Origin of the sequence: Psychrobacter muriicola 2pS (assembly GCF_904846535.1) — a bacterium.
GTDB lineage: Bacteria > Pseudomonadota > Gammaproteobacteria > Pseudomonadales > Moraxellaceae > Psychrobacter > Psychrobacter aquimaris.
On record NZ_CAJHBC010000002.1, the window covers coordinates 461,371 to 519,041 of the forward strand.

At 43.3% G+C, this 57,671-nt stretch carries 57 protein-coding genes (2 of these 57 only partly in view); 30 read left to right on the forward strand and 27 right to left on the reverse strand.

What is annotated here, in order from left to right:
* The 12 genes from JMX93_RS04395 to JMX93_RS04450 form a co-directional block, all read left to right on the forward strand.
* Positions 1-122 carry the end of a TetR/AcrR family transcriptional regulator gene (locus JMX93_RS04395; RefSeq protein WP_443518008.1) on the forward strand. The gene continues 451 nt to the left of window position 1, outside the view, so 122 of the gene's 573 nt are visible here — the last part of the coding sequence; the start codon falls outside the window, past its left edge; the stop codon is at positions 120-122.
* Between the two features lie 172 nt (positions 123-294).
* Positions 295-1,809 carry a betaine-aldehyde dehydrogenase gene (betB, locus tag JMX93_RS04400; protein ID WP_499203968.1) on the forward strand — a complete coding sequence of 505 codons (1,515 nt, stop codon included), beginning with the start codon at positions 295-297 and terminating at the stop codon, positions 1,807-1,809.
* A 118-nt stretch (positions 1,810-1,927) separates the two neighbouring features.
* Positions 1,928-3,628: a choline dehydrogenase gene (betA, locus tag JMX93_RS04405; protein WP_443215409.1), complete on the forward strand. Its 1,701-nt coding sequence runs from the start codon at positions 1,928-1,930 to the stop codon at positions 3,626-3,628.
* 307 nt (positions 3,629-3,935) lie between these two features.
* Positions 3,936-5,981, forward strand: coding sequence for a choline BCCT transporter BetT (gene betT, locus JMX93_RS04410; protein WP_198331697.1), 2,046 nt, complete (start codon positions 3,936-3,938; stop codon positions 5,979-5,981).
* Between the two features lie 266 nt (positions 5,982-6,247).
* Positions 6,248-6,736: a M48 metallopeptidase family protein gene (locus JMX93_RS04415; RefSeq protein WP_499203969.1), complete on the forward strand. Its 489-nt coding sequence runs from the start codon at positions 6,248-6,250 to the stop codon at positions 6,734-6,736.
* Between the two features lie 257 nt (positions 6,737-6,993).
* Positions 6,994-7,416 carry a tetratricopeptide repeat protein gene (locus JMX93_RS04420; protein WP_193012183.1) on the forward strand — a complete coding sequence of 141 codons (423 nt, stop codon included), beginning with the start codon at positions 6,994-6,996 and terminating at the stop codon, positions 7,414-7,416.
* Between the two features lie 42 nt (positions 7,417-7,458).
* On the forward strand, positions 7,459-8,679 hold the full coding sequence (locus JMX93_RS04425; RefSeq protein WP_499203970.1) for a flavin monoamine oxidase family protein: 1,221 nt from the start codon (positions 7,459-7,461) through the stop codon (positions 8,677-8,679).
* Positions 8,672-9,613 (forward strand): DMT family transporter, encoded by a 942-nt coding sequence (locus tag JMX93_RS04430; protein WP_499203971.1) that lies wholly within the window; start codon positions 8,672-8,674, stop codon positions 9,611-9,613. The genes JMX93_RS04425 and JMX93_RS04430 overlap by 8 nt, the downstream gene beginning before the upstream one ends.
* A gap of 358 nt (positions 9,614-9,971) precedes the next feature.
* On the forward strand, positions 9,972-11,732 hold the full coding sequence (locus JMX93_RS04435) for a TrkH family potassium uptake protein (RefSeq protein WP_443510061.1): 1,761 nt from the start codon (positions 9,972-9,974) through the stop codon (positions 11,730-11,732).
* Positions 11,733-11,789: 57 nt separating this feature from the next.
* Complete coding sequence (locus tag JMX93_RS04440; protein WP_193012187.1) at positions 11,790-12,491, forward strand: potassium channel family protein; 702 nt, start codon at positions 11,790-11,792, stop codon at positions 12,489-12,491.
* Between the two features lie 43 nt (positions 12,492-12,534).
* Complete coding sequence (locus JMX93_RS04445; protein WP_198331692.1) at positions 12,535-13,077, forward strand: DUF3124 domain-containing protein; 543 nt, start codon at positions 12,535-12,537, stop codon at positions 13,075-13,077.
* A 29-nt stretch (positions 13,078-13,106) separates the two neighbouring features.
* Positions 13,107-13,520, forward strand: a complete 414-nt coding sequence (locus tag JMX93_RS04450) for a PaaI family thioesterase (protein WP_193012189.1) — start codon at positions 13,107-13,109, stop codon at positions 13,518-13,520.
* A 102-nt stretch (positions 13,521-13,622) separates the two neighbouring features.
* On the opposite strand, the gene JMX93_RS04455 is transcribed toward JMX93_RS04450, so the two are convergent.
* The 18 genes from JMX93_RS04455 to JMX93_RS04540 form a co-directional block, all read right to left on the reverse strand.
* On the reverse strand, positions 13,623-14,237 hold the full coding sequence (locus JMX93_RS04455) for a c-type cytochrome (protein ID WP_499204021.1): 615 nt from the start codon (positions 14,235-14,237) through the stop codon (positions 13,623-13,625).
* Positions 14,238-14,432: 195 nt separating this feature from the next.
* A complete protein-coding gene (locus JMX93_RS04460) occupies positions 14,433-16,034 on the reverse strand; it encodes a flavin monoamine oxidase family protein (RefSeq protein ID WP_499203972.1) in 1,602 nt (533 codons plus the stop codon).
* 82 nt (positions 16,035-16,116) lie between these two features.
* Positions 16,117-17,499, reverse strand: a complete 1,383-nt coding sequence (locus tag JMX93_RS04465; protein ID WP_499203973.1) for a c-type cytochrome — start codon at positions 17,497-17,499, stop codon at positions 16,117-16,119.
* A gap of 157 nt (positions 17,500-17,656) precedes the next feature.
* Entirely contained in the window at positions 17,657-18,271 is a 615-nt protein-coding gene (locus JMX93_RS04470; protein WP_443558425.1) for a YceI family protein, read from the reverse strand.
* A 180-nt stretch (positions 18,272-18,451) separates the two neighbouring features.
* Positions 18,452-19,243, reverse strand: a complete 792-nt coding sequence (locus JMX93_RS04475) for a PAP2 family lipid A phosphatase (protein ID WP_443558427.1) — start codon at positions 19,241-19,243, stop codon at positions 18,452-18,454.
* A 311-nt stretch (positions 19,244-19,554) separates the two neighbouring features.
* On the reverse strand, positions 19,555-20,025 hold the full coding sequence (locus tag JMX93_RS04480) for a diacylglycerol kinase (RefSeq protein WP_443558429.1): 471 nt from the start codon (positions 20,023-20,025) through the stop codon (positions 19,555-19,557).
* 233 nt (positions 20,026-20,258) lie between these two features.
* Positions 20,259-21,605 carry a sensor histidine kinase gene (locus JMX93_RS04485; protein ID WP_443558431.1) on the reverse strand — a complete coding sequence of 449 codons (1,347 nt, stop codon included), beginning with the start codon at positions 21,603-21,605 and terminating at the stop codon, positions 20,259-20,261.
* Positions 21,606-21,682: 77 nt separating this feature from the next.
* The gene (locus JMX93_RS04490) at positions 21,683-22,384 is read right to left on the reverse strand and encodes a response regulator transcription factor (protein ID WP_499203974.1); all 702 of its coding nucleotides are present in this window, start codon (positions 22,382-22,384) and stop codon (positions 21,683-21,685) included.
* Positions 22,385-22,458: 74 nt separating this feature from the next.
* Complete coding sequence (locus JMX93_RS04495) at positions 22,459-24,162, reverse strand: phosphoethanolamine transferase (protein WP_499203975.1); 1,704 nt, start codon at positions 24,160-24,162, stop codon at positions 22,459-22,461.
* Between the two features lie 226 nt (positions 24,163-24,388).
* Positions 24,389-25,234: a molybdate ABC transporter substrate-binding protein gene (gene modA, locus JMX93_RS04500; protein WP_499203976.1), complete on the reverse strand. Its 846-nt coding sequence runs from the start codon at positions 25,232-25,234 to the stop codon at positions 24,389-24,391.
* Positions 25,235-25,302: 68 nt separating this feature from the next.
* The gene (locus tag JMX93_RS04505; RefSeq protein ID WP_499203977.1) at positions 25,303-25,794 is read right to left on the reverse strand and encodes a molybdenum cofactor biosynthesis protein MoaE; all 492 of its coding nucleotides are present in this window, start codon (positions 25,792-25,794) and stop codon (positions 25,303-25,305) included.
* Positions 25,795-25,910: 116 nt separating this feature from the next.
* Positions 25,911-26,201 carry a MoaD/ThiS family protein gene (locus JMX93_RS04510; protein ID WP_443510071.1) on the reverse strand — a complete coding sequence of 97 codons (291 nt, stop codon included), beginning with the start codon at positions 26,199-26,201 and terminating at the stop codon, positions 25,911-25,913.
* A gap of 60 nt (positions 26,202-26,261) precedes the next feature.
* Positions 26,262-26,783, reverse strand: a complete 522-nt coding sequence (moaC, locus tag JMX93_RS04515) for a cyclic pyranopterin monophosphate synthase MoaC (RefSeq protein ID WP_499203978.1) — start codon at positions 26,781-26,783, stop codon at positions 26,262-26,264.
* A gap of 59 nt (positions 26,784-26,842) precedes the next feature.
* Complete coding sequence (gene mobA / locus JMX93_RS04520) at positions 26,843-27,595, reverse strand: molybdenum cofactor guanylyltransferase (protein WP_499203979.1); 753 nt, start codon at positions 27,593-27,595, stop codon at positions 26,843-26,845.
* 3 nt (positions 27,596-27,598) lie between these two features.
* Complete coding sequence (moaB, locus tag JMX93_RS04525) at positions 27,599-28,129, reverse strand: molybdenum cofactor biosynthesis protein B (protein WP_499203980.1); 531 nt, start codon at positions 28,127-28,129, stop codon at positions 27,599-27,601.
* Positions 28,130-28,188: 59 nt separating this feature from the next.
* A complete protein-coding gene (gene moaA, locus JMX93_RS04530; RefSeq protein WP_499203981.1) occupies positions 28,189-29,292 on the reverse strand; it encodes a GTP 3',8-cyclase MoaA in 1,104 nt (367 codons plus the stop codon).
* A gap of 222 nt (positions 29,293-29,514) precedes the next feature.
* Positions 29,515-30,810, reverse strand: a complete 1,296-nt coding sequence (locus JMX93_RS04535; RefSeq protein ID WP_499203982.1) for a molybdopterin molybdotransferase MoeA — start codon at positions 30,808-30,810, stop codon at positions 29,515-29,517.
* A 607-nt stretch (positions 30,811-31,417) separates the two neighbouring features.
* On the reverse strand, positions 31,418-32,545 hold the full coding sequence (locus JMX93_RS04540; RefSeq protein WP_287045582.1) for an alkene reductase: 1,128 nt from the start codon (positions 32,543-32,545) through the stop codon (positions 31,418-31,420).
* Positions 32,546-32,723: 178 nt separating this feature from the next.
* Here JMX93_RS04540 and JMX93_RS04545 point away from each other — a divergent pair, with 178 nt between their 5' ends.
* On the forward strand, positions 32,724-33,620 hold the full coding sequence (locus JMX93_RS04545) for a LysR family transcriptional regulator (protein WP_201605033.1): 897 nt from the start codon (positions 32,724-32,726) through the stop codon (positions 33,618-33,620).
* A gap of 111 nt (positions 33,621-33,731) precedes the next feature.
* Here JMX93_RS04545 and JMX93_RS04550 read toward each other — a convergent pair whose 3' ends face one another.
* Together JMX93_RS04550 and JMX93_RS04555 are read right to left on the reverse strand one after the other, a co-directional pair.
* Positions 33,732-35,666 carry an oleate hydratase gene (locus tag JMX93_RS04550; RefSeq protein WP_499203983.1) on the reverse strand — a complete coding sequence of 645 codons (1,935 nt, stop codon included), beginning with the start codon at positions 35,664-35,666 and terminating at the stop codon, positions 33,732-33,734.
* Between the two features lie 204 nt (positions 35,667-35,870).
* The gene (locus tag JMX93_RS04555) at positions 35,871-36,347 is read right to left on the reverse strand and encodes a hypothetical protein (RefSeq protein ID WP_198331672.1); all 477 of its coding nucleotides are present in this window, start codon (positions 36,345-36,347) and stop codon (positions 35,871-35,873) included.
* A gap of 698 nt (positions 36,348-37,045) precedes the next feature.
* On the opposite strand from JMX93_RS04555, the gene JMX93_RS04560 reads away from it, so the two are divergent.
* Both JMX93_RS04560 and JMX93_RS04565 read left to right on the forward strand, forming a co-directional pair.
* On the forward strand, positions 37,046-39,403 hold the full coding sequence (locus JMX93_RS04560) for an ATP-binding protein (RefSeq protein ID WP_499203984.1): 2,358 nt from the start codon (positions 37,046-37,048) through the stop codon (positions 39,401-39,403).
* Positions 39,404-39,436: 33 nt separating this feature from the next.
* Positions 39,437-40,363, forward strand: a complete 927-nt coding sequence (locus JMX93_RS04565; RefSeq protein ID WP_499203985.1) for a response regulator — start codon at positions 39,437-39,439, stop codon at positions 40,361-40,363.
* A 340-nt stretch (positions 40,364-40,703) separates the two neighbouring features.
* Here the strand turns inward: JMX93_RS04565 and JMX93_RS04570 are convergent, their stop codons facing one another.
* Positions 40,704-41,093 carry a hypothetical protein gene (locus tag JMX93_RS04570; RefSeq protein WP_198331669.1) on the reverse strand — a complete coding sequence of 130 codons (390 nt, stop codon included), beginning with the start codon at positions 41,091-41,093 and terminating at the stop codon, positions 40,704-40,706.
* 533 nt (positions 41,094-41,626) lie between these two features.
* Between JMX93_RS04570 and JMX93_RS04575 the strand changes: the two genes are divergently transcribed.
* Positions 41,627-41,887: a hypothetical protein gene (locus JMX93_RS04575; RefSeq protein WP_198331668.1), complete on the forward strand. Its 261-nt coding sequence runs from the start codon at positions 41,627-41,629 to the stop codon at positions 41,885-41,887.
* Positions 41,888-42,005: 118 nt separating this feature from the next.
* On the opposite strand, the gene JMX93_RS04580 is transcribed toward JMX93_RS04575, so the two are convergent.
* Positions 42,006-42,713, reverse strand: a complete 708-nt coding sequence (locus JMX93_RS04580; RefSeq protein ID WP_499203986.1) for a hypothetical protein — start codon at positions 42,711-42,713, stop codon at positions 42,006-42,008.
* Between the two features lie 123 nt (positions 42,714-42,836).
* Positions 42,837-43,772: a LysR family transcriptional regulator gene (locus JMX93_RS04585; protein WP_198331666.1), complete on the reverse strand. Its 936-nt coding sequence runs from the start codon at positions 43,770-43,772 to the stop codon at positions 42,837-42,839.
* A gap of 98 nt (positions 43,773-43,870) precedes the next feature.
* On the opposite strand from JMX93_RS04585, the gene JMX93_RS04590 reads away from it, so the two are divergent.
* Complete coding sequence (locus tag JMX93_RS04590) at positions 43,871-44,305, forward strand: DMT family transporter (RefSeq protein WP_198331665.1); 435 nt, start codon at positions 43,871-43,873, stop codon at positions 44,303-44,305.
* Positions 44,306-44,313: 8 nt separating this feature from the next.
* Positions 44,314-44,772: a DMT family transporter gene (locus tag JMX93_RS04595; protein WP_198331857.1), complete on the forward strand. Its 459-nt coding sequence runs from the start codon at positions 44,314-44,316 to the stop codon at positions 44,770-44,772.
* A gap of 96 nt (positions 44,773-44,868) precedes the next feature.
* Here the strand turns inward: JMX93_RS04595 and JMX93_RS04600 are convergent, their stop codons facing one another.
* Positions 44,869-45,564, reverse strand: a complete 696-nt coding sequence (locus JMX93_RS04600) for an FAD-binding oxidoreductase (RefSeq protein ID WP_499203987.1) — start codon at positions 45,562-45,564, stop codon at positions 44,869-44,871.
* Between the two features lie 81 nt (positions 45,565-45,645).
* Positions 45,646-46,128: a ferric reductase-like transmembrane domain-containing protein gene (locus JMX93_RS04605; RefSeq protein WP_499203988.1), complete on the reverse strand. Its 483-nt coding sequence runs from the start codon at positions 46,126-46,128 to the stop codon at positions 45,646-45,648.
* Positions 46,129-46,450: 322 nt separating this feature from the next.
* Here JMX93_RS04605 and JMX93_RS04610 point away from each other — a divergent pair, with 322 nt between their 5' ends.
* From JMX93_RS04610 to JMX93_RS04650, 9 genes are all read left to right on the forward strand, one after another.
* Positions 46,451-47,059, forward strand: coding sequence for a cytochrome b/b6 domain-containing protein (locus JMX93_RS04610; protein ID WP_499203989.1), 609 nt, complete (start codon positions 46,451-46,453; stop codon positions 47,057-47,059).
* Positions 47,060-47,078: 19 nt separating this feature from the next.
* A complete protein-coding gene (locus JMX93_RS04615; RefSeq protein ID WP_499203990.1) occupies positions 47,079-47,753 on the forward strand; it encodes a response regulator in 675 nt (224 codons plus the stop codon).
* Positions 47,754-47,817: 64 nt separating this feature from the next.
* Positions 47,818-49,281, forward strand: a complete 1,464-nt coding sequence (locus tag JMX93_RS04620; RefSeq protein ID WP_499203991.1) for an ATP-binding protein — start codon at positions 47,818-47,820, stop codon at positions 49,279-49,281.
* Positions 49,282-49,379: 98 nt separating this feature from the next.
* Positions 49,380-49,982, forward strand: a complete 603-nt coding sequence (locus JMX93_RS04625) for a PepSY domain-containing protein (protein WP_499203992.1) — start codon at positions 49,380-49,382, stop codon at positions 49,980-49,982.
* Complete coding sequence (locus JMX93_RS04630; protein ID WP_499203993.1) at positions 49,975-50,289, forward strand: hypothetical protein; 315 nt, start codon at positions 49,975-49,977, stop codon at positions 50,287-50,289. The genes JMX93_RS04625 and JMX93_RS04630 overlap by 8 nt, the downstream gene beginning before the upstream one ends.
* A 55-nt stretch (positions 50,290-50,344) precedes the next feature.
* The gene (locus tag JMX93_RS04635) at positions 50,345-51,427 is read left to right on the forward strand and encodes an FAD:protein FMN transferase (RefSeq protein WP_499203994.1); all 1,083 of its coding nucleotides are present in this window, start codon (positions 50,345-50,347) and stop codon (positions 51,425-51,427) included.
* Positions 51,428-51,490: 63 nt separating this feature from the next.
* Positions 51,491-52,174 (forward strand): DUF8596 domain-containing protein, encoded by a 684-nt coding sequence (locus JMX93_RS04640; RefSeq protein WP_499203995.1) that lies wholly within the window; start codon positions 51,491-51,493, stop codon positions 52,172-52,174.
* An 80-nt stretch (positions 52,175-52,254) separates the two neighbouring features.
* A complete protein-coding gene (locus JMX93_RS04645) occupies positions 52,255-52,953 on the forward strand; it encodes a VIT1/CCC1 transporter family protein (RefSeq protein ID WP_443215443.1) in 699 nt (232 codons plus the stop codon).
* A 98-nt stretch (positions 52,954-53,051) separates the two neighbouring features.
* Positions 53,052-53,318, forward strand: a complete 267-nt coding sequence (locus JMX93_RS04650; protein ID WP_499203996.1) for a helix-turn-helix domain-containing protein — start codon at positions 53,052-53,054, stop codon at positions 53,316-53,318.
* Positions 53,319-53,365: 47 nt separating this feature from the next.
* On the opposite strand, the gene JMX93_RS04655 is transcribed toward JMX93_RS04650, so the two are convergent.
* Positions 53,366-54,253 (reverse strand): LysR family transcriptional regulator, encoded by an 888-nt coding sequence (locus JMX93_RS04655; protein WP_499203997.1) that lies wholly within the window; start codon positions 54,251-54,253, stop codon positions 53,366-53,368.
* Positions 54,254-54,448: 195 nt separating this feature from the next.
* Here JMX93_RS04655 and JMX93_RS04660 point away from each other — a divergent pair, with 195 nt between their 5' ends.
* The 3 genes from JMX93_RS04660 (at position 54,449) to JMX93_RS04670 (ending at position 57,399) form a co-directional block, all read left to right on the forward strand.
* Positions 54,449-55,567 carry an alpha/beta hydrolase gene (locus JMX93_RS04660; RefSeq protein ID WP_499203998.1) on the forward strand — a complete coding sequence of 373 codons (1,119 nt, stop codon included), beginning with the start codon at positions 54,449-54,451 and terminating at the stop codon, positions 55,565-55,567.
* A gap of 109 nt (positions 55,568-55,676) precedes the next feature.
* The gene (locus JMX93_RS04665; RefSeq protein ID WP_499203999.1) at positions 55,677-56,858 is read left to right on the forward strand and encodes an MFS transporter; all 1,182 of its coding nucleotides are present in this window, start codon (positions 55,677-55,679) and stop codon (positions 56,856-56,858) included.
* 22 nt (positions 56,859-56,880) lie between these two features.
* A complete protein-coding gene (locus tag JMX93_RS04670; RefSeq protein WP_499204000.1) occupies positions 56,881-57,399 on the forward strand; it encodes a cyclophilin-like fold protein in 519 nt (172 codons plus the stop codon).
* Between the two features lie 266 nt (positions 57,400-57,665).
* Here JMX93_RS04670 and ppiC read toward each other — a convergent pair whose 3' ends face one another.
* Positions 57,666-57,671 carry the final stretch of a peptidylprolyl isomerase PpiC gene (gene ppiC, locus JMX93_RS04675; RefSeq protein ID WP_198331126.1) on the reverse strand. It continues 273 nt past the right edge of the window, so only the last 6 of its 279 coding nucleotides appear in the window; its start codon lies off the right edge, out of view — the gene reads right to left on this strand; its stop codon occupies positions 57,666-57,668.

Below are 57,671 nucleotides of genomic sequence, written 5' to 3' on the forward strand. Positions count from 1 at the left end.
TATGTATGGTGCGTCTGGTGGCTGATGGTATTTGGCTCTCTGATTTTTCAGGCATTAGTATCCCAGATAAAACATCCATACATAAGCGTTTGATAAAAATGACGCAACCTGAGAATGAATAAAATGCTGTTCTCAAATGATTGATCAAAGAAGCATTTTTTATCAAAAAATCATTGAAAGACAGGCTTGTAGCAATAGGCTATATAAATTTATTTTAAACATTTAACCCCTGACGACATTATTTGGCATTAGCTTGTTTATAAGGCTTGTGCTAGTCGTCAATAGGAGCACTGCATGACAGATTTAAAAACAGACCTAAGCAACTTAACAGACATCATTGATTTAGAGAAGGTTCAAACCGCTTATATTAATGGCTGTTATTTAGCTGTCGATAACTCATTAACCACCTTCGAAGATATCAATCCAGCCACGGGTGAAGTGCTGGCTACCGTTCAGCAAACGACCAATGAGCAGATTAACGAAGCGGTAAAAGCAGCACAAAAAGGCCAAAAGATTTGGGCGGCGATGACAGCGGTTGAGCGCAGTCGCATTTTGTTAAAGGCAGTTGCGATATTGCGCGAGCGCAATGATGTACTCGCGTTACTTGAAACCAAAGATACGGGTAAAGCGCTCTCTGAGACCAAATATGTGGATATCGTCACTGGTGCCGATGTCGTTGAGTATTATGCCGGTCTTGCGCCGATGATTGAAGGTCGTCAAATTCCGCTGCGTGATAGCAGCTTTGTTTATACCCGTCGCGAGCCACTTGGCGTCGTCGCTGGTATTGGTGCGTGGAACTATCCTATTCAAATCGCTATGTGGAAGGCAGCTCCAGCCTTAGCCGCTGGTAATGCGATGATCTTTAAGCCATCAGAAGTCACACCATTGACTGCCTTAAAACTGGCAGAAATCTTGACGGAAGCAGGCTTACCAGATGGTGTCTTTAACGTCGTACAAGGGGACTATAAAGTAGGCGAAGCGTTGACCCAGCACCCTGATATTGCCAAAGTCTCGTTCACTGGTGGTGTACCGACTGGCAAAAAAGTCATGTCGAGCGCTGCAAGCTCATCTCTGAAAGATGTGACCTTAGAGCTTGGTGGTAAGTCGCCATTGATCATCTTTGATGATGCCGATATCGATACCGCTGCTGACATCGCTATGATGGCCAACTTTTACAGTACCGGTCAGGTATGTACCAATGGCACGCGCGTCTTTATCCCTAAAGCCTTACAAGCCAAGTTTGAAGAAGCTATTTTAACGCGTGTCTCACGTATTAAGCTTGGCGATCCGATGGATGAGAGCGTAAACATGGGCCCATTGGTCAGTTTTCCGCATATGGACAGAGTACTGGGCTATATCGAGCAAGGCAAAGAAGGCGGTGCACGCCTATTGACTGGTGGTGAACGAGTCATGACAGGCGAGCTTGCCAATGGCGCATTTGTTGCACCAACTGTATTTACTGATTGTAGCGATGATATGGCTATCGTGCGTGAGGAAATCTTTGGCCCAGTAATGTCGATATTGACTTATGAGAGCGAAGAAGAAGTGATTCGCCGTGCCAATGATACCGATTATGGTTTGGCAGCTGGGGTCGTGACTGCTGATTTGACTAGAGCGCATCGCGTGATTGCACAGATTGAAGCCGGTATCTGCTGGTTAAATACGTGGGGTGAATCAGCGGCGCAAATGCCAGTTGGTGGTTATAAGCACTCAGGTATTGGCCGCGAAAACGGCATTGAAGCCCTTGAGCATTATACGCAGACCAAATCTATCCAAGTAGAGCTAGGTAAGTTCGAATCGGTATTTTAACCAGTTGTATGGTAAAAATTTTTAAAACAGTAAGGTTGGCATATTAGGAATAATTTGTCCTTTTGGCACCACCTTACTGATATGAAATGATGGATTTTTTAATATTATGGAGCGTTTTATGACATCAACCACACCTGAATATGACTACATCATCGTCGGCGCAGGCTCAGCAGGCAATGTGCTAGCCACTCGCTTGACCGAGGATGCCAACATTAAGGTGTTGCTGTTAGAAGCGGGTCGTCCAGACCATCGCTTAGACTTTCGCACGCAGATGCCAGCAGCGCTCGCCATGCCATTGCAAGGCACCACTTATAACTGGGGCTATAAAACCGATCCTGAGCCGTATATGAATAACCGCGTCATGGATTGTGGTCGTGGTAAAGGGTTAGGTGGCTCGTCTTTGATTAATGGGATGTGCTATATCCGTGGTAATGCACTAGATTTTGATGATTGGTCTGAGATCAAAGGCTTAGAAGATTGGACGTATTTGGACTGCCTGCCTTACTTTAAAAAGCTAGAGAATCGCGACGCTGGTGAAAATGACTATCATGGCGTCGGTGGTCCCGTTGAGATGACCACTTCCAAGCCAGGAGTCAATCCGCTGTTCCAAGCGATGATCGAAGCGGGTGTGCAAGCAGGCTATCCGCGCACTGAAGACCTAAACGGCTATCAGCAAGAAGGCTTTGGTCCGATGGATCGTTTTGTCACGCCTAATGGTCGCCGCGCCTCGACTGCTCGTGGTTATCTCGACCGCGCCAAACCGCGTAGCAATATCACGATTTTGACAGGTGCATTGACTGATGTGATTTTGTTCGATGGCAAACGTGCTGTCGGTGTGAAAGTAGAACATCAAGGTCAAACCAAAAACTTCCATGCGTCTCGTGAAGTGATTGTTTCATCGGGTGCGATAGCGTCCCCACAACTGTTACAGCGTTCAGGTATTGGCCCTGGTCAATGGCTCAAAGATTTGGGCGTCAATGAGATTTTAGATTTACCGGGCGTTGGTAATAACCTACAAGACCATTTAGAGCTGTATATGCAGTACGAATGTAAGCTGCCAGTGTCGATTGCCCCTGCCAACAAATGGTGGAATAAGCCGGCCATTGGTGCTGAATGGTTATTCAATGGCACAGGGCTTGGTGCGTCAAATCAGTTTGAAGGGGGCGGTTTTATCCGTACCGATGAGAAGTTTACTCACCCCAATATCCAGTATCACTTCTTACCATTAGCGGTGCGCTACGATGGTCGCAGTGCGGTGAAATCGCATAGTTTCCAAGCACATGTAGGTTCATTGCGCTCGCCAAGTCGTGGTCGCGTCAAGCTGACCTCGAAAGACCCAAGTGCGCATCCGAGCATCTTGTTTAACTATATGTCTCATGATCAAGACTGGCAGGAGTTCCGCGCTGCCATGCGTATCACTCGTGAGATTATGCATCAGCCAGCGCTCGACCCTTATCGTGGTCGCGCCATTGCACCAACCGATGATTTGGTGACCGATGCACAGCTAGACGAATATGTTCGTAATCATAGCGAGACGGCTTATCATCCGTCTTGTACCTGTGCGATGGGCGAAGGCAATGATTCGGTCGTCAATGGAGAGGGGCTAGTACATGGTATCGATGGTTTGCGCGTCGTTGATGCGTCAATTATGCCAAATATCATCAGTGGCAACCTGAACGCAACCACCATTATGCTGGCAGAAAAAATCGTCGATAAGATGCGCGGCATACAGCTGCCACGCTCGACGGTAGACTACTTTACTGCAAATGGCGCACCGCTTAGAGCTGAGCCAATGCGTGCTTACCGCTCTACTGTCTAACTTTCAATAGCTAAGTCGTCATACAAGATGTGGGACAAAAAACGATATAAGACAATTTCAATAAGAAGACCTTTCGCAGTAAAGGTCTTTTTTATCAGTGCTCACATTTATAAAGATGAAAACTGTTGTGGTTAAATCTGCTTATCATTTGCTTTGCTATTTTTTAATAGTTTACATCGCAATTTTTATTTATTGGTACTGCTTTGTGCGTCATGCAGTTATTTGTATGTCATGCAATTATAAGTCATAAGATTATGACGGACAAAGCAATATCAGATCCTGTTTAATTTACCTATTGAGGTCTTTTATGTACAGCTCGCCATCAAAAGATGCGACGAAACCCCTGACTCTAAACAAGACAGTTTTTTTAGGTTCAGCTATTATTTCTATTTTATTAATCATCTGGACGATTGCGTTTCCAGATTATAGTGAGACATTATTAAGCGCTAGCATGGCATGGGTATCAGAGAGTTTTGGCTGGTATTACATGCTGGTGGTTGCCGCTTATAGTATATTTGCATTATTTGTTGGTTTTTCTAAATACGGCGACATCAAGCTTGGGCAAGACCACGAAAAAGCACAGTTCCCGTTTTTAGCATGGGCCGCGATGTTGTTCTCTGCGGGTATTGGTATTGATTTACTATTTTTTGGTGCCTCTGAGCCGTTGATGCATTATTTGACGCCGCATACGGGACTGGAGCCTGCCAGTGCAGAAGCCATGCGCCAAGCGCTGTCGCAGACTTTTTTACATTGGGGTCTACATGGTTGGGGTATTTATGCACTAATCGGTATGGCATTGGCGTACTTTGCTTATCGTAAAAACATGCCATTAGCCTTACGTTCACCGTTGACGCCTATCTTTGGTGAGCGTTTAATCAAGGGTTGGCTTGGCGATAGTATTGATACCTTTGGCGTCGTTTGTACCTTGATGGGTATTGCGACCAGCTTAGGCATCGGGGTATTGCAGGCCAATGCTGGCTTGACCCATGTTTTTGGTATTGAATCTAGCAAAACAGTGCAGACGCTTATCATTGTGGGTGTAGTTGCAGCTGCGGCTATTTCTGCGATGACAGGTGTGGAAAAGGGCGTACGCCGCTTATCCGAATTTAATATGCTATCGTCGATATTACTATTAATCGCCATATTGGTGATGGGTAATACGGTGTATTTGCTAAATACTTTTACCCAAAATATTGGTCAATATTTTCAAACCATTCTCTTTAAAACTTTTGATGTGTATGCCTATGATGGTAAGGCTGGCGCCGACTGGAAATCAGGCTGGACAATATTTTTCTGGGCATGGTGGGTCGCTTGGGCACCGTTCGTTGGTCTATTCATCGCGCGTATTAGCCGTGGTCGTACCTTGCGTGAGTTTGTCTTTGGCGTGATGTTTATTCCGCTTGGTTTTATTTTTGCATGGTTCTCTATTTTTGGTAATTCGGCGATCGACTTGGTTGCCAATGGGGCAACTGAACTTGGTGAAATCGCTGTCAATGATGCTGCCATGGGTATGTTTGCCTTGTTCGAGTATTTTCCTTACAGTGACGTTTTATCGTTCGCTGGTGTGGTTATTGGTTTGGTCTTCTTTGTGACCTCAGCTGACTCAGGCGCTTTAGTATTAGCAAACTTGAGCTCAAGAGGCATGACCAATGATACTGATGCACCTGTTTGGCTGCGTTTGTTTTGGGCAGCGGCAACGGGTTTTATTACTTTAGGATTATTATTTGCAGGTGGTTTTGCCTCATTACAGTCAGTCTCTGTGATTGCTGGCTTACCGTTTTCGCTTATTTTGGTGCTTTATATGATGGCTATGTGGAAGTCGTTAAAAGAGGAAGGTAATAAGCGCAAAGCCAGTACGATTGGTACGGCTAATGTGCTTGATAGCGGTAAGAGCTGGAAAGCGCGCTTGCAACGTATCGTTAGTTTCCCTAGACATGCACAAGTTGAACGGTTTTTACAAAGTGTAGTAAGACCTGCCATGACGGAAGTTGAAAAAGAGTTTGCCGCAGGCGGTCTAAAAACCTCTTTGGATATCCGTAACCCTGAACATATCGGACAAGATATAGATGAAGGCATGGATGAGAGTAGCGGTCAAATAGATGGTCTAAAATTACGTGTTGGACACGGTGATGAAGATGACTTTATTTATGAAGTTAATTTGATCAAAGCGGAGCGTCCTAACTTTACATTGAGCACATCAACTAAACACGCAGAGTATTATTATCGTGCTGAAGTGTTCTTAAGCGAAGGCTCGCAAGAGTATGACTTGGTTGGCTACTCCAAAGAGCAAGTGTTGGTCGATATTTTAAATCAGTACGAGCGCCATTTGCAGTATCTCCATTTAGAACGTTAATTCACTCATTAATATACTCTAAATAGTTCAGTAAAAATATCGTGAGAAACAACCCCATAAGTTGAATACAGCTTATGGGGTTTATTTATGCTAATCGTCAGTCCAATATAAAGCGGATATGGTGTCAGGTTCCTCAGTCTACTCTCTGTAGTACTTTTGCGTGCCTTCTTTGGTTCCAAAACATCTTGAACTGGTTATAGGTAAATAGGAGATATAGGGTAAAATATATAAAGACAAGTTTTAATAGATCAGCAAAGGATAAATTTGTGACCACATTAAAGTACATCGCTCATTATTCTGAGCAAGTTCAAACCCAAGCGGCACAGCTGATTAGTGATGGCAGATTAGGAGAATATCTAGAAAACAAGTATCCCAATCAGCACCAAGTGCAAAGCGATAAGGCTCTTTATCAATACATCAATGAGATAAAAAACCAATCTATGCGTAAAATTGGTCAGTTATCCAATGTCAGTTATAGTAGCAAGTTAACTGTCCTTAAGCATGCGCTGGGCATTCATACCACCCAGTCGCGTGTACAGGGTAGTAAGCTAAAATCCCATAACAGCATCACCGTGGCCAGCTTATTTCAGGAAGCACCGCCTGAGTTTTTGCGCATGATTGTCGTGCATGAATTGGCGCATTTTAAAGAGCATGAGCATAACAAAGCTTTTTATCAATTATGCTGCCATATGGAGCCAGAGTATCATCAGTTTGAGTTAGATACGCGCCTATGGCTGCACTGGCGAGAGTTGTGATTTGGCTCATTCAGTCAGTCCTTTAGAAACCAGACACGCTGTCAGTCCCGTTTAGTCTACTCTGTGTCGTACGCTCACTCGACTTCCTTGTATTCAAATTAGTTTGAAACGACTATCGCTATGCTTGAACCATCCTTTTTACTAGACACCTTAATTAAAAAATCAATACGAATAGACAAGCGTGATAAGCTTGTCCAAATTAAATGTTTACTGCTCATTGAATGAATAACATTACCTAACCAACAATAGAGAACACAATGATTAATACCAAAATTTATAAAGCAATTTATACCTTAGCTGAAGAGTTATTGGAGGCTGACCGTATAGGCAATCAAGCAGCGTTTGATGGGTTTTATGCCGAATTAGAAGCCATTTGTAACGATAATGAAAATACCGATAAAGACCATCCAGAACAGTGGGAAACATTGGCTGACTTTACCGAAGATTTAGACGAAGCTTTAATTATTTATGACAAAGCATTAGCAAAAGCAACGGCGATTAATTCGAAAGATCACATGTCATCGATCGCCTTTTCTATGGCGGTCTTGCAGATTGAAATGGGTGAAAAAGATGCGGCTATCCTAAATCTACAGAATGCCAAAGTCACGGCTAATAAGATTGAGGATAAAGAGTTTAAGGTTGAGATAGACGAGCTGCTTACCAAGTTGTTGGCTGAATAATCTTAATGCTAAATAGCTTCAACTAAGCAGGAATGATTTGTTATGCAAGACCTACCTATTGCAATTATCGGTGGTGGTTTGAGTGGCTTATATGCGGCGTTTTTATTAGAGCAACGAGGTATCGATTATATATTGCTTGAGGCGCGTGATAGGTTGGGCGGGCGCATCGCTGTTGCTCCATCATTAATAAAAAAAGCCTCAATAGATAAGGCATCAACAGAGATGTCTGATCAAAGCTCAAGTTCTGATAATGAAAAATTGTCTGATGGATTTGATTTAGGGCCATCTTGGTTTTGGCCGGATTATCAGCCGCAGTTAAGTCGCCTTATTGAAACGTTGAATCTACCGTGTTTTGCGCAGTTCGAAGACGGTGACATGATGGTTGAACGTGCCGCCAATGAGTTACCTATCCGTACCCAAGGCTATCAAAGCTCGCCACCGTCTATGCGTCTTGTAGGCGGTATGACCTCATTGATTGATGCTTTATATAATCGCCTAGATGCCAATCGTATCGTGAAGGGTCAAGTTGTTCGGCGTTTAACCAAGACTGATCGATATATCAGAATCGAGTGCAGCTCTGGACAGATGACAGCTGGTCAAATAAACACTTATCACACACAGCATGTGTTACTTGCGCTACCGCCTCGTTTGGCGGCGAGTTCTTTAGTGTTTGAGCCAGCTTTACCGCAGGATTTGGCAAAAGAATGGCAAGAAACCGCGACATGGATGGCGCCACATGCCAAATATGTGGCGGTTTATGATTCGCCGTTTTGGCGGAATCAAGGACTATCAGGATCAGCACGAAGTGCAGTAGGGCCACTTACAGAGATTCACGATGCGTCCTTGGCAGCGGGAGAAGGTGCCTTGTTTGGTTTCTTTGGAGTTCCTGCTCACATCCGAAAAAGCGTCTCAGAAATGGAGCTAAAAGCCCATTGCCGTGCGCAACTGGTACGTTTATTTGGCGCACAAGCAGAAACGCCAACGGCTGAATATCTGAAAGATTGGGCGCAAGATTCATTGACCGCGACGCTTGCTGATGCCAGTGGCGCAGGTCAACATGCCGTAGCACCTACCGCTAAGCCAAACACAGGTGTATGGCAAGACTGCCTAACAGGTAGCGCAAGTGAATGGTCAGAAGCGTTCTCTGGTTATGTTGCTGGTGCTATCGACGCGGCACATAAGGCGGTACAAGGTTTAGATTTAGGTTTGTCTGATGCGGTATCGTCATCAGCGTCGCCACCCAATAGGATAGTGGATGAGTGAGTCTTTAAAGCAGCAAGCCTCTCGCAAGACGAGTACATGGCTCATCTCTTTTGCTTGCTTGTTAGGCGGAGGAGGTCTGATTGGTATTTCTACCAATTTGGCAAAATATGCTAGTGAGATAGGTATGACACCATTGGCATTTCTCTTTTGGTCCATCACGGGCGCTGCTGCGATTTTATTGTTCGTTGCATTCATACGGCACGAATTACCTCCCTTAAATGCGCGTAGCTTTGAGTACTATTTTGTGGCTGCCCTTATCAGTGTTGCAGGCTCTAATTTGCTACTGTTTTCGGCTATTCCACATGTGGGTGCAGGTTTCGTCGCGCTCATTATCTCGCTTCCACCATTGCTGACTTATCTTGGCGCACTGGCACTGCGGATGGAGCGATTTAATATCGTCCGCGCTTTGGGGGTGGCCGCTGCGCTTCTTGGCGCAGGCGTATTGGCAGCGCGTAAGTTTTCGGCGCCAGACGCCAGTACTTTTTGGATTTTGATGGCGCTTTGTGGGCCAGTGCTACTGGCTATCGGTAATATATATCGTACTTTACGCTGGCCTGATAAGGCGTCTCCTAGTGCACTCGCTCCAGGTATGCTGATCGCGGCGTCGCTGTTGCTGCTGGCATTTAGTGTATTGCCTAATTTTTCAGTCAATATGCCGCTAGACTGGCTGTCGCTAGGTTTGATTGCTATACAAGCAGGCGTATTTGCGGGTCAGTTTTTGCTATTGTTTCTCTTGCAAAAAACGGGTGGTCCTGTGTTATTGAGTTTATTAGGCTCGGTAGGTGCCGTCGTTGGTGTGCCGGTTGCTATTTTTTTACAAGGGGAGGCGCCACCAGAAGGGCTGTTTTTGGGTGCTTCATTGATTGCGCTGGGCGTTGGTTTGGTGACATGGGGCGGGGTAAAAATGGCGAACACATCGACAGAAAATATGTAAAGATGACCATCAGGATAGCGCACTCATAAATGCTGCCAACCTATAGACTAATGAACATACTAGGGTGTATGTTGGCAGTACAACTCTATAAAAATACGACAAGGTAGAAATGTCATCATGCAACTCGCACATTGACTATTTTGTGTCTAATCCAGCCTTATAAAACCTAGTTAAGGCGTGAGTATTAATGACCCCGCCAATCTATACTTTCTCTACAACCATTTTAGCAATCAGCATAGCTATATATAAATGTTCAACACGGTCTCATAATTGGTTACGATTATCTAAAATCAGTTTTTGTGAATAACACAAAAAAGGAGTATAAATATCGTGGTTATTCCTATCATGGGTTAGGGCTATGCATGCAGCCAAGCGTTATCGATTATTAAATAATTTCACGATTGTTATTAGTATTATCGGAGTAGCCGTTGCTTTATTAGACAGTGGTTTCACGTTGCCGATGTGGCTACAACATGTTTTCCATATTTTTTATTTGGCGATTATTTTTTTAGGCTTTGTTGTAACATCGGGGCGTTATATCTATAGCAAAAAGCCGCTGACTTTAAATAAAGTCGCGGTTTTTGACTTGCTGACCAGTATTGCGATTGTTATCTTATTGGTAGCACATTTCACGGATTTGATCCGCTTTGGGATGTCGGTTGCTGTTGATGGATTCGTTGCCATAAAAATCGCTGTCTTTGTGACCTTTATTCGTGAAATCTCTGACCACGATTTTAATCTTAATCGTACCTTTCTAAACCCTGCGCAGTTTTTCATTTTGAGCTTTTTGGCAGTGGTGCTGATTGGCGCATTGCTGTTGATGATGCCCAATGCGACGACGCAGCCATTATCCTTTGTTGATGCGCTCTTTACCGCGACCAGTGCAGTCTGTGTAACTGGTCTTATCGTGGTAGATACGGCGACGTATTTCACAACGTTTGGGCAAGTCATTATCATGGGGCTGATACAGATCGGCGGCTTAGGGATTTTGACGTTTGTGACGTATTTTAGTTATTTCTTCAAGGGCGGTGTCAGTTACGAGACGCAGGCGAGCATCAGTGAGATGTCTTATATGCGCGGCATGGGCAATGTGGTATCGACCCTCAAATCTATTTTATATGTGACGTTTGCCGTAGAGGCAGTGGCTGCCGCTCTCATTTATATTAGCATTTATGACTTGCCAGACATGGATTGGTCTGAGCAGTTGTTTTTCTCTGTTTTTCATGCGATTTCTGCGTTCTGTAATGCAGGGTTTTCTACATTCAGTGCTGGCATGTATGATGATTCCCTGCGTTTTAATTATCCCCTACAACTGATCATTGCCACTACTTTTATCTTTGGTGGTATGGGCTTTGTCATTGTGGTCAATGTGCTGCGGTATTTGCGTGATCTTGCCGAGCGGCTAATATATCGCCATGATCAGCGTTATATTTATCGACCGTGGTTGCTCAATATTAATAGTCGCATTACCTTGATTACGACGGGCGCTTTATTGCTGGTAGGTCTCGTCGGTGTGATGATATTTGAATACAACAACGTACTTGCAGACCATACCAGTTTTTTTGGCAAGCTTGTCACAGGGCTGTTCACTGCTGCCACGCCGCGAACCGCGGGATTCAATGTGATTGATATGGGTGAGCTGACCTTTCCAACAGTCATGCTGACGATATTTTTGATGTGGATTGGTGCCTCTCCAAACTCGACGGGCGGCGGTATCAAAACCAGTACTTTTGCGATTGCACTATTAAACACCTTGAGTTTGGCACGTGGTCAGACCAATGTTGAGGTCTTCAAGCGCCAGATTGCTGACATCTCGATTCGCCGCGCATTTTCTATTATGTGGTTGTCTTTATTGGTCATCGCTATGGGTGTGACGCTCATCAGCTATGATCAACCAGAGCTTGACTTAATCAAAGTGGTTTTTGAATGTTTTTCAGCTTACAGCACGGTGGGATTAAGTCTGAATTTGACGGCAGATTTATCAGATTTTAGCAAAATAGTGGTGTCTGTCATTATGTTTGTTGGGCGTGTCAGCATGTTGACCATCTTTATTGCCCTACTGAAAAATAGACGCCAGCGCAATTATCGCTACCCAACTGAAGAAATCACAATCAATTAAATTGCCGCAAACAAGTTGTTTTATCATTAAAAAATACTGAAAAGGGTCATCAAAGTTATGAAATATATCATCGTAGGGTTAGGGAACTTTGGCTCATCGCTAGGCATGGCATTGACCCGTCAGGGGCATGAAGTGATTGCCATTGATAGCCGCATACAAAAGGTTGAGGCGTATAAGGAAGTTATCTCTCATACCATCTGTATGGATGCCACAGATGAATCGACCGTCAGTGGTTTGCCGATTATCGACACCGATATCGTGATTGTCGCAATCGGTGAAGATCAAGGCGCAAATGTCATGGCGACCGCTTTATTTAAAACCCTCAAAGCAAAACGTTTGATCAGTCGCAGTATCAATCCATTGCACGAAAAAGTGTTGCAAGCTATCGGTGTGGACGATATTATTCACCCTGAAAAAGAGGCGGCCAATCGCTGGGCCAAACGGCTGTCACTACGTTACTTCGTAGATTCGTTTGAGCTGAGTGATCACTTCAGTATGGTAGAGATTAGCATTCCCAAGGCGTTGATTGGTCACTCCGTTGAGGACTTGCAGTTGGAGCAAAAGTTCAATATTCGATTGCTTAGTACCCTGCGCTATGAGTATTATGAGGACAGCTTTGGTCGTACGCAAAGTAAGCCTACTATTAAAGGCTTGGCCGCGCCTGAGCAAGTATTGCAAGATAAAGACGTATTGGTCATCTACGGTGCTAATAAGCATATCAACGAGTTTCTGCGTAGTGTCGGTGTAAAAATTAAATAAATATTTGCAGCAGCCGTGACATGAAAAGGCAAAGGAGAAACTTATGAATAAGCGCACTATATCCGTCTTGTTGCTTGCGACGATAACGCTGTTGTCAGGTTGTGATCAGTCAACGCAAGACCCGAATGTGTTGTACTCAGAAAAACATCAAGATCCCATTCAGGAGCTTGAGATGACGACAGCCGTTGATCGTAGCCAGTTTGCCTATAAACAAACCTTTTATGTGCCCATTTACTCTGACATCTATACCGATAGAGACAATCGTAAAGTCTTGCTGTCAGCGACTTTAAGTGTACGCAATACCACGCTCAAAAAATCACTTTATATCAATAAAATTGACTACTACGGCACCGATGGAACCTTTATAAAGTCTTATTTAAATAAATCGATTGAGCTTCCAGCAATGGCTACGCTCAATTATATCGTTGAAAAAGAAGAGGATAAAGGCGGATCGGGTGCCAACTTTATCATCGAAGTCGAAGGTGTCGACGAGACGGTCAAGCCCGTCATTGAGGCGGTGATGATTGGTAATTTTAGCAATAAAGGCTTTGCATTCAGTACAGAAGGCACGCCAGTGGTGCATTGATCAAGGATAAAAAAATCCAAGGAAGGGATATGTCTGCAACCAAAGAAGAAATCAGTGCCTTTATGGCGTTAGAGTTTCCGCAAACCAAATGCGTCGTTGAGGCAGTCGGTGATAATGGTGCGACCTTATCACACGAAATTGGCATAGATGAGCTACGTCCTGGTGGTACAGTGTCGGGACCTGTCATGATGGCCGTTGCCGATGTCGCCATCTATGTTGCGATACTCGGAAAAATCGGTATCGTACCATTAACGGTGACGACGAGTCTGACCATCAATTTTTTGCGTAAACCGTCAGCGGATGCACGTATCATCGCTGAATGCACCTTACTAAAAGTAGGGCGAGCCTTGATAGTGGGCGAGGTCTCTCTGTATTCAGAAGGCTCAGATGATGCCGTGGCTCATGTCGTAGGCACATACTCTGTACCGCCCAAGCGTATTTGAAACGCTATGTAAGCGTCTGGATACCTCATCAAAAGAGCAACTATGTTAAGAGGTTGCTCTTATTTTATCGTTTAACGTGCTTTATAAAATAGCGAGTGTCATCTATTCACTCGGGTCTGAACCGGGTGGAAAATCATGGCGTAGCTGTGCAACATTAGCAGTGGTAACCGTATCTGTGAAATTATTTAGATCGCTATGCACGTATTGTGTGACGGCTGCTATTTGCTCGTCGTTCATCATGCTATGGAACGATGGCATACCGCGCAGGCCATTGATTAACACACTAATAATATAGTATTTCGATTGCATCTTGCTGTTATTGGCTAGCGGTGGATAGTAGCCAGCGCCTTGCGCGCCGTTGCCTTTTTGCATATGACAACCTGCACAGGAATCATCATAGAGTTTTTTACCATTGGTGGTAAAAAACCCCGTCTTACCTTGTGTGCTGCCTTCAAACTTGGCGAGCCATTTCTGCATGCTAGCATCATCGCTCATTTTTGGTATTGAGCGTACATCGACAATATTGCTAGCGGGTTCAGCCAACTCGTTTTTGGACATATACACGCCGCCCCATGCGCCTTGATTGCGACTGGCCTGATTGTCAAATACCATTGGCGCTGTTTGCTGGCTGGCGATAGTGGCTGCGTTTTTTGCCTTATACTGACTACAGCCTGACAACGTTGTTAATGCGATTGACCCGCCAACTATGAGCATCATTATTGCCTTGCCCGAGCTGAGCGAGCTAGACGATTTAATTGGGTTTACTGTCACCATATTCATGATTGTTCCTAATGTGCCTAGTCTCATTGTTATCATCCTTGCTTCAACGCCAGACTGGTTGTCCAAAAGCTTATTATCTAGAGGTTTATTACCACAGCCTTGTTATTCAAAGTTTGGCTATTGAAAGACGTGCTATCCAAGCTTTTTGGCTTTTTGGTGCAAGCGTTTGGCGGCATCCATACCAGATAGGATCGCGCCTTCTTGCCATGCAGGAATGTGCGAACAGTGCTCACCTGCCAGTACGATACGGTGGTCAATCTCGCAGAGTGTGTCGTAATACTGCTCACGACTGGACTCGCTCCAGATACCATAACAGCCAAGCGACCAAGGAATACGATGCCATGCAACCGAGGTGCCCGAGCGGAACTCTTTGGTATATTGCGGATGAATCTGTTTGCCATACGCGAGCGCCGCGTTGATGCGCTCTTTGGGTGTCAATGAGTTAAACTTATACGAGGCTTCCCCGAAGCCATACGCACCAAGTAACACACCAGAGCCTGTACTAAACATATCTTGTGACGGATAGGAGATTTGAGTGATCGGCAGATCAGTATAGGTGATACCGCCATAAATCCATTCATCCTCTTCCCAAAACCGCCGTTTGAACTCCAAACCCACTTTATACGAGCTGTCATAAGGGACGGCTGCCATCGCTTTTTTCATCGGAGCGGAGACGTTGACATTAATCTGAGTCAATATGGATAAGGGAATATTACAAATGCACCAATCCGCGCGCACCGTTTTGGTAGCACCGTCAGGACTACTGCTATCAACATAGTCAACGGTGACGCCCGTCTCGTCTTGATTGATCTTGGTGACTTTGGCATTGAAGGTAATCATATCGCGACACTCGCGCGTGAACGCATCACCGATTTTTCCCATACCGCCGACAGGCTGAAACATCGTTGGTTGATGCACATGGACAGTATAGTTGCTACAAATGTCCGACCACATGCCTGAGTCTAATAGCTTATCCATCGGTATGGGCGTTGATGGCTTGGCATCAGGCATCAAACCACCACCTGGATACACACTATAGCCTCGATGCTTACCCGTTTCATGGCTTTTGACATAGCGATAATTGTTATCAAGGACGCCCCAGCCCTTTAGACCTTCGAGTAGTTTCTCTTTGTCCTCTTTATCAACCGTACTATCGAGACTGCCTTTATTCACAGCTTTGGACAATAACTCTGACACATAACCGCGAATATCGCTCTGTACTTCGCCCAAGCGCTGCGGCGCACCATTGAAGTGATTGGTACGATGCAGATAAGCACGATCATTGGTTTGGATAAAGGGTTGCAGTGCCACACCGAACTTTTTGCAGTAATGAAAGACCGCGTAGTGATGGATGGGCAATCGCCATGGACCGCCATTAAAATAATTGCCTTTTTTAAAGTCGCACGTGACCTCAGCGCCGCCAAGCTCTGTATATTTATCACCGCTATTAAGTGTCCAGCTACGTCCGCCGCCACGATTTTGGTACTCCAGCACGGTCACTTTGTAGCCCGCTTTACGGAGCTCGTAGGCCGCAGTCAGCCCGCCCAATCCTGCACCCAAAATCACGATACTGGCACCAGCAGGTGCACCTTTCAGATTCATCTCTTCTTTAAAGCTCGACTCAGATGCAAACCCCAACGTGGTCATCGCTTGATACATTGCGGTCGCGCCTGCTGTCTTGCCTATCATTGAGAGCAGTTGTCGCCGCGTGGGAGATTGGAGCAGGCCATTCATAGGATTATCCTTATCGTGCTGAGTCTTTACATTATTATAAAAGGCGAAGATTAGAGTGCATTTTTTATAGTTGGTTTTATGGCTAGCTTTTTTCTTTTATCACGCGCGTGACGTCAGCCGCGCTGACATCGCTGTTTGGTAAACCACCAAAGGTGACTCGTACATAGTTGGTAATGCTAGCGATTTGTGCAGGGCTTAAATCTTTTGAGAAGCCAGGCATTTTTGGTGCTGTATTGAAGGCACCTTTCGCGCCAAAGGCAATCACGCCAACGAGCGCATCAGGTTTTACGCGGCGAATGCTACTGAGGCCAACGATAGATGCATAGCGCGCATCGGGCTGAGCGTAACCATCGACGCCATGACAGCTGGCGCAATTTGCTAGATATAAGTCTTTTGGCGAGTTGATGTTCAGACCGCTATTGTTGGCACTGCTGACAGCATTCGTTTTGGCCTGCGCCAGATAGTCTTTTTGCTCAAGTAAATTATAAGTAATGGAGTTGCTGACTGGCTGCGGCAGGCGAGAGATATTGACCGGTATAAGATAATCATCTGTCTTAATGGCTGGGACGACTTTTAAATAAGACGCCATCGCGATCAGGTCTTCGTCGGTAAGATAGCGCGTACTATGCGCCACGGCTTCTGCCATTGGCCCGCCCGCATAAGCGTGCTTATCAAGCGTTCCTGTACGCAGGTAAGTCACGATGTCCATTTCGCTCCAGCGACCAATCCCTGTGTCGTTGTCAGGGGTGATATTTGGGGCAAACCATTTACCGAGCGGTGCACCAGATAAGTATCGGTCTTTATCGAGGCCTTGGGTTAGGTTACGCGGCGTATGACAGGTACCGCAGTGCTCTAGATTATTAACCAGATATTCACCGCGTTGCTGGGTTTGGGTGAGTCCCGAGCGGTTTTCGGTAGAAGGCACATTGATGATATTCCATGCCAGCATTAAGCTACGAATGTTTAATGGAAAAGGCAGGTGCGTGGTTTTTTCAGGTGGTTTGTCTACGATAGGGACTGTCTGAAAATAAGCGAATAAGGCACTGATATCATCATCCGTTAAGCCATGATAGGACGGGTAAGGCATAGCAGGATAGATCTGATGACCGGGTGCACGACCTTTGCGCAAGGCTTTTTTGAGATCGGCTTCGGTATAGTTAGCGATACCGTATTTCTTAGAGGGTGTGATATTGGTCGAGTAGATATTGCCAATCGGTGTCTCAATCGGCACGCCGCCACTATAATCCTCACGATGGCATGCCATACAGTCGGCGGTACGCGCCACGTAAGCGCCGCGGTTGGCAAGCGCACTATTGGCAGGGCTGACATTTGGTAGGGTTATTCGACTGGGCAAAGTGTCTATTGGCAGGCTGACAGTGTCTGCCATCACGACGGTAGACACTAAGCTAAATCCCAATCCCAATGAAAACGACAATGCTGGCATGATGGCAGAAAGTGGCTTCATAATGTCATTATAATACTGATAAATCATCCTTAACCCCTTCTTATAAAATGCCTGCAAGTCATCAATAGTGTCTACCAAAATAAAGCAAAGTGATAAAAATTCATATTTTCAAAAAGCAGTGTCGCAAAAAGTAATGTCGTAAAGCTAAAACTGACTGCTATTGTCTGGCGGCTTCGACTTTTATATTTAAGTTAAGGTTTTTGGTCAGTCCAAACCAGACAAATTTGTTTATATTCCATTTTGTGCGATCAATCGTCGCAGTGAAGTCGCCACCGCAAACGTCCTTTTTAAGACTGGGGCTCAAATAACAAGCAAAATTAGTGGCTTTTAAGCTAATAGGGTGTGTCTCGCCATGTAGCGTCAGCTTGCCATCTACTCTTGTTACCTGTGGGCTTTTTTTGTCTTGATCAAAATACCACTTCGTCGACTTAAATCGCGCCGAGGGAAACTTTTTCGCATCAAAAAAATCAGGCCCCGTCAGGCTACTATTAAAAGAGGGGTTGCCCGTATTGAGGGAGTCTATCGGTATGATTAATGAAATGTCGCCTGTTTGTCGACTTGGGTCGTATTGTAGTTGACCTTTGATATCATAAAAGCCACCAGTAGTGGCAGAGGTCTTGAAGCGTTCAATGGCAAATATTATGTGTGTACTGGCAGGGTTGATGGAGTAACTGGCGGCATGGCTGCTAGGTGCGGCGCTTATTATCAATAATGGCAGTGTCAATAAAGGGTAGGTGTGTGATCTTTTTAGAGTAAGGGATAGGATGCTCATAGCTACATTCCTTTGCGGGCTATTGATAAATAAAGAACGTCGACGACGAGCGCAATCCATGCTGTTACTTAATAATAAGTAGGTCAGTACTAACTATTTATACATTATTTTTCAAATACTTAGTAGGTTTGTTTTCGTAAGAACATCATTGTCAATTTGGCTGTTGTTCAACCGTTAAAATTAGGTTTTTGATGATTCTTCAAAGCCTATCTCATCAGATTTTTTAGTATTAGCCTTGATGCTTTTAGCTTTATTCCTGATTGAGTCTTTAAAAAACAGAGTGGCAAGCGCACACGCTATCGTCAGGGATAGCAGCATCGAAACCAAAGTATGACTAAAGAAATGATCACCAAACAGCATCTTATATAGCCCCATTGTCCATCCTAAGACCGTGACTGTGGTAAATATTTGATAGCGATATTTTTTTAACGTCGGCAAAAAGGCCAATCCATATAAAGAAAACCCTGCACTAGCATGAGCAGCGGGGAAGCATCTGGCTGGCGTGGCTGCTACGATGTTTTGCCAAAGGTTAAGATAGGGTAGATCACCGTTAAAAAGAACCAAGTCATTTGGGCAGCTCACATGGGTGACGCCTTTGAGCGTGGCAATGCTAGCCGGTACAATCGCGATTATAATCAGTAGGTAGCCGATCTCCCGAATTGGTAACGGAAGCAAAAATCTATCGAATTTACGGCGATGCTGCGAGGTAAGGTCGGGCAAAGGTTGTCGATACTTTATGATTAACACGGCTATGAGGTAGACCGCCAGTAAAATTAATAGGGCTTTGGGCAAATCATAAAAGATAAACGCATAAGGCTGCGCGCCCTTTTCTAGTAGCCAGTGTCCATTGCTATAAAACAGCTCACTGATGCGTATGTCCAACTGGCTATGCTCAAAAATCAAGGTGGCAATGATGGTCACGCACAGTAATTTTAGCCAGCCCCAAGTCATTGAGTGGTTTTTTAAAGTCATGGATACACCTGATAACGTATATTAAATGGTGATAGCTTCTAGGACCTGTCCCTAATTCAAACGTTTATCACTAAATAGGCTAAAAATGGCTAAATCTTTGACAAACGGCGTCAAATAGCTGGTCAATATCTCGATATTGTCTGCACTATTTTCCTTGTTTGCCTGCGATTTATCTCATTTTTATCACCATTTTTAAAATAGGGACACGCCCTAGCATGATCGTTGATTAGTACCCTATCTGAAACTGGACTGGCAATTAGTAATACTTAAATATGAGTATTCACTGCGCTCTACTATAAAAAGACAGACAACTATAAAAAGACAGACAGCGCCATTAACCATAAAACGGTTAAGAGAAACAACGACAAAAATTGCGCAGCAGAGCCGACATCTTTTGCTATTTTTGCGAGCGGATGCTTGGCTGTTGAGGTATGGTCGACGCAAGCTTCTATACCAGTGTTGAGCAGCTCCACAATCAAAGATAAAAAAGACGCGAGCACTAGCATCATTTTTATGCTCATTGCAAAAGGCATAAAAGCGATGGCCACAAACAGTGCAAAGTTGAGCCACACGACTTGTCTAAAGGCCGCCTCAAATTTGTAAGCTGCTTTAAAGCCATCCATAGAATAGCCAGCAGCTTTTATAATTCGGTAAAAGCCCGTTTTACCTTTTGCGTTCTCTGCAAAGCTATCAGGCGTGAGCGCACTGTGATGTGCTGGCTGCTTGATAGAGCTGTGACTGGCTGTCTTGTTTTCAAGATTAATAGGAGTAATTTTATTCATATAGAATTCTTAATAGTCTATTAATATCAAGGTATGCGCTCGGCTTTGCATGACCAAAAAATAGTCAGGAAAAGTCGATATAGCTTGAGTATAAGATAATAGAGGTTAAGAAAGTGTTAAGAGATTATAAAGCAGCAGCAATAAACGGTTGTGAATATTTGGGTACATCGCTTAGCAACACTAACTGGCGGCTGACAAATGGAAGTTTTTGGGTAGCGTTATATTGATCAAGGTTATTTGTAATAAATACTAAAGGTGCTGCCACCTGAGTGGTTGGCTTGATGGGTCAGCTGCCAGCCCATATGAGACATGATACGTTGTACGATACTCAGCCCCAAACCTGAGCCTTCAACCTTGTGATTGATATCATGCTCTGGTGACAATGCAGTGCCTGTACCCTCGTCTTGATAGTCATGAGTTAATCGCTCAAACCGTTCATATAGTAAGGGCATCATCACCTCAGGAATACCAAGACCAGTATCAGTTACCGTGATTTTTTGGTCATCGATAGTGACGATCACTTCGCCATCATCGGTGTACTGAAACGCATTTTTTATCAAATTGCCCAATGCCATCTTTAGTAGCTCAGGTCGTACATAGGCACTGTATTCTTGCTCAGCGACTACCTGACACGTGACGGTCTTATAGCGCAGCAAATACTTCAATCGCTGCACCTCAGCTAAAGCAGTGCTATTGATGGATATTTGCGGTGTATCCAGCTTTTCAGGCGCGCGCGATAGTAGGAGCAGGGCAGTGATAATCTCGGAGGTTTCTTTGGCTGTATTACTGATACGATTGGTAAACTCGTTCAGGTGGCTGTCTGCTTCTAACTGTGAGGCCAACACCTCAGAGGCACCCATGATGATGGTCAAAGGCGTCCGCAGCTCATGGCTGACGTCACCGGTAAACAGTTGCTCACGCTTTAGATATTGCTCTAGTTTATGGTTTTTTTCATCAATAGCTCGCGCCAACACCCCAACCTCAGATGGCATATGTGTTAATTCGGTTAGGTTTTTATGATCTGTTTCGACAGCTTGTTTTAAATCGAGTAGCGGCTTTATGATTTGTTTAGAGGACAAATGAGAAAATATGGCAGCAATAAGCAAACTTAAAATTACCGCTACTTTTAGTGTATCCGCAAATATATCTTCTAAGTTTTCGAAGATTTCTAAAACAGGGTAGTGCTTCATTACCATCTCTACCCCTTCTAAGTAGGTCAAAATATAAGCTTGACCGTCTTGTTGATAGGCAAAGAAATGAAGGTTAGCGCGCGTTTTGCCAGACTCATCATTTATAGTGACAGAGGTTTCTTGAACGGTTTCATTCGCCATTGTTTGCAGACTGGCAGGAGCATTATCGTAGCGGTAAATTTTGATACCTGGATCGGCAGTGTAAATAGGCTGATCGCCATACTCTTTTTGACTGAGCTCTAGCTGCTGTAACAGACGAGCCTTGACCAACTCCTGCTCTATTCTGCTTTCCGCGTACAAAAAAATACTGACAAAAGCGGCACATAGCAATAATGCAAATATGAAGTAGGACAAGCGAAACTTATTGGCTATCGAGTCTATATTGAACATAGTATGGAGGTGCTTAATCGAATGAGGCGGTAGTTATAGTGAGCGATGGCAAACCGTATGAGGTGCTATCCTCTCAGTTATACTACAACGTTTTCTGATTTATTAGGATCAATAACTTGGTAACCAACACCAGGCATTGTCACTATCATGGTTTTGGTAAAGGGCTTGTCGACCTGCGCCCGCACGCTATGCATATGGGTGCGTAGCGCATCACTGCTGGGGATATCTATACCCCATACTTTTTCTTCAAGTTCAGTTTTGCTGACGACGCGAGGTGCTGCATTCATTAGTATATGTAGTATCTTAAATCCAGTTGGTGTCAGCTTAATCGATTTTCCTTCGCGCATAATAGTATGTTCACTATTGTTCAACGATAGCGCCCCCACGGCAATACTGTGTACAAAATGATCATCCTCATGGCGACGTATAAGTGCTTTGATACGGCACTCTAGCTCAATTAATGAAAAAGGTTTGACCAAATAATCATCAGCGCCGCTGTCAAAGCCTGCCACTTTATCCAAAATCGTATCGCGAGCAGTGAGCATCAGCACAGGCGTTTTGTCGTGCAACTCTTCTCGGAGTTTCTTACACAGCTTGGTGCCATCCATACCTGGTAGCATCACATCGAGCAATATCACGTCATAATGATTGTTCGAGGCGAGCGTTAGCCCACTGTAGCCATTATGTGCGTTGTCCAGATCAAACCCTTTTGGCTCAAAAAAAGCATAAATATTGGCCACGATATCGGGGTTGTCTTCAATAACGAGTATTTTATACATGGTGTTGACCTAAAAAATAGTGGCTACCTAAAAGATGGTGATGGCCTAAAGGATGGAGCAATATAAAAACGGATTCAGTTATTCACTTTAAAAAAGGTTGGTGCCGCTTTGACTTCATCAGTCGTGATGCCAAAAAAGCTAAGCAATGTCGGCGTAATAAAATCATGTGATACGGGCTGACTGCTCATACTAGAGAGACTATCCGCATCGATGTTATTACTGTCTGGTGACCAAATGACTGCGGGTACGTGTTTTTGAGTATCTGGTGCAAACTTATATGGCAGACCATGCAAGTAAATATTATTTTCACCCAAGCTCTCGCCATGATCGCTCATATATACCATGACTACATCATAATCTTGTTCGTAAGATTTTAAGGTATCGATCACGTTATTCAAAAAGTAGTCGGTATAAAGAATCGCATTATCATAGCCATTGATCACAGACTGGGTATCACATTTTGACAGCTCATTGGTCATACAGACAGGTTTAAATTCTTCAAACTCTTTAGTGTAGCGCTGGTAATAAGCGGGGCCATGATTACCCATTTGATGTAACAAAATAAGTGTGTCTTTAGGAGTCTCTTTCTGTGAGCTGCCTGACTTAACCAGTTTATCAAAACCATCAAGCATGCCAATATCTCGGCATTCAACATCGCAGTTCGGATTGGTATCAGCCGTTTTGTAGTCCTCAAAAGTGACACGATCAGCCACGCCTTTAGAGCTAGAGTTGTTGTCTCGCCAAACGACGTTGACCCCTTGCTTGTTTAGCGTATCGAGTACGTTTTCATTGTACTTGGCGGTATCGATATCATAATTTTCCCGATTTGCATAACTGAACATACACGGCACTGAGTAGGCAGTCGAAGTACCGCAGGAGACGGCCTCTTTAAAGCTATAAAGGTTTGATTGCTTTGAGAGTAGAGGCGTGGTATTGCGTGTATAGCCATTTAAACCAAAGTGATCCGCTCGAGCAGTTTCGCCAACGACGAACACCATCAGTTTGGGTTTTGCAGTGCTATTATTGGGAACACTATTAGCAGGGGCTAAGCGCTTTGCATCTGTCGCATGTAGCGTCAAGGTATCAGGACGGCGCAGCTCATCGACATAGTTTTCCCCAAGTTTGATCATAGAGTAAATAGGCGTGATCGGGTTGGCATAAGAGCGGACTTGTTTGTGCTGACGAAAGAAGCTGGCGTATTGATCACCAAATGGTAAAAGACACGCCGCGATCAGTGCGATAGACAATATCAACGTGGCTGTTTTTTGTAAAATGCTGCGTTGCCAAGTAAAGCGTTTTAGACGAATTTTGCTGATAATAAATGCCGGTAACACGCCTAATATCAGCAGTCGAATGACCATGCTAGGGGCAAACAATCCCATAGCCTCTGCTTGATCGGTCTCCATACTATTAATCAGCATGTTGGTGTCAAATATCGTCCCGTAAGCATCGGTAAAATAACCGCAGATAGCAGCAGTGATCAGTAGCGCAATCAATACTGGTTTGGCAATAGGGCGATAGCAAAGCAGCTGCAATACCAACCACATCAGTCCAAACAACAAGCCGGTAATAGACAGTATAAAGCCGACATTTTTGCTAAATGGATAGACGTTTAGCACTTGCTCAAAAAAGCCAATATTGGCAGTCGCCACCAAATACAAGGCAACGATGATAATAAGATAACTGAGATTTACCTCACGATCGTAGATCTTACTCAGATAGCTGTTTTTTTTATTGGCTTTGGGCGTGTCGATTTTGGCGGCTTGAGATATTGACATATAAATACTTCTCAACAGAATGGTGGGAAACGTCATTCCTTACCATAACAAGTGGGCTGTTAAGAAGATGTTAAGGTATTTTAATTTAATAATATATGAGGAAATCCTAATAATTTAAACGATGACAGGCAGGTCCTAGTCAATATCCCAATATTATCTGCGCTATTGTGCTTGTTTAGCTGTAATTTATCTCATTTGTATCACTATTTTTAAAATGATGTACGGCCTAATCAACCGCGAGATAACCTGCGTCAGAAAAATACTGTTGTGCAGTAGGCGAGCGCAGATAGTCTGAAAAATCTGTCGCGGCCATAGTGTCACTAAGTACCAAACCGTCTTGCAAAATAGCGGGGTAAGACTTTGGCGCTAACGTATAGAACTGCTCAGGCGTGGCCTTAATCGCCGTCAGTTGCGACTGGGCGACAAAGCCATAATCGACATTACCAGTGTGCGCATATTGAAACGCCTGCCCGATATTTTCAGCTTGAATAATGCGACTTTGTTCAGTGAGAGTATCAAAAATATTTTGCGTTTGTAGATAGGCTTGTGCTGACTTGCCATAAGGGGCAAGTTCTGGATTGGCAATGGTGATTTTACTATCAGACTCAGTCATCAATAATGCATTTAAGGTAGTAGGATTGAGGCCTTTAAGGGATTTGTTAACGCTATAAAGTGCCAGTTGACCTTGGGTATAAGTAAAAGGCTGATGGGTCGTTTTGTCACTAGGCTTAATTTTATTTAATTTTATTTTGGCAAGCTTGGCAGGAAATGCTTGATTAGCAGATAAGAATATATCGTAAGGTGCGCCAGAGGTGATCTGCGCATATAACTTACCTGAGGAAGCATAAGTCACGTCAATCTCTTGCGCAGTCAGGTTTTTATCCCTTTTATAAGCAGCAATGATCTCAGGCAATACATCAGATAAGTTGGCAGCAGCAGCGATGCGCAGTGTTTGACTCTGCTCAGTGGCGTTGTCGGCGTCCGATTGCACAAGCGCAGCGGTTTGCTCTTTGCTACAAGCGCTTAGTGTTAATGCTAAGCAAGCTGATGATATTGTTATTATTTTAATCATTATTATGAAGCCTTGCCATTATTGCTCACTATTGGCTATCGCTCTGAGCAGTCATTTGAATCGCATTTTTAACCGTTATTGCTAAGCCATTTAGAAGAGTCATCTTGGTAATATTCTTGCTTCCAAATGGGAATATCGGCTTTAATAGTATCCAATATCCAGCGACAAGCATCAAAAGCAGGATAGCGATGGGCAGAAACCACGCCAACCCAAACAGCGACATCACCAATCTCTAACGCGCCGATACGATGGATGGCAATGGCATGGGTAATCTCAAAGCGCTTTTTGGCTTCTTCGATAATGGTGCGACCTTGATTGATGGCAAGCTCTTCGTAGCCATAATAAGTCAAACGATTGACGCTACTGGCATTATTATGATTGCGTACCCGCCCTTCAAAGCAGACAAACGCGCCGCAACTGTCATTATCAAGGGTGCTTTTAAGACGATTTTCATCAATATCGGTATCTAAAAGTGCAAAACCATCACGTTCAGCGAGGAGATACGCTTCATCGATGCTACGCTTGATGCTCATCGACTGCCCATGTACGTTGTCTGTCATTTCTTTTTGCCTATTATTCGAGCGAGATTTTTAATCTTTTAAGCATAGCGAAAAGTAACGCTGCTTATAAAGAAGTGGTTTGATAAAGGAATAGGTTAATAAAAAGCTATTTTAAATTAGCCGCCCGCAACTGGGGTAATAAAAACCACACTATCGCCGTCATAAATCTCATCTGTCCATTTGGCAAAATAGTCATTGACCGCCACACGTAACTCCGACTGCGGGCGACTAAAGCGATGTTTTTGGCGCAACTGTTCATACAATTCGGTCAATGATGTTGACTGTGGCACTTTGATTGTTTCTTCAGGGCAATTGGCTTCATCGGCTAAGCTGGCAAAGTATAAAACGTTAATATTCATCGTGGCATCTATCTCTGAATTTGTATTGCTTTCTACTAAAGTGCTCATAGAAATCTCCATTATTTATTCATTACTAAGCTTTTTATAGATGATATTCATAAAGCCAATTTATGCATGTTGATAGTCGGATTTACCGCCCGTTTTTTTCATGAGATGAATATTATCAATCACAATGTCATGCGAGATGGCTTTGGTCATATCATAAATGGTTAAGCAGGCAACACTGACAGCGGTTAATGCTTCCATTTCTACCCCAGTTTTATGGGTGACTTTAACAGTGGCGGTCACGCTAATGCTATGGTTTGCATCATCGTATTCAAAGCTTAAGCTGATTTTATCTAAGGGCAGAGGATGGCAAAGTGGAATCAAATCATGGGTGCGTTTGGCTGCCATGATACCAGCGATATGAGCAGTTTGAGTAATGCTGCCTTTTTTGGTCATGCCGTCAGAGGCCTTTATTTGCTCATAAATGACCGCAGGAAAAACCACTTGTCCAAATGCACTAGCTTCTCTGGTGCTAGCCGTTTTGCCACTCACATCGACCATGGTAATATCACCAGCACTGTTTAGATGGGATAGCCCAGATTGGTTGCTCGGTTGAGGACTGTTTTTTTGACGGTCGCTATTCATTTCTCATTCCTCTCAAATGGCCAGTTCTTCTTAAAGTTAGTTTTTCTCAATAAACCTTTTTATAAATCGTTTAAAGCTAAACAGGCGTGCTCAAAATCTTCAGGCGTATTAAAATTGGTTAAATACTGCCATTCTTTTGCAAAAGGGACGGGCTGCACAAGCGGCTTAATAAATCTCATGACTTGTCGCTGTCCACCGTCAATATAATGCTTTAAATCAGGCTCAATACTTAAACGATATAGACCTAACAGTGGATATAAGTGACGATCATCGGCGAGGCAAATGACAGCTTTATCAGGATTTTGCGTTATATAAGGTTGCAGTTTTTGCCATAAATCATTAATAGGAATTAAGCTGTCACAGCTAATGACCAACAGCCAAGACGACTGCTCGTCTGGTATTTGGCTTAATTCAGTCGCATTTTTCCATGTCGTCAATGATTGTAGAGCTGATTCAATCGCTACCAATGCGCCGCCTGTTTCAATCGGTTTATCGCTGTCACTAAATAGATCGTTATTAGTTACATAGTCAGCAATATGAAATATTGGCGATTGCAAATGCTTAATCAAATCTGAATTGATGCTAAATCCACGTCCATTATCTGCAATCATGATAGGTAAGCTGCTCGCTAATGCTGTGCTTAATTCAAGCGCTTGCCTGATATGATAGTCAAGCAAACGTTCGCCTGTCGGCAATATAAGCTCAGCTTTTGGCGTTCCCATACGTTTGGACGCGCCACCCGCCAAAATCACGATACCTGCTAAGCGATTTAATTTACCTGCTTCAATTAAGCTATCCGCAACTTCGAGCATGAATCAATCATGACCTGGATTGGTGCGCATAAAGTGCGGGACAAAATTACATGGGCGTGTACGGCTATCGAGCTGCTCTTGTAAGATGCCTTCCCACGCAGTGCGGCAGGCACCTGATGAACCAGGTAAGCAGAAAATACCCGTGCCATTTGCCATGCCAGCTAGGGCGCGAGATTGAATGGTAGACATACCGATATCGTCTTTTGAGATTAAGCGGAACATCTCACCAAAACCATCGACTGATTTATCAAATAATACGCCAACCGCTTCTGGCATGCTGTCGCGGATATAAAAGCCAGTACCGCCAGTGGTGATAATAGCGTGCACATTTGGGTCAGCAATCCAGCCACTGATGACGGCTCTGATTTTATAAATATCGTCGGTAATTAGCTGCCGATCGGCAAGTTGATGACCTGCTGTGGTCAGTTGGTCTACCAGATACTGCCCTGAGGTATCTTCTGCAAGAGTACGACTGTCCGAAACCGTTAAGATGGCGATATTAAGCGGGGTAAAAGGGGCTTGCAGCTTACTCATGGATGTTCCTTAATAAATACGCTTGTTGTAAAAAATGAAAAATATTGCTGATAAACCCATTAACCGCCAATCATCGACAAGTTATTCATCATGCCACTATTGGACTCATGAAGATGATGATGCTCAGGTTTAATCGGCATAAAGCTGTGTAAGGTATCAACGAGACCTGCCACATCATCTTGCGCTAGATACTGACGAATATCGTAATTACCTTGGTCAAACAGGCATAAATGTACCTTGCCTTGACTACTGACCCGCAGGCGATTGCAGCTGTCACAAAAATTAGCAGCGTAAGGGGCAATCATACCGATGCGCCCCTGATAATCGGGATGGCTGTATTCTATCGCTGGACCATCGTTGCTGCCACGTATGTGAGTTTGCCAGCCATTTTTTAATAAGTAATTGGTAATAATATCGGATTGTGCATGCTGCGCAAAAAATAAATCGCTATTATCACTGGTCTGCATAAATTCAATAAAGCGATAAGTGACCGCTCTATCTTTGATGTATTCGATGGCATTCATCAAATTTTCAAAGGCAGTTTCAGCCATTAAAATACTGTTTATTTTTAGCTTAATATCTGTGGTCGTCAGTAACGTATCCATATCAGCCAAGAGCTGCGGCAACATATCAAAGCCAGTCATCTTATGGAAGGTTGCAGCATCAAAGCTGTCCATACTGATATTAAGCTGATTCAGTCCAGCCGCTTGCCAGTCGGCTAAGTGTTTGCCAAGCTTATAACCATTGCTAGTCATGGCAACGGTTTCTATACCTTCGGTGTTTTTGATGGTTTTGATAATCTCTACCACATCACGGCGTATAGAGGGTTCACCGCCAGTAATTCTGACTTTTTTGGTGCCAACTTGGGCAAAGCCGCGGATTAAAGTGGCAATTTCAGTGACACTGAGCTCGTTTTGTGGTGGTTTGCCTTGATAGCCATTGGGCAGGCAATACTCACAGCGAAAATTACAGAAATCGGTAATCGATAGACGCAAATAGGTGAGACGTCGTGCGAAACCATCAGTTAATGGTTGAGAGAGCGTGGCCGGAGAATACGTCGATGTGATAGCTGCTATCGATGATGAGTCACTATCAAAAACAGCGGGTGCAGCGGCAGGCGAATACAATTGCACATTGCCTGCATTGGGGGCAAGATGGTTCATAGATGATTACCATTAACATTAATATAGTGTGTACTTTTAGGCGTTGCCTCGGGTTGTGAGTGGAAAATTCTATTTAGGTATGATTATGACAGCTTGTACGCAAATAACCATTCACCGTAAGTGACCTAAAAACTACCACCAAAGTAGTAGATGCTACTTTATATCATGAATCAGTTTCTCATGATTAATGCTATAAAGAATTATTAACTGTGTAACCATTAACTAGCGATGCGACCAAGGAAAAGGCTGCACGTTTACGGTTTCGCCAGCGGTTATATTGCCAGAATCTTGTGCCAATACAATAAAGCAATTGGCGAGGCTCAGTTGTTTAATACGGTGCGATTGTTGCTTGGTGAAGCTTTCAACTTGGAAATCGCCAGATTCGTTTTGGGATAAGATGCCTCTTTGAAAATCCATCCGCCCCGCTGATTTTTTGATATCGTTTTTAAGCGTTGCAGTGAGACTTAACTGTATAGGTCGCTCTTGTGGCGCAGCGCCTGCCATTTGCCACAAGGCTGGAATCACAAATTGCAAGCTGCCAACGATGGTCGATAGCGGATTGCCGGGTAAGCCAAAATATAGTACGGGCTTGGTAAGGTCTTTAGTCAGCTCGCCAAAGACAAACGGCTTACCGGGTTTCATCGCGACTTTATAGTGATTAATCTGTCCAAGTTGCTCAATGACTGTCGTTAAAAAATCATAGTCGCCAACCGATACTCCTGCCGTAGAGATTAGTACGTCACACTCTTGCATTGCTTGGGTTACGGCAGTGGTGGTCTTGTCTAAATCATCAGGAATGATGCCATAATCACGAATAGTGACGGGCAAATCAGAGAGTAGGCTTTTTAGAGTAGGGGTGTTCGAGTTATAGATTTGCGCCAAACTTGTCAGCTCACTGCCAATCGCAACCAGCTCGTCACCTGTTGCGAGCACACCAACGACTAAAGGCTGATATACCTTCACTTTATCAAAGCCTAAATTAGCCAGTAGGCTGATATCAGCAGGATTTAGGCGTTTACCCTTTAATAAAACTGCTTCGCCAGCTTCAATTTCTTCGCCTTGTTTACGGATATTATCATCATGCTTAGCATCTTGACTGAGAGTAATGGCATAGGGTTGTGATTTATCAATGCTATCCTTTATCGCGGCAAAGTTGGTGTTTTCTTGCATGATGACCGTATGACAGCTGTCAGGAACAACCGCACCGGTAAAGATACGCACCCCTTGTCCTGCTGAGATTTCACCATCATAAGGACTGCCAGCTTGTGATTCACCGACGATATCGATAGTGCTGTCTGCTGAGAGTGCGCTGTTTTTAGCAATAGCATAACCATCCATCGCGGACAGGTTTTGCCTTGGTATCGCAAAAGGCGAGATGATATCTTCTGCCAATATATGATGAGGGCTGTCTAATAAATCGTAGCTCTTGACTGTTCTTTGATGTAGCGGATAGTCGTTAGTATTATACGTTTCTATGCGCTGCTGTATTTCAGAGATGAGCCCTGCAACCGTAATCATAAACGTCTACTTATTTTATTAATATTGAACTGTGTTATTGATATTGAACGACACATAGTATAAGAGATAGGTGATATCAAAAGAACCTTTATACCTTAACAGCTACTTTATAACATAAGAATGAAGTGACTGACAGCGGATTGCGTAACCGCAAAATATATAATATTGATCAAGCATTATCTCAATACCTTCAATATCAGATTCATTCGCTAAGATAAACAAATAATTGAGCACCTAAATGATGTGAAAACGATAGCGGCTTTCGATGGGGCTTGGGGCACGTTCTTTATCAGGCTTAAATAATGTGCCTTCAAGTTCTAGGACGGTTTATCTTTTGATAAACACACCCAATTCACCGCCTAGCTATTTTGAAGGACAAGCCGAATGCGGGCGTGCTAATTGGATAAATCCTGCATTATTTAAGCAGGAGGATTCGCTGTCAGTCAGCAGCCCCATAATCTTGGCAACGTAATGCATATAAATTATGCAGTATGGTTATGTTATGCGGTAAGGTTTTCTATGAAGCTCTCTGTAAGGCTTTCGATTTTTCCCATAAAAACATCATATTTATCAGCAAAAAAATAAGGCCACGAATGGCCTTATTATATTAAGAGTTTTGATAGTAAGGATAATCATTATAGCCAATTTCGGTGCCACCATACATCGTGGTAGGATCTGCCTCATTGAGGGGCCAATGATTGGCGATGCGCTCAGGTAAATCGGGATTAGCAATAAAAGGACGCCCAAAAGCAAATAAATCACCATAACCTTTAGCTAACATATGAACCGATTTTTCAGTTGTGTATTTACCCGCATAGATAATGCGTCCTGAAAACTCAGCTCTGACGGCCTGATAAAAAGTCTCTGGTAAATCAGGAGCATTGTCCCAGTCAGCTTCTGCAATAGATAAATAAGCGATACCCGCTTGTTCAAGTACTTTAATCGCTTCCATATACGTATGATGTGGATCTGATTCCACCAGACCTAAATACACGCGAGTCTCATCTGTGCTAGCAAACAGTGGCGCGAAACGTACGCCTAAACGATCCGCACCAACCACTTCACTGACGGCAGCAACGATTTCTTTTAAGAAACGCAAGCGATTGGTCAACGAACCGCCATATTGGTCATCACGTGTGTTGCTATGCTCAGAGATGAACTGATTCACCAAATAGCCATTGGCACAATGCAGCTCGACGCCATCAAAACCTGCTTCCAATGCATTGCGCGCGGCTTGAGCATACATAGCGACCAGTTCACTAACTTCATCAGTACTGAGTGCGCGTGGCTCACTGGGATCGGCTAACGCGCCTGCACCTGGTGCTGTTTCGATAAATACTTTTACATTGTCAGCAGTGATAGCTGATGGTGCGACTGGCTGAGTGCCTTGTGGTTGTAAGCTGGTATGAGACACGCGACCAACATGCCAAAGCTGAGCGAAAATAATACCACCTGCCACGTGTACCGCTTGAGTGACCTTTTTCCAGCCTTCGATTTGGGCGTGCGAATGTATGCCTGGCGTCCACGCATAACCTTGACCCCTTGGCTCAATTTGTGTGCCTTCAGTGACCATAAAACCTGCAGAGGCGCGCTGTGTATAGTAGCTCGCCATTAAGTCATTAGGAATATTGTCCGGTTGCGTGCTGCGAGAGCGTGTCAACGGTGGCATGACAATACGGTTTTTTAACTTATAAGGTCCAAGTGTTACAGATGAAAACAATGGGCTAGTATCGATATTAGATGGTTCCATAAAACTCTCTTTTAAAACAAATAGACGGGGTTATTGTTTAAACCACTGAGCTTGTTTTGATGCTTTATTACTGCGTAAGTAAGGTTGGTAAGCATAGAGTTTTATGGATACAATCGGAAACAGGATTTTCTTGTTTAAGATACAATTATGAATGGTACAGATTATGAATGGTATTAACCGACTCGATATCAAGCAGCTGAGAGTGCTACATGCGTTGCTTGATCTAAAAAATCTCTCACAAGTCGCGCGCAAAATGGGGCTGACACAGCAGGCAATCAGCGAACAGTTACGTAAGCTGCGTGATTTGTTTGATGATCGTTTGTTTATTCGTCAAGGCAATAGCATGGTGGCAACCCCCAAAGCGCTATCGATGCAGCAACCCATTAGTCGCATATTAGAGCAATTAGAAGCACTGTTAGAGCCGGATGTGTTCTCGCCGCAGACTTATAAAGGCGTGTTTACGATTAGCGCGACCGACTATGCGACGCAGGCATTATTACCGCAGTTGTTTCATATAACACGCCGCGATGCGCCTGATTTGAAGTTAATCGTGCGTGATTTTGCCTCAGACAATGTCAATCAGCTTATTACGGCAGGCGAGCTTGATCTGCTGATTACTTTCCCAGAATTTATTCCTGATAACTTGGCTTATGTGACGCTGCTTGAAGAACAACATTTCTGCATTACTGGTTGCAATAATAATTTTACAACAGAGCCGCTGTCACTGGCACAAATTGCCGCACATTCGCAGCTGGTGGTGTCACCTTCACGCGCTAACTTGCGTGGCTCTCATGACCAGTGGTTTGCAGAAAAAGGTCTTAAACGAAATATTGTTATGTCCGTTCCTAGCTTTTCTGCGGTGCCAGATATTCTATATACAACCGATATGATTGCATTTTATCCCTCGCGTTTATTGCCAAACAGTCGGGTTAAAGAGCTTAAAGTGGAAGCCTTGCCACCCACATTTAAGGTGATAGCAGCATGGCATCCACGTACCAGTCACAGTGGTATACACCGTTGGCTGATTGAGCAATTACAGCAGTTATCCAAGTCTGACTAGGGCATGACCTCATTTCTATCTTCGTTTTTAAAATGAGGACACGCCCTAGAACGTTATCGCTTTTATTTTTCGTTCTTACTTTTACCAAAGCTACTTTTATCAAAACTAAAACTACTTATGCCAAAGTCCTTTGATCGCCTCCCATTGCTGAGAAAATATTGAGTCATTGCCGTTGGTGGATTGATTGGCTTTTGGCAATATGTGCTCGTAATAGGTACCTTTAAGGAGCTTATTTAATAGACCTTCACCGATGAAGCCTTTGCCATCGTTGAGGGTGTTCGCGGCTTTTAGTAATTGACGGATATCATATTGTAATGGGTTTATATCGGGAACTTGTTTTTGCACATTCAGTAGCTCATAAACTGCGACACGGGCAGTACGCACAGAGCTCTCCATGGTAAAGACCACATCATTACGTGTCTCAACGAACTGCCCGACCAACCCCATATTCACACAACCGTCAGGGACGACTTCGGGGCGATCGCCTTTAGCTCGTGGCATAAACATCGAGGTAATATAAGGCATATAAGCGGTCCTGACGATGGTATTAGCCATGACATTGTCTAAATTATCGATGATACCAAGGTGATGGCAAAGTTCCGTCAAAATTTCTGTACCCGTACATTCTGGCATGGTTTTTTTGACATAATTGCCTTCTTTATCCATCAATAAGGCATACACCCATATCACTAGCGTGTCTTTTGGCTGATCAGGGAAGTGCGGTTGACGGTTACAAGTAAAGCTCATCAACCAGTTTGAATCAGTAATCGTAATGATACCGCCGGTCACTGTTTTACCCGTATATGGATCGTTGACGGACAGCGTTTTGAGCTTATCAATAAAGGCAGAGGGTTGGCAGGTCAAAGTGGCAGACATCCAAGAAGATTTGTCCACATGCTGATTAAATTTATTTGGATGACCAAAGACAGCAGACTGCTTGGCTAGGTTATTCCATACTTTCCAACCAGACGACTGCCCCATATTATCCTGAGTGAAGTCTAGGGTAGGTGCAGTATTGTCATCCCCATAGCGGGTATCTTCAGTCATAGAGCCTGTCGTCACGATGACAAAGTCATTAGCGCCCATGGGGAGAGTGGTTTCTTCACCCGCTTTCTCCATCACAATGGCATTGACCTTTTTAGTACCTGTTACCTTATCTTCGTTCTCAAACTCAATGTCTAAATCAGTGACTAGCGTGTCGTACTGAAATTGTACGCCTTTGTCTTTTAGATAGTTCTTTAGTGGTACCACAAAGCTATCAAACTGGTTGTATCTTGGGAATACCAAGGCAGACATGTCGTTTAGACCATCTAATGCATGTAAAAATCGATGCGCATAAAGCTTAAGTTCAAGTAAACTGTGCCAGTTTTCAAAAGCAAACATGGTACGCCAAAACGTCCAAAAATTACTGCTTAAGAAGCTATCGTCAAAATACTCTTCAATCGTGATATCGTCCAATTCTTCTTTGCGCTTTAACAGCAAACGAATTAACGCGAGCTGATTGGTTTTACTCAATCCCAGTTGACTGAAGTCTTTTATCTCACCTTGTTTGTGTATCAGTCGCGCAATGGAGTAGTTTGGGTCTGTATCGTTTGCAATTCGATACTCATCCAAGGTGCTATAAGGTGCAGGCATTTTAAGTGCAGGAATGTCTTGAAATAAATCCCAAAAATTTTCGTAGGTGAAGTCCATTTCACGACCACCACGAATCATATAGCCAGTCTCGGGATTACCGCTACCATCTAAGGAGCCACCTGCAACGTCCAGGTACTCTAAGATAATAATATTTTCAGCGGATACCTTGCCATCTCGGATACAGTAATAAGCACTGGCTAGACCTGCAACGCCGCCACCAACGATATAAACCTTACTGTCTCGATAAGCGTCATTGGGCGTCCCTATATTGCGCTGATAATTACCAATTTGGTCAGGAAAGGGTAAGCTCTTGCCTGGTATATTTTCTACACGGGTTTTACTGGCATCGGGCTGGCGAATAAATGTGTCATGGTCTACCGGATTACCTGTTTGAGTCTTTATGGTTTTCATAAGTTCATCCTTATTTAGTAAGACTGATATAAAGGTTATTTGACTTAAATGAATGATTTATAGACAGACTATAGATTGTCTTCATTAAACAATAGTGACATCGGTTGAAAAGAATATAAGTATTTATTTGCCAGATTATGCGTTATTCATTTGCTAATGGTTTACTGTTTATTATGGTTGCTAACCATAAGGACTGCTATGTAATTACGTAGGCGCTGTTTCAAACGCTCCAGCAACCGCGCAACCTTGATAGCTTTTATTATCATAAGTTAACGTCGCGGTAAATTCATTCTGATAGCCATTATCATCGGTACAAGTCTGGCCGTGTATATTCATGATAATAGGTTTGCCGCTAACGGTGCTCACGTATTCAACACCTTCAGCGTCGGTCGAACGAGAGACAACGATGGTTGTTGGTTTCAAAAAATCTGCTTCAATGCTAAGTTGGTTACCATTAACCACTGTGCGCCAACTTTTCTCTTTATTACCAAAAGCGGTGAATGCCGATAACGGCTCTTTGGTGCTGGACGGCTCCACATTTGGCTGTTTATCAGCGTTCTCTTTTGTCGTGTTTGTAATGATCTCTGTTGATTTGCTTGCTGTGTTTGGTTGATGAGTATTACAAGCCACTAGCGAAAGGCTGCTTGCTAAGCACAAAGTACTGAAAAACAAAGAACGCATCGGTCTTCCTTTAATTCTGAAAAGAGAAAGACTTTGTAAGCGCCTTTCTTTAGGTTTATTTGAATAACTATATGAGCGAGTTATATCAATCTCTGAGTGTACAGCAGACAGATATTACAATCAGTGATAAGTGACGGTAATCGACTCTATTATATAAAATACAAACAGAACATCTATATTAGTATTATTTATATAACATATGTATAAAATTTCACAGTATAGAACAAGATAAACTTGGTAGACTCTGTGATTATAAAGGTGTTGATGATATCAATAGAAAAAACTAGCGACTGTTTTTCTGATCGTGTTTCCTGTGCTAATGTGTTGAATCCTTACTAATTATGAGTAAGACAGCGCCTGATTTGAATATGAAGAAGCCACTTAAAAATAAGTGGCTTTTTTTGTGTCTTGTAATGGCTGATAGTGTAGCTATGCGCTCAATAAGCTGTATGTTGTGATTGATGAGAAAAATGCAGCAGCGCTAAATGATGACAAGGTTGTATCTACCAACCGCAAGCTAATTGTTGTTAATTAAAAGATACTGGTCAACAGATAATAAAACAAAACTTTTGTCATCATGTTGTCATGACTGCATCGTATCCTTGAGCCCACTATAAATGGTGGTTGCGTATCACTGATGTCTTTATTCATTCAGTGATTCATTGATGATGGTAGACGCATCAATATAAGGTTTATCTATGAGTGTTGCTGGTCGGCTTGGTAGTATTTCCACACGTATGCTGATTATTTTAGCGTTGGCTTTTTTACTGATTATTTTGATGGTTTACTGGGTCATCGAGACCCAAGCTAAGCCGCGCATACTGGAGATGACCTCAGAGATAGTCGTTGAAACGGGTAACGAAGCCATTAACAGCATTATGGCGAGTATCAATCATGTCGACGGACTGGCTAAGGCCACCAGTGCGATGGCGGGCGGCTTGCCAAAAGAAGACGTTCTTTATAAAGAAACCTTTGGCAATCTCATGCAACAAACCGATCAACGAATTGTGGGCGGCGGCGTGTGGTTTGATCCAAATATGTACGCTCAAAACCGAGAGCGCCAGTCGTTTGTGTGGGCGCGTGATGACTCAGGCAACATGCAGCCATTAGAGCGTTATAATCGAGTGCGCCAAACGCCTAATCCTTATTATCGAGAGTGGTGGTACATTCCTGCGATGTACGCACGTCATGACCACTGTGTCTGGAGTCGTGCGTATGTCGATCCGCAAAGCAATCAGCCGATGATGACTTGCGCCAAGGCATTGTATGACAGTCGCAATCAGGCTTTTGATGGGGTAGTGAGTTTTAACCTGCTATTAGATAACCTCGATGACGCCATGAAAAAGTGGCAAGATAAGCTGGGTGGTTATGTCTTTTTGGTAGATTTGGACAATCGATTTTTGACCTTTCCTGATCAATCTATGGTCACGCAAGCGACTAAAGATAACCCCCAAGGCGAGATGGTAACCGCGCATCAATTGGCCGAGAAACATCCTACCTTTGCACCTATTGCGGACAGCCTAGATCATATTAACCAAACACTCATCGATGAGGCAGTTGCCAAAGATGAAGGTCGTTATACGCTCGCGGCACGTAGTATTTTGAGTACGACCAATCTTGATAAAATCAGCGAACAAGAATCCAAGTTGCTGTCAGCATTACTGCTGTTAAATATCGACCAAACGTTTAATTTAGTAGACAGTCACTTGGTTGAGACCATCGCTGTGCCCAATGATTTTGTGTTGCAGCAGCCTGCCACCGCCTTTGTGTTTCGTATGCCATTTACCTATTGGAAAATGGTTATCGTCAAGCCCAATAATGACATGATGAGCGTGGCAAATGCATTGTCGAACCAGCTAATTCAAACCATGCTACTGGGTTTTATTCCTATCTTGTTGTTGACCACATGGGTGTTCCGTCGCTACTTTACGCGACCATTAAAGTACATGTCACTAGCAGTGGCTGATATGGGCGCATTGATTGAGCAAAAAAAATATCAACAATTAAGCGCACTTAAACTGCCACACTCAAATGTCAGCGAAATTCAAATCATCAGTGAGCAGACCAATCAATTAATCGACCGCGTCGTCGAAAATGAAGGTGCGCTTGCTGAAATAAATGCTCATCTAGAAAAACAAGTCGCCGCCCGCACGCAAGATTTGCAGCAAGCCATGGATGAGTTAAAAGCCTCACAAGTGCATCTGGTGCGCTCCGAAAAAATGGCGACATTAGGCCAAATGGTGGCTGGCGTGGCACATGAGGTCAATACTCCATTGGGCTATGTGCGTAGTAATATGGAGCTGGTCGGCGATAATCTCATGCGTTTTGATGAGCTGCTACAGCATACCGATCAATTATTGCAGGCGTTAAAAGCGCCAACTATCAATCAAGAACAAGTCAAGCAGCTAATAGAGCAAACCTTACAATGCTGCGAGGCAATCAAAGAAGATGAAGTCAATGAAGATTTGGCAGATTTGATTAAAGACGGACTGTATGGCGTGGATCAAATTGCTGAACTGGTCGTCAGCTTGCGCGACTTTTCTCGACTTGACGAATCCAAAGTAAAAGATGTCGATATCAATGATTGCATCAATACCTCATTGATTATGGCGCGCAATAACTTAAAAACCTTAGACGTCAATACCAATCTAGCCGAGCTGCCGCTCATTCAGTGTAATCCTTCGCAAATTAACCAAGTATTATTAAACCTATTTAATAATGCCGCGCAAGCCATACCGAGTGATCATAAAGGGACATTGCAAGTCACGTCGTCTGTCGATGAGGCGCAGAAGTATATCGTGGTACGCATTATAGACAATGGTGTCGGTATCGCAGAGCATATTTTAACGCATATCTTTGAGCCGTTTTTTACCACCAAAAAAGCAGGCGATGGCACAGGGTTGGGATTGGCCATTACGGCACAAATCATCGAACAGCATGGTGGACGCATTGAGGTTAGCTCAATGGTTGGCACGGGCACGACGTTTACCCTTATGCTCCCGATACAGTCTATCGTTCATGAAAAGAAACCTGCGCAAGCCTTATTTGAAAGTTGAGATACTTGCAACCACTTATTTAAAGAGAGCGTCATGCAAAAACCAAAAATCGCTTTTATCGATGATGAGCCGCGTATCTTGCGCAGCTTAAAGATGCATTTTCGCCAGTCACACGACGTATTTATTACTACCGATGCCACTGAGCTAATGGAATATGTCAGCCAAAATGAGGTACAAGTGGTCATCAGCGACCAACGCATGCCAGATAAGCAAGGTACGGAAGTATTGAGTGACATCAAAGCAGCTTCACCAAATACTATTCGTATCTTGTTAACCGGTTATGCGGATCTGAATGCCGTGATGGATTCTGTGAATGAAGGCGAAATTTATCGCTATATCACTAAGCCATGGCAAAATGATGAGCTTAAAAAAATCGTTAATAAAGCCACAGAAATTGCTCAGCAAACGCAAGAAATCATGGAAAATGATGCGACTCAACACCGTGTTGATAGTGGCACTGTTAGTAATCGCAATATATTGGTATTAGATGATGATGAGAGCATCTATCAACAAATAAAAAGTCATTTTAAGAGTGCTTATAACGTGAGCTGGGCCAGCAATCTTGAACAGGCCGCAACGTTATTACAAAAAAAACGCTTTGGCGTTACTATTACGGATTCGACGCTCAATAAAGAAAATATTACACCCATCGTTTATGCCTTAAAAAATATCCAGCCAGATCTCATGGTGCTGATGTTGACTGAATTCAAAGATGCCCATATGGTCATTGATTTAATCAATAAGGGTCAGGTGTATCGCTGTCTACCACGTCCGACCAACTTCTCTATCATGAGTATCAGTCTTGATCGCGCTTTTGATCATCACGAAAGATTGGTGCAGCAGCCGATACTGGCGGCTCGTCATCATGTCGAAGAAGTGCTAGAGTCAGAGGCTTTTAGCTTTTCTGAAAGGCTGAAGGGTTTCTTTGCCAAATTCAAAAGTTGGCGCATTAGTAGATAAAAAAATAGGGCACGCTAAAAATGCCCTATCCATGGTTTAAACGTATCATTGCCTCCTATTTGCATGAGAGACGTTTTTTATTGCTTATGATTCATTTGCTCAGCCTGTTCTTTGTCATACTATCATTTGCTGTATCTATATCCAGCTTGTACTGAGACGACTATATGACTAGAGTAGCTAGACTATAACCAAGCAAATGGGAGGGACTTAATAAAAAACAGCGGAAAATATAAGCATAAGGTTGATGTAATGTGGAGTGCCTTTTTTGTTCTACGTGACCAGTGTTGATGGTGGTAGCGCCTTAAAAATAGCGAAATTTTTCGATAAAAAAAAGGACAACTTAACAACTATTGCCCTCTATATTGTTTTTCTCGATAATATCGATTTTCCTCTCTAGCTCTATAATTTGCAACTTACAGCTCTTATAGTGACCTTCTTGGTGGCTCTCTGTTTTCTTAAGGGTTTTTTGATAGATACGGTTGTACAGTGATGTCAGGCCTTTTTTAATTGCTTTGAGTTCTTTCGAAGATAAATCCATGTGCTTATCAAAATCAGGAGCCTTTATTTTTGCACATAGCTCAAAAAGTGTAAGATTAAAATCTTGATAGTGTTGCTGCACTGAATTTTCTTTTGATTGCTCGCTATATTGGATATTTTTTTTCATTAGAATGAGCAACGCACTATCAATCAAATTCTTTTCATAATCTGTCAAACATAAGTAATGGCTCATTACATCTACTCTCAGTTATTTCAAAAATTCTGTTCAGAAGGCCATCAATTGGCTACTTTAAAAAAATCCACATGCCAACGACCGTTACAAAATACTTATCCAGCCTACTTGGTTTGGCCTTCACTCTTTAGAAATCTTCATTGATATGCGACATATCGTTAATGGCTTTGAATAATCACCGCATTCTATAGGGTAGAAATGAAAGTATCGTGACAAAGTCTAGGCTTTATAAAAAATACGGCAAAGTCAGTTATCCTAAGTTATATATAAGATATTTTTTTCATTCACTATTACTTGCCCGTCTACAAAAGCGCCAATATAACGCTTATAGCGTACCATTGAAGCAACCTTTCCTTATTAAGGTTACCTTTCTTCAATTTTCATGAATCTACTTAACCTTAGAATCGTTTATCATTTTCGTTGTCGATAGAGCAGACTTTTATCACGATGCTTTTTATCACGTTAATGTTTTGCTTGATATTGAGTAAGACACTTTCACTCATAATTCATATGAATTGACACGAGAAAATACAATGAAAAAAATAATGATAAGCTCAATTCTAGCTTTGACGGCTTGCCTTACTATGGTTGGTCAAGCGAATGCAGCTCCTCATGTTGCTAAGCATCATGCCACTCAAATACAACATCAAAAGGTCAATGCAAAGTTCGATAATAAACATAAGCAGGTAAAGAAAAGAGTAATAGCGTCAAAGTATCAATCAAAAAAACCAGTGGCTCATATAAAAGCAAAAAACAAATATCAAGCTAAGCATACTCATGGATACCGTTCTTAATCGTTCAGCTTTTTGATATAAAAATAGCGCCCATGTTGGGCGCTATTTTTTCGTTGTTATGTGACAAAAGCTATGTCATAAAGGCTATGTGACAAAAGCTAAGTAACCAAGTTAATCACTATTGACTGGTCAAGGTGATTTTCTTAGTACCACCATTACTACTCGGCTGACTCAATGTCACCTTACTTGCTAAGATATCACCTTTGGCATTGATCTTGTAGCATTCTGATGAAGTACCTGCCGGATCATAGCTAAGTAATAGATTGCCTGAGGTTTCTATACAGAACCATGCAGTGTTATTCGTATCTCGCGACAGAGACCAGTCTTGGTTGTAGGTTCCTATCTTGTTGCGCATGCTGCTATCAGCATAGACATTTTCTGTAATTAGCTTACTAGAAGCGCCTACCGTCGCCATCTTAGGAATAGTGGTTGTCTGGTTAGATAGTGAGTATCTGCCTGTGCTATCGGTAAAACCATGGAATATCAGTGGATTCAAAGTAAAGTAATTGATAGCGACTGATTGATTGGTGATTTGATTATTCATCTTATTGATGGTATTTATTTCTGTACCTTGTACAGACTTATTATTAAATACCATACTGCCTTTAGGCGTAACTTGAATCTCTGCTGACACGCTTTGATTGCCGACAACGGCAACTAACTTATCACTGCGTTGTTTGGTGTAGATGTTGAGCATAGCAGCCTCAACAGGGTATTGAGTGACGACGCCATTGACATTGTTATTTTGACCCGTGTTGCCTGTCATTCCACCAGCACAAGCGCTTAAGCCCAGTCCTGCTGCGATACATAATCCTAGTATCTTCATGGTTTTATCCTCAATTTTTAAATGTATGATTTGATATCTACTATAATCGAATTTTTAAACAATGACATCTGTTAACTATTTAATTATGCCACTACAGTGTTTATTGCTTTCAATTACCGCTCTTTAACTGAGCTGCCAACGAAGAGGCGTGCCATAAATCTCAGCAAAATAATCAATCAACGTTCTTACATTTAGAGAAACATGACGGGTATGAGGATAAATAGCCGCGACATGCTGAGGTGTGGTCTTAACGGCGGCATCATAATCAGGTAATAGCTTGATTAGCTCGCCGCTCTTTAAATACTCACCGATAAGCCAATCTGGAAAAAGTACGATTCCCATACCTTTGAGTGCAGATACCAATAAAGATTCTGCATTATTAGACATCAACAAAGCGGGCGCTAAGAATGGCGTCCACTCTTCATTTCCTGTCTTAAAAAGCCAACGATTGGGTCCTGTTGAGCCTTTATATACTAGACATTTATGCTGCGTCAGATCTGCTGGCGCTTGTAGTTTGCCGTGTGTGCTTATATACGCCGGAGAGGCGGCAAGATGATAGGTTTGCTCGCCAAAAATACGCGCATGAAAGGCGGAATCATTTAAGGTGCCAATTCTAAAAATAACGTCTGTTGCATAATGATGAGGATCAATAAAGTCATCTGTTAAAGTCAAATCTATCTGTAATTTAGGATACAGAGCGCTAAGTTGTGGCAGCCAAGGTGCGATATGGCGTTGGCCGAAAAATACTGGCGCGTTGATTCTTAATAAACCACCCGGCTCTAATGTCCGGTCTTGAAGCGCCTGCTGTGCCGCACTCATGCTCTCAGTCATGGAGTGTGCATAGCGCATAAACACGCGTCCCGCTTCAGTCGGAATGACGGCACGTGTATTACGATAAAAAAGCTGCTGCCCCAGTGAGTCTTCTAACTGCTTGATGATGCGTGACACTTTAGACGCTGAGACGCCTTCTTTTCGAGCCACTACCGAAAAGCTCTGAGCATGAAAAACATCTATAAAAAACAGTAAGGTTTTTATATTGATGGTATCTAAAGTATTCATTTGTGTAACTTATGCAAAGGTCATTTCTATATTATAGCGTTTTTTAATGGGTATAGGCTGCGGTACACTACGCCGCATTGCTCATTAAGGATTTTTTCATGCAAATTTTATTAATACTCATTGTTGTTTTAGGCGGCATGGGGTTGTCCGTTGAGGCAGGGTTGCTGGGGCCTTTGGGAAGTGAAGTGGGAGAGCTGTGGGCGACATTGAGTATTTTTGGTGTTGGTGCTGCTCTGACGTTTTTTTTGATGTTGTTTTTTAGTCCGCGAGACAGTCCTTCATTTTTCTCACAGCCGCCTTTACTGCTGGTTGGCGGTATTTTGGGGCCTATTTATGTGGTGGTATTAACCGTTGTGACGCCTGTCATTGGGATTGCGTTGACGATGATTGGAATACTGGCTGGGCAAGTGTTTCAGAGTGTACTCATAGACCATTATGGTTTGTTCGAAACCATGGAGCGAAAAATAGACGTTAAACGAATTATTGCTTTGTTTTTCATTATTGTTGCACTTATCTTTATGGCACAGGGGTAAAATAAATGATGCTTATTTTAATGATTGTATTGGCAATAATTGGCGGCGCGGCATTAAGCATACAGGCAGCCTTGAATGGTCGCCTTGGCAGCAACGTCGGTGTATTTAAAAGTGCTTTTTTAACCTTTTCTGTGGGTGCAGTCGTTACTGCCTTGCTGATTTTCTTTTTTGAACCCAAGCATGCGGTTACTTTATTGGATGTCCCTAAATGGCAGCTACTTGGTGCTTTATGCGGCGTTCCTTATATTGTCATTATGGTGGTTGCAGTCCAACGTATTGGTACGGCTGTGGCCACGGTTGCGGTTATTTTTGGTCAGTTGAGTATGAGTGTGTTGATTGATAACTTTGGTTGGTTCGGTAATGAGGCGATTAGTCTTTCAGTCAGTCGCATGGGTGCTTTGGTTTGTTTGGCAATTGCCCTTTATTTTATTTATGCGAGTAGCAAGTCTGAGCCCAAAGAAGCTTAGTCATATATATTGATTGTTTTTAATAGCATGACATGCCTTTTTCTAGTGACTTAGGAAAAAGGCATGTCATGCTAAACACAGAAGCTATTATAGCGCCTAGCGAAAATCAAAAAACTCATAATGAATATTTTTGGCAGGAATGCCATTTTCTTTCATTAATCCTCGCACCCTGTCTAAAAGCCCTTTTGGACCGCAAAAACTAATCTGAATCTGCTTTGGATCAATCTCACTAGTGATTTTGCGAATGGTTTCAGCCATGGCATTACTGCCACTTGGGTTGGCTACGAAACCTACGCCAGACTGGTCTGTCATCTCCTGCATGCGCTCAACACTTGGGAAAACACGCGCAGGATCGAAGCAATATACCAAAGTGGCACGTTCAAAATGACCAATGGTTTTATCCTCTTGCCAAGAAATAAAGGGCGAAATGCCGACTCCGGCACCAATCCAAATTTCACGCTCTGCATTCGCTATACGTTTAAAATTACCATGAGGCGCATAAATATCAGCCAACATACCCACTTTGGCTTGTTCATTTAGCTTTTTTGTATAATCACCCAATGCTCGGATCACAAAATGAATGCGTCCATTATCAGAAGGTGCGTTAGCTATGGTAAAAGGATGCGGCTCGCGTAAACCTGCTTCTTTAAGAGAAATAAAGGCAAATTGCCCAGCTTTGAATGGAAACCTTTTATCTACTGGCTCAAATTCCAAGTGTACTGCCGCTTTGCCATGGGAGATAGCGACTAACTTATATTCTCCAGATTTGGCAATGAAGGGGTACAATACCATTTTGTACAGTGCTGCAATCACGCCGACAGAACAAAGTAGTGCTAACCAAATACCTGCTGGACTAGTCAGTGTGATGGGAGACTAAAAGCTCAGCCAATGTAGTATAACGATTAGAAAAAGTGGACCTGAGAACTTATGCAACCAACGCCAGTTGCCATAGGGGATTTTCCGATTCAGTGCCAGTAGTATAATCAGACCTAGCGCGACAAGGCTAAGTTGACGCACCATCCGTGTCCAATATTTGGATAATTCCAAAATTGGTGCAAGCTCCCAAGAGTCTAGCTTGGCTTTGAATAAAAAATGATAGACAGCGAAGACAAGTGCCCATATAGCAATCCACTTATGCGCTTCATAAACTCTGTCCAGACCGCCAAAGATCCGTTCAACACCGTGCCAACGGCTAGCGAGTATGCATGAGCTTGCCATGCAGGCTAAAGCCGATGCACCCATAATCAAGCTGACTGTTGCTGACGTTATCCACGTTTCAGAGGGAATTTGCATGAGTACAGTGATTGATGTGATCAGTACGATACTACTGATTACTTGCCATGACTTTACAGCCATAAGAATCTCCCTAAAAATTATTTTATTCACGTTAAGAAGGCTTGATTTACTAAGTATACATTTATTGAAAAAGCATGGCTGATTATACAGCCTGATTCTTAAATAATTCTTAAGTGGTGTCTATGGCACGACGTATGCAACTGATCCGCTGCACAATTATTTACCTGTTTTAACGTCCTAAGCTCACCTTAAGATTTGTTTGTTGTAATAGCGATGAGGCAGATGATGCGATATCTCGTCTGCTTACGATATCTTGCTGATTTTCAGTGTTTAGCAGCTGATATTGTCAATAAACAAACAAATGATTAAGAGAGTGACAACCATGAGCCAAAAAGACACCATGAATTGGGACGACGACTCTTCCGCGCCTTTATCGAATACGCCTAAAGCGAGGCAAGTAAAAGTTTGGGACATATTAGTAAGAGTTACCCACTGGACAGTCGCAGCTGGTATTATTGCCAATCTATTCTTTACCGAAGAGGGTGGTGAGCTGCATGAGTATGTAGGCTATACCGTTTTGGGACTGGTAGTCGTACGTTTACTTTGGGGTCTGGTTGGAACGCGCTATGCACGCTTTACTAGTTTCTTCCCCACACCAACACGACTCAAACATCATGTATCAGATTTAAGTGTTCGACGCGTTGATGAGCAGCATCTTGGTCATAACCCCTTGGCCGCCCTGATGATGTTATCCTTATGGGCCGTGATTATAGGGTTAGGACTAACCGGTTATCTGATGGAATCAGGGCTGTTTGGTGATAAAGAGGTGCTTGAAGAGATTCATGAGTTATTAGCAAACAGCTTATATCTGCTGGTTCCTCTACATATCATCGCAGCGATTGCCATGAGTTACTGGCAACGCCAAAACCTCATTAAATCAATGATAACGGGCAAAAAAACGGTGACAGACAAGCCGACTACTATGAAATAAGTCAAGCGATGGAGTACATATGGCACGCATATTATTGATAGAAGACGACAGCACCATCGCTGATGGCATTGTCCTTGGCTTAAAAAGTCATGGCATGATGGTGGATTGGTTTAGTGATGCCAAGCAAGGTGAGATTGCGCTGCAAGACGGCATGTTTGATGCGGTATTGCTGGATTTGACTTTGCCAAAAGGGGATGGCATGACCGTCCTAAAAAACTGGCGGGCAAAACACATAGATACGCCTGTATTGATTATCACCGCCCGCGATGCGATTGCCAATCGTGTGGCAGGACTCAATGCAGGCGCTGATGATTATTTGGTGAAGCCGTTTGCATTAGATGAGGTAGTTGCTCGTCTGCAAGCATTGATGAGACGCAGCCAAGGTCGGAGTCAACCTGAAGTCCGTTATGGCGAAGTGGCCTATCAGCCTCATAATCAGCGAGTCTCTTATCAAGGAAAAATTGTAGAATTAACCATCAAGGAAGTGGCAATCTTAGAGCAAATGCTGACTCACCCTAAGCAAATTCACAGCCGCGCAAGCTTAGAAGATAAGCTATATGGGTGGCAACAAGATATCGAAAGTAATGCCATTGAAGTGCACATTCATCATTTACGCAAAAAACTGGGTAATGATTTCGTCTTGACCAAACGTGGTATTGGCTACTATCTCAATCCAGCCCATAACCACCATTAACCACCGTTAGGCATTCACCTGCCTGTTTTTGGCGTTCCCACTTTGTCTGCTATTATGTGAGCCTATGAAAAGTATTCAGCAACGGCTATTAACATCGCTACTGATTGGTCTACCTCTGCTATGGGTACTCACCTCGAGCTTTATTGCGTGGAAGCTTTGGCATGAAATCAATGAGATGAATGACACCCAAATCACTCAAGTTGCCCGTTACTTAATAGGGGTAGCCCCCAAAGAAGATGATGATAAAGACAATCATGGGCAAGAGGACAGTAAAAAAAAGCACAAACCCAAAATTTATAATTTAAAAAGTAAGCAGCTATCAGGTGATCTTGGTGAGGCTGAAGATGACTATATGGGCTTTGCCATCTGGGATAAAAAAGGACGCCTATTAATGGCTGATGAAAATGGTCAATCATTTGCTTTTTTGCCAGATCAGTATGGATTTTTAGAAGAGCATGATTCTGCCTATCAGCGCCTCAACCCTTTTAGTAAGCGCTGGCGTTTATTTTATGTGCACGATGACCATGACCACGACGGTCGGGTTATTGCCGTCGGTCAAAATTTAAAATCTCGCCGAGAGATGATTGTTGATGCCATGTCCGTGCAAGTGCTGCCGATGTTGATTGGGCTATTTGCCTTTATGGGTTTGGTGGTTTGGTTGATTCGACGGGGGTTTATGCCGCTAACTCAGATTAGTGGTGCGCTTGAACAGCGTCAACCGCAAGACGATAGCCCCATCACAGCAGACGTGCCCAAAGAGATCCAACCGTTAGTGAGCGCCTTAAATGTCTTGTTTGTAAAAGTTGCAGATACCCTAGCACGTGAGCAGCGCTTTACCGCCGATGCCTCACATGAGCTTAGAAGCCCGCTTGCGGCGTTAAAGCTACAAGCTGATTTGTTACAGCAGCAGATATTGCAGTTATCTGGCGTAGAAGACGATAATCAGCTGTTTTATCATACCCAAAACATCAGCAATGGCATTGAGCGGGCCACTCATTTAGTCGAGCAACTGCTGATTTTAGCCAAAATAGAACCGCAACAACAATTGCCTCCTGAGCAATTAGAAAGTCCGGAATGGCTAATGCTCACGGATATTGTACTTAGTGATGTCAATCGGCTGGCTCGTGAAAAGCGCATTCAATTAAAACGCACTGTGAACTGTGACAATCCTGCTGATATTCTACCCATCCTTATCAATCCAATTTTATTCAAACTGCTCATCCGCAACCTGTTGGACAATGCCATTCGCTATTGTCCCGAGGGCGCTTTGATTGAACTTCAGCTCGACACCAATGCTATTAGAGTGGTCGATAATGGCAGTGGCGTCGAGCCAGAACAACTGACGCGGTTAAGCGAGCGCTTTTATCGCCCAGCAGGTCAAAGCCAATTAGGTAGCGGTCTTGGGCTATCCATTGCCAATCGAATAGCAGAGCTGCACGGTCTGACTTTAGAGTTTGCTAACCGCTCTCAACCAGAAACTGGCTTTATCGTCACGATAAGACATAAAAAAGCGATATCAAGCACCTGATAAAACGATAAAAATTAATCGGCGTGGGCTTAAGGTTGAGTTAATATTTACCCCGTATGCTAGTTGTATTCCCTAATAATATAGACGGAGTACATCCTATGAGCCTACCTCTATTAAAACCCTTATTATTGACTGTTGGTGCCACCTCATTAGTGTTTTTTGGTGGCGTTATCGCCTTATCTGTCCAATCGCCCAGTGCTGATGACGCACTATCAGCTGCGAATGTCATGAGTCAAAATACTGATATTACCGCTGTATCCTCTGATTTATCGTCCTTTAAAGCCGTGGCAAACCCTCTCACGCAACCCCCATCTGCCAATCCATCACCTCTTGCGGCACTCACAGCCACGCAAGCAACTGCGCTTGCGCAGCAAGACGCGCCCACCAATTCAGTATTGCAGGGGTCACCCGAGCTCGTCAATTATAACGGCACCGTTGCTTATGAGGTGCTATTAGACAGCGGCGCTACTTATATTGATGCCAGTGTCGGCACTGTACTGAATCCGGTTGCGACCAATGACTATCGTGCTGAGAGATTTGACGATGACGATGATGATGACTATGAAGATAAGCACCACGATGATGACAAACATAAAGAGGATAAACACCGCAAAGCACACGATAAAAAATACTATAAAGAGAATGATCGCCTAATCGCCATGAGCTATCAGCAACATGATGAAGAGGAATACGATGACTAATACCAAATCACATTCGACACCAGCCGTCAAAAAAACGGCTAAAAAAGCAGATCCTTTTGCCGCTCTTAAAAGCAGCATTATGATGGTCTCGATTGCAGGTACTATGGCAGGATGGCTGGTACTACTCAATCAAGAAAAACAAACTGCCCCTGTGAGCACTGCCATTATAAGCACTGCTGTTGCTGAGTCTGATGAAAGGGCTGTCACGCCAATGCCCATCGCTGATATCAATCAATTGCGACAGGTCAATGCAGTCGCACCTGTTGAGGTAATAAGGGTTGTCGCTCGTACGCGCTCTTCTCAATAAATAAGAAAAACCACAGATTATTTAGTTTGAATGTTTAGTCAAGGGAGGGCTTTGAATGCACACAAATACGTCCAATCAAACAACACCGCAACTGGCCACGATTAAACTGTTTGCCATGGGTTGTCACATTCAAATTAGCTTAAATACCACAAGACTGAGCGCGCAACCTTCACAAATGAGAATAGACCAACAAGTCGCTTTTTTGACAAACGATATTCAGCAGCGCTTAGCTGACTGGGAACATATCTTCAGTCGTTTTGATGACAGCAGTGAGCTTATGAGACTGAATAACCGTGGCGACCAATGGTCTGAGGTGAGTTCAGAATTATTCGAGGTGTTGCAGCGTGCCATTCACTTCGTCTCAAAGACTCAAGGCTTAGTGACACCAACGTTATTGCACCCTCTATGGGCCGCAGGCTATAAGCATTCATTTGAGACCTTGCCCAAAATGTCTATGCCATCATTACCTGTTACTGGCGTAAGCACCCCTACAAACGTGCAAGACACGACAAGTGCTAACCATGCCAATCAGCAGATAGAAGGTATTCAGCTTCGCCAGTTAGCTGACGGACAATATCAAGTATATCTGCCAGCTGGCATGGCACTGGATTTGAATGGATATGTCAAAGGGTGGTGCGCCATGCAGTTGGCGGAAAATATTAGCCGAGTTCATGACTGGCATATTCCCTGCTTAGTCGATATGGGTGGGGATATCGCGATTGGTGTTCCAAAAAACCCAACAGATAAACCAGTGTCTTGGGGAGTGGCTGTTGCCAAGCCGTATTTTGCCAATAGTGAGCACGTTCACAATGATGAAGATGTGGCGATCCTCAAGCTCAGCTCTGGGGCTGTCGCCACATCTGGGCAAGATTATCGTCGCTGGTGGCACGACGGCCGCTGGCAACATCATTTGATCCACCCGCATGACTTGCGTCCAGTAACCAGTGACGTCCTAACTGCAACGGTACTGGCGAAAGATACGATGACGGCGGAGGTGTACGCCAAATACTGCGTGCTTCTTGGTGTTAAAGCGGCCGTGGCGTGGCTCAATAAACACCATATTGCAGCGTTGTTAATAGATAGGGATAACACATTGATGGCGACCTCTGCCATGCGCCCAAACCTGCTTGCTAGTTAATTTATCACGCGACATGCGCTAGATATCAATACATTAAGTAAAGCCATTCATAGGAGCATAGTCATGCATACAGACCATCCTACCAGCAGTCATACTGCTTCCAATACTAATGTTCTCACTCAAGCTCTATGGGTTGGCTTAATGTTAAGCATTGCTATCGGAGTTGGTGGTTATGCGTCGTTAACTTGGGGAGAGACGGTATCTCAGCTACTGACCAGCACAGATAAACACTTTTGGTATTTATCACGGGCAAGCGGTGTTATCGCTTATACGTTATTTTGGTTGGCAGTCATTTTTGGCTTATTGTTAAGCACTCGTTTAGGCAAGCGATTTAATGCCGCGCGAGTATTTGCCTTACATCAGTATCTAAGCCTGATTGCCGTAGGCTTTGCCGCGTTTCATGCTGGTATCTTATTAGCAGATAATTTCTTAAATCTGAACCTATGGCAGGTGCTAATGCCTTTTGGGTTTCAGACTGAGCGTGTGGGCGTGGCATTAGGGCAGTTGGGGTTTTGGTTCTTATTTATCTGTGCGTTTAGTTTTTATATTAAGCAGTATATTGGTCAATCAGCATGGCGCTGGTTACACTTTTTGACCTTTATGGCGTATATGTTCATCAGCATTCATGTGTTTATGGTAGGCTCAGACAGTCGAGAGCTGCCTTTATTATTATTTTATGCAGGTAGTCAAACGTTGGTCTTTTTACTGATGACTTATCGCTTAGTGGCGCTAAAACAAGCAAAATGACCATCTGTTAAGTTGTATGAAATAGTATGTCATTATAGGCTACACTGCTATATTCATCACTATGTCATTTGAGGCTCTCTATGCATCATTCTATTCACGACGAAGCTCATCTAAGTAATCGTAATCATTGGCTCAGGGCAGCAGTACTTGGCGCCAATGATGGATTGATTTCAACCGCGAGTTTATTAGTCGGTGTCGCTGCAGCAAGTACAAGTAGTCAGACATTGCTGTTAACAGGGATGGCCGCGTTAACTGCAGGTGCTGTATCGATGGCAGCTGGTGAGTATATTTCAGTCTCATCTCAAGCTGATACCGAAAAAGCTGATCTGGATAAAGAGCTGCATGAACTGACTCATAATGCTGAGCGCGAGCTGAACGAGCTGACTAAAATTTATGAGCAACGCGGACTGGACCATGACTTGGCGCATCAAGTTGCTGTAGCTTTGACTGAGCATGATGCGCTAGAGGCGCATGCTCGAGATGAGATTGGCTTAACAGATCTGAGTCAAGCTAAGCCGATTCATGCGTCAGTTGCTTCTGGATTGTCGTTCATTGCGGGCGCCATATTACCGATTATTGGGATTTTACTTTTGCCAGCACAAACACTGGTTTGGTCACTAGCGACTTTAACGATAGTAGGCTTAGCACTACTTGGCATAATATCGGCGCGCTTGGGCGGGGCACCTGTTATTCCTGCTACTGCTAGGGTCGTGATATGGGGTGTGCTAGCGATGGTTGCGACATCATTGATTGGAAGATTATTTGGTGTGGCTGTTTAGGTCTCACTCTATCTTTAAAAGCTATCTATCGTTTTAACAGCAAAGTCCCTCTACCATGTCAGGGTAGATCGACCATATATTATATTATGATATCTGACATGAGCTTTTCAGCATTTTATACACACTTTCGTTTGGTGACTGCTATGACGCCTCTGCAATTCCAAAAAAATCTGCGCCTGAATGGAGCTCGTCGTTTGATGCTGACCGAAAGCTTAGATGCAACGGCGACAGCGTTCAAAGTAGGCTATGAGAGTCCTTCTCAGTTCAGTCGAGAATATCGCCGTTTGTTTGGTGAGTTACCATTAAAAGACATCAGAGTATTGCGCGAAACTGAACGATATCGTGAGGCCGAAATATCCTTATAAATAATTTTTTTAGGAAAAGTTTTGATGCTTTGCAGCCCAAGTAAATATTATTTGAGCTTCAAAGCATCAATGACGGTTCGTAGCGCAGGTGACACATTGTGATGCGGATAATATAAATGAAAGCCGCTAAAGGTATGACTGAACTCTCTCAATATATGAATAAGCTTGCCGTTTTTTAGCTCATTTTTAATCATATCAATAGGCACATAACCAATGCCTAGTCCTCGTTTTGCTGCATCAATCACTGAATAATCAGTCGAAAACACCCATTGTCCTTGCGTCTTTAATTTATACGGCTGCCCATCAACTATAAAGTCCCAGTGGTACATACCGCCACCCATAAATCGATAGCCCAAACAGTTATGATCGTTCAAGTCTATTGGGCTTTTGGGAAAGCCAAACTCATGGAAATAGTCTGGCGAACCGACCACAGCAATCTCCTCATCATAGTCGATACGCACCGATATCATGCCCTCAGTAACTAAACTACCAAAGCGAACACCTGCGTCAAATTGTGTGCTGATAATATCTGATAAAGCAGTATCGCTTATCAACTCCAATTTAATATCAGGGTACAGCTGCTTGAATTTAGCCAGCTTTGGTAACAGCACTTTATCAATAGCATACTGACCAGCACTGATGCGCACCAACCCCGCAGGCGTTTCGCGTAAATGCTTGAGTCCATCCAACTGCCTATCTAATAAACTAAAACTCTGCTCAGCGGTCACAAACAACGCTTCGCCTGCATGTGTCAAAGACAAGCTACGTGTGGTTCTCGTGAATAACTGTAGACCTAAGCGCTGCTCTAATAACTTAATAGAGCGGCTCAATGCGGATTGTGATATCCCAAGTTTGACAGCGGCCTTAGTAAAACTACTCTCTTGAGCAACCAATAAGAAAGCATGCAGCTCATTATAATTCTCTTGTTGTCGCATATTCAGAACCTGAATGAATAAATAAAAGTTAAAAAATGGGTATTATCACTAGAATTGTAGAAGTATAAGATAATCTCATGACTTCAAAGAATATATTATAAACAACTTTGTCTTGTTTAGAACACGGCTATCTCTACTCACGCATTATGAATAATCATCAGATAAGTGATTATTTACTATCAAAAAGGAAGACCAATGACCTTACCAGCAATGATAAAAAAACTTAGCTTGGGATTACTTGTCAGCTCAACCATTCTTGGAGCGAATCATATGGCACAAGCCGCCACACCTACTAGTCCACTCGTACAGAACTGGGATAAAACTTTTGCGAAAAGTGACAGCGTCACACATCAAAAAGTAACGTTTAAAAACCGTTATGGCATTACGCTTGCCGCAGATCTCTATATACCAAAAGCCTATAAAGGTAAAAAGCTGGCAGCATTGGCTGTTGGTGGTCCTTTTGGCGCTGTTAAAGAACAATCATCAGGATTATATGCCCAAAAAATGGCAGAACAGGGCTTCGTCACTATCGCTTTTGATCCTTCGTATACGGGTGAAAGCAGCGGTACGCCTAGAAATGTCGCGTCACCAGATATCAATACGGAAGACTTTAGTGCAGCGATAGATTACTTAGGGTTACGTCCTGAGGTTAATAGAAATCGGATTGGCATTATTGGTATCTGTGGTTGGGGTGGCATGGGTTTGAATGCCGCTGCGATGGATACGCGAATCAAAGCGGTCGCCACGACCAGCATGTACGATATGAGTCGTGCGATGGGACATGGGGTAGGTGATGGTGATGATCGCTATGATGCGGACGATCGTCAAGCGGTATTGAAACATCTCAATCAACAACGCTGGGTAGACGCAGAGAAAGGACAACCTGCGACGGCCAATCATGATCTCTATGTAGACGATAACGGCAAAGTGACCACGGCAGATCTTATTTTGCCCGAAACCTTAGATAGCAATCCAAACCCTGTGCAAAAAGAGTTTTTCGATTACTACCGCACGGATCGGGGTTTTCATAAAAATGCGGTGAACTCAAGCGGTGCATGGACGGCGACGACGCCTTTATCATTTATGAATATGCCACTGCTGAGCTATATTGACGAGATATCTCCGCGTCCTATCTTAATCATTGCTGGCGAGGATGCCCACTCGCTTTATTTTAGTAAAGATGCTTATCAAAAAGCCAAACAACCAAAAGAGCTGCTCATTTTACCAAATACGAACCATGTCGATTTATACGACCGCATGGACAAAATCCCTTTTGATAAATTAACAGACTTTTTTAATAAAAACTTGAAATAAAAAAAGAGGGTAGTGAGTTATAAAAACAACCGGCTACGTGATGGCCGGTTTTTCGTTTAGTTTAAAACCCGTTTTTTAATAGATTCTCAATACAATATCGAGAGTGTGTATGTTGAACACCAAAGAAAAAGAAAAAAATGTAGAACAGCCCGCCTATTGGAGTGGGGTTTTTGCCATGACACTGTGTGTTTTTGCATTAATTGCATCAGAATTTATGCCTGTGAGTCTACTCACGCCGATTGCAATAGATCTCAGCATCAGTGAAGGGATGGTAGGTCAAGGCATTGCTATTTCAGGTGCTTTTGCGGTTATCACAAGTTTGACGATTTCTCGTGTAGCAGGCAATATGAATCGTAAAACACTATTGTTGCTTTTAACCGCCATTATGGCCATGTCAGGCGTCATTGTTGCACTGGCGCAAAACTATATGGTTTACATGATTGGCCGTGCTTTGCTTGGGGTGGTCATAGGCGGGTTTTGGTCAATGTCGGTAGCTATGGCAATGCGATTAGTGCCAAGCTCAGATGTGCCACGGGCAATGGCTATTTTTAATAGTGGCAATGCATTGGCAATGGTCATTGCTGCACCTTTAGGCAGTTACCTTGGGTCAATCATTGGTTGGCGCGGTGCTTTTTTCTGTCTCGTTCCTGTCGCCATCGTAACCTTTATTTGGCAATGGATCAGTTTACCTTCCATGCAGATTGCCACGGATCAGACAGATAAACATCCCACTATTTTAGGGTTACTCCGTAATCCTGTCGTGATGATTGGTATGTTGGCAGTCAGTTTGTTTTTTATGGGTCAATTCTCACTTTATACTTACGTTAGACCTTTTCTAGAAACCATTACCCAAGTTAATATTTCCACCTTGTCACTGATTTTGCTCGGTATTGGAGTCATGGGCTTTATTGGCACGTGTATTATCAATGTATTCTTGGATCGTCGTTTTTATACGACGCTAATTATGAGTCCTATTTTAATGGCAGTTATTGCATTGACTCTGATATTTTTTGGCACATCGACCATAGTTGTGGCCATATTGCTTGGAATTTGGGGTCTTTTAGGTACAGGGCTACCTGTTGGTTGGTGGCGTTGGCTTGCTCGTACATTGCCAGAAAATGCTGAAGCAGGTGGGGGCTTAATGGTCGCTGTAGTTCAGCTGGCTATTGCTTTGGGTTCTACACTGGGTGGTATTTTATTGGATCATAGCGGTTTTCAGGCAACGTTTGTATTTAGTGCTATTATTTTAGTGATTTCTGCGTTCTTAACATCGCGTTTGACCGCGCGGTAACTACTTTAAGGGAGTTTGGCAGATGAATGTGAACAACCGCATGATCATTATGATGGCTATTGGTATCTTACCAGCATTGAGTGCTTGTGCTGACGATCAAAATGCCACATCAAACTCGTCCATTGTGCATGAAAGTTTGACGCAAAAAACAAGCTCTAATAATACAGAGCAACCGATATCAGAAAAGGAGCAAGTGAATATGTGGATGACAATTAATGGACATCGTTTTGAAGTGTTGGCTGAAGACAACGCGACTTCGCATGCTTTTGCGGCACAATTACCCTTAACGTTAAATATGGAAGATTTGCACAGTAATGAGAAGCACACTCAGCTACCAAATGCACTGCCAACGAATGCCAGTCGGGTAAATACTATTCACAATGGTGACATCATGTTGTATGGCTCATCAACGTTAGTGGTGTTTTATAAGAGTTTCTCTTCGTCATATTCCTATACGCGTATTGGTAGAGTGAGCCAGCCTGATAAGTTAGCTGATATACTGGGACAAGGTAATGTGCAAATTGAATTTAGTCGTGACTAACGCTGAATACTTCTTAATCATTATGTACCTGAAAATTAATAAGAAATTCTGTCAGAAATAGACTCGTCTATAATAAAAACATACCAAAGGATTTGCTCTTGAATCTAACTATGGATGAAGAATGGTTTATCAGGAAAAATACTATAAATAAAATTTTGAAAAGCAGTGTTATGATAATTTAACTTTGTCAGGCATTACTGCCTGACTCAAGATAATGTTTAAGGCAGACCTCAGTCGGCTTACCATCAAAGTTCTAACTCTAACGCTTATGT

Excerpts from the sequence above, each read along its gene's own strand:
- betB (WP_499203968.1), top strand. The coding sequence starts at position 295 with ATGACAGATTTAAAAACAGACCTAAGCAACTTAACAGACATCATTGAT.
- betA (WP_443215409.1), top strand. The coding sequence starts at position 1,928 with ATGACATCAACCACACCTGAATATGACTACATCATCGTCGGCGCAGGC.
- betT (WP_198331697.1), top strand. The coding sequence starts at position 3,936 with ATGTACAGCTCGCCATCAAAAGATGCGACGAAACCCCTGACTCTAAAC.
- JMX93_RS04420 (WP_193012183.1), top strand. The coding sequence starts at position 6,994 with ATGATTAATACCAAAATTTATAAAGCAATTTATACCTTAGCTGAAGAG.
- JMX93_RS04425 (WP_499203970.1), top strand. The coding sequence starts at position 7,459 with ATGCAAGACCTACCTATTGCAATTATCGGTGGTGGTTTGAGTGGCTTA.
- JMX93_RS04430 (WP_499203971.1), top strand. The coding sequence starts at position 8,672 with ATGAGTGAGTCTTTAAAGCAGCAAGCCTCTCGCAAGACGAGTACATGG.
- JMX93_RS04435 (WP_443510061.1), top strand. The coding sequence starts at position 9,972 with ATGCATGCAGCCAAGCGTTATCGATTATTAAATAATTTCACGATTGTT.
- JMX93_RS04440 (WP_193012187.1), top strand. The coding sequence starts at position 11,790 with ATGAAATATATCATCGTAGGGTTAGGGAACTTTGGCTCATCGCTAGGC.
- JMX93_RS04445 (WP_198331692.1), top strand. The coding sequence starts at position 12,535 with ATGAATAAGCGCACTATATCCGTCTTGTTGCTTGCGACGATAACGCTG.
- JMX93_RS04450 (WP_193012189.1), top strand. The coding sequence starts at position 13,107 with ATGTCTGCAACCAAAGAAGAAATCAGTGCCTTTATGGCGTTAGAGTTT.
- JMX93_RS04455 (WP_499204021.1), bottom strand. The coding sequence starts at position 14,237 with ATGATGCTCATAGTTGGCGGGTCAATCGCATTAACAACGTTGTCAGGC.
- JMX93_RS04460 (WP_499203972.1), bottom strand. The coding sequence starts at position 16,034 with ATGAATGGCCTGCTCCAATCTCCCACGCGGCGACAACTGCTCTCAATG.
- JMX93_RS04465 (WP_499203973.1), bottom strand. The coding sequence starts at position 17,499 with ATGAAGCCACTTTCTGCCATCATGCCAGCATTGTCGTTTTCATTGGGA.
- JMX93_RS04470 (WP_443558425.1), bottom strand. The coding sequence starts at position 18,271 with ATGAGCATCCTATCCCTTACTCTAAAAAGATCACACACCTACCCTTTA.
- JMX93_RS04475 (WP_443558427.1), bottom strand. The coding sequence starts at position 19,243 with ATGACTTTAAAAAACCACTCAATGACTTGGGGCTGGCTAAAATTACTG.
- JMX93_RS04480 (WP_443558429.1), bottom strand. The coding sequence starts at position 20,025 with ATGAATAAAATTACTCCTATTAATCTTGAAAACAAGACAGCCAGTCAC.
- JMX93_RS04485 (WP_443558431.1), bottom strand. The coding sequence starts at position 21,605 with ATGTTCAATATAGACTCGATAGCCAATAAGTTTCGCTTGTCCTACTTC.
- JMX93_RS04490 (WP_499203974.1), bottom strand. The coding sequence starts at position 22,384 with ATGTATAAAATACTCGTTATTGAAGACAACCCCGATATCGTGGCCAAT.
- JMX93_RS04495 (WP_499203975.1), bottom strand. The coding sequence starts at position 24,162 with ATGTCAATATCTCAAGCCGCCAAAATCGACACGCCCAAAGCCAATAAA.
- modA (WP_499203976.1), bottom strand. The coding sequence starts at position 25,234 with ATGATTAAAATAATAACAATATCATCAGCTTGCTTAGCATTAACACTA.
- JMX93_RS04505 (WP_499203977.1), bottom strand. The coding sequence starts at position 25,794 with ATGACAGACAACGTACATGGGCAGTCGATGAGCATCAAGCGTAGCATC.
- JMX93_RS04510 (WP_443510071.1), bottom strand. The coding sequence starts at position 26,201 with ATGAGCACTTTAGTAGAAAGCAATACAAATTCAGAGATAGATGCCACG.
- moaC (WP_499203978.1), bottom strand. The coding sequence starts at position 26,783 with ATGAATAGCGACCGTCAAAAAAACAGTCCTCAACCGAGCAACCAATCT.
- mobA (WP_499203979.1), bottom strand. The coding sequence starts at position 27,595 with ATGCTCGAAGTTGCGGATAGCTTAATTGAAGCAGGTAAATTAAATCGC.
- moaB (WP_499203980.1), bottom strand. The coding sequence starts at position 28,129 with ATGAGTAAGCTGCAAGCCCCTTTTACCCCGCTTAATATCGCCATCTTA.
- moaA (WP_499203981.1), bottom strand. The coding sequence starts at position 29,292 with ATGAACCATCTTGCCCCCAATGCAGGCAATGTGCAATTGTATTCGCCT.
- JMX93_RS04535 (WP_499203982.1), bottom strand. The coding sequence starts at position 30,810 with ATGATTACGGTTGCAGGGCTCATCTCTGAAATACAGCAGCGCATAGAA.
- JMX93_RS04545 (WP_201605033.1), top strand. The coding sequence starts at position 32,724 with ATGAATGGTATTAACCGACTCGATATCAAGCAGCTGAGAGTGCTACAT.
- JMX93_RS04550 (WP_499203983.1), bottom strand. The coding sequence starts at position 35,666 with ATGAAAACCATAAAGACTCAAACAGGTAATCCGGTAGACCATGACACA.
- JMX93_RS04555 (WP_198331672.1), bottom strand. The coding sequence starts at position 36,347 with ATGCGTTCTTTGTTTTTCAGTACTTTGTGCTTAGCAAGCAGCCTTTCG.
- JMX93_RS04560 (WP_499203984.1), top strand. The coding sequence starts at position 37,046 with ATGAGTGTTGCTGGTCGGCTTGGTAGTATTTCCACACGTATGCTGATT.
- JMX93_RS04565 (WP_499203985.1), top strand. The coding sequence starts at position 39,437 with ATGCAAAAACCAAAAATCGCTTTTATCGATGATGAGCCGCGTATCTTG.
- JMX93_RS04570 (WP_198331669.1), bottom strand. The coding sequence starts at position 41,093 with ATGAGCCATTACTTATGTTTGACAGATTATGAAAAGAATTTGATTGAT.
- JMX93_RS04575 (WP_198331668.1), top strand. The coding sequence starts at position 41,627 with ATGAAAAAAATAATGATAAGCTCAATTCTAGCTTTGACGGCTTGCCTT.
- JMX93_RS04580 (WP_499203986.1), bottom strand. The coding sequence starts at position 42,713 with ATGAAGATACTAGGATTATGTATCGCAGCAGGACTGGGCTTAAGCGCT.
- JMX93_RS04585 (WP_198331666.1), bottom strand. The coding sequence starts at position 43,772 with ATGAATACTTTAGATACCATCAATATAAAAACCTTACTGTTTTTTATA.
- JMX93_RS04590 (WP_198331665.1), top strand. The coding sequence starts at position 43,871 with ATGCAAATTTTATTAATACTCATTGTTGTTTTAGGCGGCATGGGGTTG.
- JMX93_RS04595 (WP_198331857.1), top strand. The coding sequence starts at position 44,314 with ATGCTTATTTTAATGATTGTATTGGCAATAATTGGCGGCGCGGCATTA.
- JMX93_RS04600 (WP_499203987.1), bottom strand. The coding sequence starts at position 45,564 with ATGGTATTGTACCCCTTCATTGCCAAATCTGGAGAATATAAGTTAGTC.
- JMX93_RS04605 (WP_499203988.1), bottom strand. The coding sequence starts at position 46,128 with ATGGCTGTAAAGTCATGGCAAGTAATCAGTAGTATCGTACTGATCACA.
- JMX93_RS04610 (WP_499203989.1), top strand. The coding sequence starts at position 46,451 with ATGAGCCAAAAAGACACCATGAATTGGGACGACGACTCTTCCGCGCCT.
- JMX93_RS04615 (WP_499203990.1), top strand. The coding sequence starts at position 47,079 with ATGGCACGCATATTATTGATAGAAGACGACAGCACCATCGCTGATGGC.
- JMX93_RS04620 (WP_499203991.1), top strand. The coding sequence starts at position 47,818 with ATGAAAAGTATTCAGCAACGGCTATTAACATCGCTACTGATTGGTCTA.
- JMX93_RS04625 (WP_499203992.1), top strand. The coding sequence starts at position 49,380 with ATGAGCCTACCTCTATTAAAACCCTTATTATTGACTGTTGGTGCCACC.
- JMX93_RS04630 (WP_499203993.1), top strand. The coding sequence starts at position 49,975 with ATGACTAATACCAAATCACATTCGACACCAGCCGTCAAAAAAACGGCT.
- JMX93_RS04635 (WP_499203994.1), top strand. The coding sequence starts at position 50,345 with ATGCACACAAATACGTCCAATCAAACAACACCGCAACTGGCCACGATT.
- JMX93_RS04640 (WP_499203995.1), top strand. The coding sequence starts at position 51,491 with ATGCATACAGACCATCCTACCAGCAGTCATACTGCTTCCAATACTAAT.
- JMX93_RS04645 (WP_443215443.1), top strand. The coding sequence starts at position 52,255 with ATGCATCATTCTATTCACGACGAAGCTCATCTAAGTAATCGTAATCAT.
- JMX93_RS04650 (WP_499203996.1), top strand. The coding sequence starts at position 53,052 with ATGAGCTTTTCAGCATTTTATACACACTTTCGTTTGGTGACTGCTATG.
- JMX93_RS04655 (WP_499203997.1), bottom strand. The coding sequence starts at position 54,253 with ATGCGACAACAAGAGAATTATAATGAGCTGCATGCTTTCTTATTGGTT.
- JMX93_RS04660 (WP_499203998.1), top strand. The coding sequence starts at position 54,449 with ATGACCTTACCAGCAATGATAAAAAAACTTAGCTTGGGATTACTTGTC.
- JMX93_RS04665 (WP_499203999.1), top strand. The coding sequence starts at position 55,677 with ATGTTGAACACCAAAGAAAAAGAAAAAAATGTAGAACAGCCCGCCTAT.
- JMX93_RS04670 (WP_499204000.1), top strand. The coding sequence starts at position 56,881 with ATGAATGTGAACAACCGCATGATCATTATGATGGCTATTGGTATCTTA.